Annotated in this window: 53 protein-coding genes (1 of these 53 cut by a window edge); 24 read left to right on the top strand and 29 right to left on the bottom strand. The window is 70.2% G+C overall.

Annotation, left to right across the window (positions count from 1 at the left end):
* Positions 1-284 precede the first annotated feature (284 nt).
* On the top strand, positions 285-986 hold the full coding sequence (locus CXQ97_RS14820) for an ANTAR domain-containing protein (protein ID WP_219815432.1): 702 nt from the start codon (positions 285-287) through the stop codon (positions 984-986).
* 67 nt (positions 987-1,053) lie between these two features.
* On the opposite strand, the gene CXQ97_RS14815 is transcribed toward CXQ97_RS14820, so the two are convergent.
* On the bottom strand, positions 1,054-2,061 hold the full coding sequence (locus CXQ97_RS14815) for a DMT family transporter (protein WP_104181639.1): 1,008 nt from the start codon (positions 2,059-2,061) through the stop codon (positions 1,054-1,056).
* Positions 2,062-2,116: 55 nt separating this feature from the next.
* Between CXQ97_RS14815 and CXQ97_RS14810 the strand changes: the two genes are divergently transcribed.
* Together CXQ97_RS14810 and rox are read left to right on the top strand one after the other, a co-directional pair.
* Complete coding sequence (locus CXQ97_RS14810; protein ID WP_104181638.1) at positions 2,117-2,662, top strand: CGNR zinc finger domain-containing protein; 546 nt, start codon at positions 2,117-2,119, stop codon at positions 2,660-2,662.
* A gap of 177 nt (positions 2,663-2,839) precedes the next feature.
* Positions 2,840-4,264 carry a rifampin monooxygenase gene (rox, locus tag CXQ97_RS14805; protein ID WP_104181637.1) on the top strand — a complete coding sequence of 475 codons (1,425 nt, stop codon included), beginning with the start codon at positions 2,840-2,842 and terminating at the stop codon, positions 4,262-4,264.
* Between the two features lie 80 nt (positions 4,265-4,344).
* Here the strand turns inward: rox and CXQ97_RS14800 are convergent, their stop codons facing one another.
* From CXQ97_RS14800 to CXQ97_RS14790, 3 genes are read right to left on the bottom strand one after another with little or no spacing between them, the layout of a single operon-like run.
* On the bottom strand, positions 4,345-5,946 hold the full coding sequence (locus tag CXQ97_RS14800) for an AAA family ATPase (protein WP_104181636.1): 1,602 nt from the start codon (positions 5,944-5,946) through the stop codon (positions 4,345-4,347).
* Between the two features lie 29 nt (positions 5,947-5,975).
* Positions 5,976-6,347 carry a hypothetical protein gene (locus CXQ97_RS14795; protein WP_181035086.1) on the bottom strand — a complete coding sequence of 124 codons (372 nt, stop codon included), beginning with the start codon at positions 6,345-6,347 and terminating at the stop codon, positions 5,976-5,978.
* 45 nt (positions 6,348-6,392) lie between these two features.
* Complete coding sequence (locus CXQ97_RS14790) at positions 6,393-7,001, bottom strand: DUF308 domain-containing protein (protein WP_104181635.1); 609 nt, start codon at positions 6,999-7,001, stop codon at positions 6,393-6,395.
* A gap of 356 nt (positions 7,002-7,357) precedes the next feature.
* Here CXQ97_RS14790 and CXQ97_RS14785 point away from each other — a divergent pair, with 356 nt between their 5' ends.
* Positions 7,358-8,587 (top strand): MFS transporter, encoded by a 1,230-nt coding sequence (locus CXQ97_RS14785; RefSeq protein WP_258062620.1) that lies wholly within the window; start codon positions 7,358-7,360, stop codon positions 8,585-8,587.
* Positions 8,588-8,638: 51 nt separating this feature from the next.
* Here CXQ97_RS14785 and CXQ97_RS14780 read toward each other — a convergent pair whose 3' ends face one another.
* The 5 genes from CXQ97_RS14780 to CXQ97_RS14760 form a co-directional block, all read right to left on the bottom strand.
* The gene (locus tag CXQ97_RS14780; protein ID WP_104181633.1) at positions 8,639-9,889 is read right to left on the bottom strand and encodes a CynX/NimT family MFS transporter; all 1,251 of its coding nucleotides are present in this window, start codon (positions 9,887-9,889) and stop codon (positions 8,639-8,641) included.
* 85 nt (positions 9,890-9,974) lie between these two features.
* Positions 9,975-10,736 carry a copper homeostasis protein CutC gene (locus CXQ97_RS14775; RefSeq protein ID WP_104181632.1) on the bottom strand — a complete coding sequence of 254 codons (762 nt, stop codon included), beginning with the start codon at positions 10,734-10,736 and terminating at the stop codon, positions 9,975-9,977.
* Complete coding sequence (locus CXQ97_RS14770; protein WP_181035085.1) at positions 10,733-11,641, bottom strand: carbohydrate ABC transporter permease; 909 nt, start codon at positions 11,639-11,641, stop codon at positions 10,733-10,735. Before CXQ97_RS14770 ends, CXQ97_RS14775 begins: the two co-directional genes overlap by 4 nt.
* A 1-nt stretch (position 11,642) precedes the next feature.
* Positions 11,643-12,569 (bottom strand): carbohydrate ABC transporter permease, encoded by a 927-nt coding sequence (locus CXQ97_RS14765; protein ID WP_104181631.1) that lies wholly within the window; start codon positions 12,567-12,569, stop codon positions 11,643-11,645.
* 65 nt (positions 12,570-12,634) lie between these two features.
* Positions 12,635-13,876 carry an extracellular solute-binding protein gene (locus CXQ97_RS14760; protein WP_104181630.1) on the bottom strand — a complete coding sequence of 414 codons (1,242 nt, stop codon included), beginning with the start codon at positions 13,874-13,876 and terminating at the stop codon, positions 12,635-12,637.
* A 361-nt stretch (positions 13,877-14,237) separates the two neighbouring features.
* Between CXQ97_RS14760 and CXQ97_RS14755 the strand changes: the two genes are divergently transcribed.
* The 7 genes from CXQ97_RS14755 to nagA are packed head-to-tail and all read left to right on the top strand — an operon-like array spanning position 14,238 to position 20,693.
* The gene (locus CXQ97_RS14755) at positions 14,238-15,113 is read left to right on the top strand and encodes an SIS domain-containing protein (RefSeq protein ID WP_104181629.1); all 876 of its coding nucleotides are present in this window, start codon (positions 14,238-14,240) and stop codon (positions 15,111-15,113) included.
* A gap of 4 nt (positions 15,114-15,117) precedes the next feature.
* Positions 15,118-16,080 carry an ROK family protein gene (locus tag CXQ97_RS14750; RefSeq protein ID WP_104181628.1) on the top strand — a complete coding sequence of 321 codons (963 nt, stop codon included), beginning with the start codon at positions 15,118-15,120 and terminating at the stop codon, positions 16,078-16,080.
* Complete coding sequence (locus tag CXQ97_RS14745) at positions 16,077-17,090, top strand: 1-phosphofructokinase family hexose kinase (protein WP_104181627.1); 1,014 nt, start codon at positions 16,077-16,079, stop codon at positions 17,088-17,090. Before CXQ97_RS14750 ends, CXQ97_RS14745 begins: the two co-directional genes overlap by 4 nt.
* Positions 17,081-17,941: a class II fructose-bisphosphate aldolase gene (locus CXQ97_RS14740; protein ID WP_104181626.1), complete on the top strand. Its 861-nt coding sequence runs from the start codon at positions 17,081-17,083 to the stop codon at positions 17,939-17,941. The genes CXQ97_RS14745 and CXQ97_RS14740 overlap by 10 nt, the downstream gene beginning before the upstream one ends.
* A 4-nt stretch (positions 17,942-17,945) precedes the next feature.
* Positions 17,946-18,740 (top strand): DeoR/GlpR family DNA-binding transcription regulator, encoded by a 795-nt coding sequence (locus CXQ97_RS14735; RefSeq protein ID WP_104181625.1) that lies wholly within the window; start codon positions 17,946-17,948, stop codon positions 18,738-18,740.
* 37 nt (positions 18,741-18,777) lie between these two features.
* The gene (gene nagB / locus CXQ97_RS14730; RefSeq protein WP_104181624.1) at positions 18,778-19,551 is read left to right on the top strand and encodes a glucosamine-6-phosphate deaminase; all 774 of its coding nucleotides are present in this window, start codon (positions 18,778-18,780) and stop codon (positions 19,549-19,551) included.
* Positions 19,548-20,693 (top strand): N-acetylglucosamine-6-phosphate deacetylase, encoded by a 1,146-nt coding sequence (nagA, locus tag CXQ97_RS14725; protein WP_104181623.1) that lies wholly within the window; start codon positions 19,548-19,550, stop codon positions 20,691-20,693. Before nagB ends, nagA begins: the two co-directional genes overlap by 4 nt.
* Positions 20,694-20,716: 23 nt before the next feature.
* Here nagA and CXQ97_RS14720 read toward each other — a convergent pair whose 3' ends face one another.
* The 5 genes from CXQ97_RS14720 to CXQ97_RS14700 form a co-directional block, all read right to left on the bottom strand.
* Positions 20,717-21,721 (bottom strand): nitrilase-related carbon-nitrogen hydrolase, encoded by a 1,005-nt coding sequence (locus tag CXQ97_RS14720; protein WP_104181622.1) that lies wholly within the window; start codon positions 21,719-21,721, stop codon positions 20,717-20,719.
* A 147-nt stretch (positions 21,722-21,868) separates the two neighbouring features.
* Positions 21,869-22,957 (bottom strand): DUF3445 domain-containing protein, encoded by a 1,089-nt coding sequence (locus tag CXQ97_RS14715; RefSeq protein ID WP_104181621.1) that lies wholly within the window; start codon positions 22,955-22,957, stop codon positions 21,869-21,871.
* Between the two features lie 11 nt (positions 22,958-22,968).
* Positions 22,969-23,940, bottom strand: coding sequence for a PDR/VanB family oxidoreductase (locus CXQ97_RS14710; RefSeq protein WP_104181620.1), 972 nt, complete (start codon positions 23,938-23,940; stop codon positions 22,969-22,971).
* Positions 23,937-24,542, bottom strand: coding sequence for a dimethylamine monooxygenase subunit DmmA family protein (locus CXQ97_RS14705; protein WP_104181619.1), 606 nt, complete (start codon positions 24,540-24,542; stop codon positions 23,937-23,939). The genes CXQ97_RS14710 and CXQ97_RS14705 overlap by 4 nt, the downstream gene beginning before the upstream one ends.
* Before the next feature lie 7 nt (positions 24,543-24,549).
* Positions 24,550-26,097, bottom strand: coding sequence for an APC family permease (locus CXQ97_RS14700; RefSeq protein ID WP_104181618.1), 1,548 nt, complete (start codon positions 26,095-26,097; stop codon positions 24,550-24,552).
* A 336-nt stretch (positions 26,098-26,433) separates the two neighbouring features.
* Between CXQ97_RS14700 and CXQ97_RS14695 the strand changes: the two genes are divergently transcribed.
* Positions 26,434-27,192, top strand: coding sequence for a FadR/GntR family transcriptional regulator (locus tag CXQ97_RS14695; protein ID WP_104181617.1), 759 nt, complete (start codon positions 26,434-26,436; stop codon positions 27,190-27,192).
* Positions 27,189-27,890 (top strand): cache domain-containing protein, encoded by a 702-nt coding sequence (locus CXQ97_RS14690; protein ID WP_104181616.1) that lies wholly within the window; start codon positions 27,189-27,191, stop codon positions 27,888-27,890. The genes CXQ97_RS14695 and CXQ97_RS14690 overlap by 4 nt, the downstream gene beginning before the upstream one ends.
* 133 nt (positions 27,891-28,023) lie before the next feature.
* Here the strand turns inward: CXQ97_RS14690 and CXQ97_RS14685 are convergent, their stop codons facing one another.
* Both CXQ97_RS14685 and CXQ97_RS14680 read right to left on the bottom strand, forming a co-directional pair.
* On the bottom strand, positions 28,024-28,707 hold the full coding sequence (locus CXQ97_RS14685) for a DNA alkylation repair protein (protein WP_104181615.1): 684 nt from the start codon (positions 28,705-28,707) through the stop codon (positions 28,024-28,026).
* Between the two features lie 67 nt (positions 28,708-28,774).
* Complete coding sequence (locus CXQ97_RS14680; RefSeq protein ID WP_104181614.1) at positions 28,775-30,136, bottom strand: MATE family efflux transporter; 1,362 nt, start codon at positions 30,134-30,136, stop codon at positions 28,775-28,777.
* Between the two features lie 78 nt (positions 30,137-30,214).
* On the opposite strand from CXQ97_RS14680, the gene CXQ97_RS14675 reads away from it, so the two are divergent.
* Positions 30,215-30,571, top strand: coding sequence for a hypothetical protein (locus tag CXQ97_RS14675; protein WP_104181613.1), 357 nt, complete (start codon positions 30,215-30,217; stop codon positions 30,569-30,571).
* Between the two features lie 203 nt (positions 30,572-30,774).
* Complete coding sequence (locus CXQ97_RS14670) at positions 30,775-31,899, top strand: S1C family serine protease (protein ID WP_104181612.1); 1,125 nt, start codon at positions 30,775-30,777, stop codon at positions 31,897-31,899.
* 30 nt (positions 31,900-31,929) lie between these two features.
* Here the strand turns inward: CXQ97_RS14670 and CXQ97_RS14665 are convergent, their stop codons facing one another.
* Both CXQ97_RS14665 and CXQ97_RS14660 read right to left on the bottom strand, forming a co-directional pair.
* The gene (locus tag CXQ97_RS14665) at positions 31,930-32,667 is read right to left on the bottom strand and encodes a GAF and ANTAR domain-containing protein (RefSeq protein WP_258062618.1); all 738 of its coding nucleotides are present in this window, start codon (positions 32,665-32,667) and stop codon (positions 31,930-31,932) included.
* Positions 32,668-33,022: 355 nt separating this feature from the next.
* Entirely contained in the window at positions 33,023-33,790 is a 768-nt protein-coding gene (locus CXQ97_RS14660) for a metallophosphoesterase (protein ID WP_104181610.1), read from the bottom strand.
* A 145-nt stretch (positions 33,791-33,935) separates the two neighbouring features.
* Between CXQ97_RS14660 and CXQ97_RS14655 the strand changes: the two genes are divergently transcribed.
* From CXQ97_RS14655 to CXQ97_RS14640, 4 genes are all read left to right on the top strand, one after another.
* On the top strand, positions 33,936-34,826 hold the full coding sequence (locus CXQ97_RS14655) for an aromatic alcohol reductase (protein WP_104181609.1): 891 nt from the start codon (positions 33,936-33,938) through the stop codon (positions 34,824-34,826).
* 77 nt (positions 34,827-34,903) lie between these two features.
* The gene (locus tag CXQ97_RS14650; protein WP_104181608.1) at positions 34,904-35,710 is read left to right on the top strand and encodes a putative protein N(5)-glutamine methyltransferase; all 807 of its coding nucleotides are present in this window, start codon (positions 34,904-34,906) and stop codon (positions 35,708-35,710) included.
* Positions 35,707-36,396, top strand: coding sequence for a GyrI-like domain-containing protein (locus CXQ97_RS14645; protein ID WP_104181607.1), 690 nt, complete (start codon positions 35,707-35,709; stop codon positions 36,394-36,396). The genes CXQ97_RS14650 and CXQ97_RS14645 overlap by 4 nt, the downstream gene beginning before the upstream one ends.
* Positions 36,387-36,980, top strand: coding sequence for a hypothetical protein (locus CXQ97_RS14640; RefSeq protein WP_104181606.1), 594 nt, complete (start codon positions 36,387-36,389; stop codon positions 36,978-36,980). The genes CXQ97_RS14645 and CXQ97_RS14640 overlap by 10 nt, the downstream gene beginning before the upstream one ends.
* A gap of 25 nt (positions 36,981-37,005) precedes the next feature.
* Here CXQ97_RS14640 and CXQ97_RS14635 read toward each other — a convergent pair whose 3' ends face one another.
* The 6 genes from CXQ97_RS14635 to aztA all read right to left on the bottom strand — a co-directional run bounded on the left by CXQ97_RS14635 (position 37,006) and on the right by aztA (position 40,935).
* On the bottom strand, positions 37,006-37,644 hold the full coding sequence (locus CXQ97_RS14635; RefSeq protein WP_104181605.1) for a hypothetical protein: 639 nt from the start codon (positions 37,642-37,644) through the stop codon (positions 37,006-37,008).
* 81 nt (positions 37,645-37,725) lie between these two features.
* Positions 37,726-38,085: a DUF1801 domain-containing protein gene (locus tag CXQ97_RS14630; RefSeq protein ID WP_104181604.1), complete on the bottom strand. Its 360-nt coding sequence runs from the start codon at positions 38,083-38,085 to the stop codon at positions 37,726-37,728.
* Positions 38,069-38,515, bottom strand: coding sequence for a DUF2834 domain-containing protein (locus CXQ97_RS14625; protein ID WP_104181603.1), 447 nt, complete (start codon positions 38,513-38,515; stop codon positions 38,069-38,071). The genes CXQ97_RS14630 and CXQ97_RS14625 overlap by 17 nt, the downstream gene beginning before the upstream one ends.
* Positions 38,512-39,513: a hypothetical protein gene (locus CXQ97_RS14620; protein WP_104181602.1), complete on the bottom strand. Its 1,002-nt coding sequence runs from the start codon at positions 39,511-39,513 to the stop codon at positions 38,512-38,514. Before CXQ97_RS14620 ends, CXQ97_RS14625 begins: the two co-directional genes overlap by 4 nt.
* 17 nt (positions 39,514-39,530) lie before the next feature.
* Entirely contained in the window at positions 39,531-40,169 is a 639-nt protein-coding gene (locus CXQ97_RS14615) for a MerR family transcriptional regulator (protein ID WP_104181601.1), read from the bottom strand.
* Between the two features lie 61 nt (positions 40,170-40,230).
* Positions 40,231-40,935 (bottom strand): zinc ABC transporter ATP-binding protein AztA, encoded by a 705-nt coding sequence (aztA, locus tag CXQ97_RS14610; protein WP_104181600.1) that lies wholly within the window; start codon positions 40,933-40,935, stop codon positions 40,231-40,233.
* 53 nt (positions 40,936-40,988) lie between these two features.
* Here aztA and aztB point away from each other — a divergent pair, with 53 nt between their 5' ends.
* Genes aztB through aztD form a run of 4 tightly spaced genes read left to right on the top strand, consistent with a single transcriptional unit; the run spans position 40,989 to position 45,359 of the window.
* Entirely contained in the window at positions 40,989-41,909 is a 921-nt protein-coding gene (aztB, locus tag CXQ97_RS14605; RefSeq protein WP_104181599.1) for a zinc ABC transporter permease AztB, read from the top strand.
* Positions 41,896-43,167 carry an ABC transporter gene (locus tag CXQ97_RS14600; protein WP_104181598.1) on the top strand — a complete coding sequence of 424 codons (1,272 nt, stop codon included), beginning with the start codon at positions 41,896-41,898 and terminating at the stop codon, positions 43,165-43,167. Before aztB ends, CXQ97_RS14600 begins: the two co-directional genes overlap by 14 nt.
* Positions 43,164-44,081: a zinc ABC transporter substrate-binding protein AztC gene (aztC, locus tag CXQ97_RS14595; RefSeq protein ID WP_104181597.1), complete on the top strand. Its 918-nt coding sequence runs from the start codon at positions 43,164-43,166 to the stop codon at positions 44,079-44,081. Before CXQ97_RS14600 ends, aztC begins: the two co-directional genes overlap by 4 nt.
* A 24-nt stretch (positions 44,082-44,105) precedes the next feature.
* Complete coding sequence (aztD, locus tag CXQ97_RS14590; protein WP_104181596.1) at positions 44,106-45,359, top strand: zinc metallochaperone AztD; 1,254 nt, start codon at positions 44,106-44,108, stop codon at positions 45,357-45,359.
* Between the two features lie 44 nt (positions 45,360-45,403).
* Here aztD and CXQ97_RS14585 read toward each other — a convergent pair whose 3' ends face one another.
* From CXQ97_RS14585 to CXQ97_RS14575, 3 genes are read right to left on the bottom strand one after another with little or no spacing between them, the layout of a single operon-like run.
* Positions 45,404-46,282, bottom strand: a complete 879-nt coding sequence (locus CXQ97_RS14585; RefSeq protein WP_104181595.1) for a DUF4031 domain-containing protein — start codon at positions 46,280-46,282, stop codon at positions 45,404-45,406.
* A 26-nt stretch (positions 46,283-46,308) separates the two neighbouring features.
* The gene (locus tag CXQ97_RS14580) at positions 46,309-46,611 is read right to left on the bottom strand and encodes a DUF4287 domain-containing protein (RefSeq protein WP_104181594.1); all 303 of its coding nucleotides are present in this window, start codon (positions 46,609-46,611) and stop codon (positions 46,309-46,311) included.
* An 11-nt stretch (positions 46,612-46,622) separates the two neighbouring features.
* Complete coding sequence (locus CXQ97_RS14575; protein WP_104181593.1) at positions 46,623-47,177, bottom strand: dihydrofolate reductase family protein; 555 nt, start codon at positions 47,175-47,177, stop codon at positions 46,623-46,625.
* 130 nt (positions 47,178-47,307) lie between these two features.
* On the opposite strand from CXQ97_RS14575, the gene CXQ97_RS14570 reads away from it, so the two are divergent.
* Positions 47,308-48,330 carry a sigma-70 family RNA polymerase sigma factor gene (locus CXQ97_RS14570; RefSeq protein ID WP_104181592.1) on the top strand — a complete coding sequence of 341 codons (1,023 nt, stop codon included), beginning with the start codon at positions 47,308-47,310 and terminating at the stop codon, positions 48,328-48,330.
* Here CXQ97_RS14570 and CXQ97_RS14565 read toward each other — a convergent pair.
* On the bottom strand, positions 48,327-48,719 hold the full coding sequence (locus CXQ97_RS14565) for a phage holin family protein (protein WP_181035084.1): 393 nt from the start codon (positions 48,717-48,719) through the stop codon (positions 48,327-48,329). The two genes, CXQ97_RS14570 and CXQ97_RS14565, sit on opposite strands and share 4 nt — an antisense overlap.
* Before the next feature lie 32 nt (positions 48,720-48,751).
* Positions 48,752-51,259 carry the 3' portion of a LuxR C-terminal-related transcriptional regulator gene (locus CXQ97_RS14560; RefSeq protein WP_104181590.1) on the bottom strand. 117 nt of this gene lie beyond the right edge of the window, so 2,508 of the gene's 2,625 nt are visible here — the last part of the coding sequence; the start codon falls outside the window, past its right edge; it ends in the stop codon at positions 48,752-48,754.

Here is a 51,259-nt window from a genome sequence, read left to right as displayed (position 1 = left end):
TTCCCCAAGCAACACGAGCAGTGCACAGAAAGAGTACGCGGAGCCTGAGAGGCCGACGACCCTCCGGTGGAAGTCTAAACACCGACCGGAACCGACGTCAGGCTGCAGGAGGATCACCGCCGTATCCGCGGGCCTCAGGGCCCGCCCGGCGACGCTGCGGCAACGCCCCGTCCTGTCGCCCCGCTCCACCCCACCTTGACTCCTGGGCCGGCGACCCGCATCGTTAAGTTACTGCCCCGGACCCTGGCACCGAGCCGTTACTGCCGTGCTGACCAGGGGCCCCCATGACATCCGCATCCGAGTACTCCACCGACACGGCGCGTCGGCGCACCCCCGCGGAGGCGCTGCGCCTGCGTCGCCTCCCGTCCGGAAACCTGAGCGACCGTCAGGCCCTGGTCGCCGTGATGATCGCCGACGGACGCACGTGCGAGGACATAGCCTCCGACCTCTTCCTTCCCGTACGGACGGTCCAGGGGCACCTGGACCGGGCCATGGAGGTTCTCGGCCTGTCATCGGTCGAGGAACTCACCCACCAGGCGGTGGCGTCGCACTCGGCGGTCGATCTCCCGGCTGCAACAGGGCCACCGCCCGGGTCACGTCCCGGACCGTTCATCGCACGCCCTCGGGAGAGCGCGCTGGCAGTCCTCGACGCAGCCGAGGCGGCGCGGGCCGCCGACGAGGAAGCCGACGAACGCGGCGCCCTCAGGCGGGAGCTGGACGCCACGCGCGCACTCCTCGAACAGAAACTGGACAAGTTGCAGCAGCTGCAGCAGGCCGTCATCAGCCGGGACACCATCGGGCAGGCCAAGGGCATCCTGATGGAACGGCACAAGGTCAGCGCGGACGGCGCGTTCGCGATGCTGCAGGACCAGAGCTCGCGCACCAACCTCAAACTGGTGAAGGTCGCCGAGCACCTGATCTACTCGGGGCGGGAAGACATCCCCGACCCGTCCCGGGACCATCACGAGCCCGGTCGCCGTACCTGAAGCATTCCCCCGCTCCGACGGGACGGCGGCGCGCTACGCGGTCGGCTCGACGAGGACCCCGCCGCCCTCACGGCTTCGGCAGCGGCTCCACCGGACTGGGACGGTCGAGGACCGCCGCGTCGTCGTCACCGGACGCCGACCGCAGCTCGTCCCATCGGACGCAGACCACGCCGACGACGATCAGGAGTCCGCCGAGCAACTGCACGGCGCCCGGCAGCTCGCCGAGGATCAGCCACGCCGCGAGCACGGCGAACATCACCTCCGTCAACGCCACGAAGCTCGCCACCTTGGAACCGAGGCGCTGCGCCGCCACGATACCCGTCACGTAGGCGGCCACCGTGGCCACGAGGACGAGGACGGCCACGGGCACCACCCAGCTGTACGTCCGCCCGGCAAGCTGGACATCCGTGAACACGAAGTGGAACGGCATGATGTTCGTGACGCCCAGCAGCAGGATGGTCAGCGCGCCCACCACCATCCCTCCTCCGGCCATGACGAGCGGCGGCAGCGACTCGTCGACCCTCGCGGACATCAGGAAGAACACCACGAGGCAGACGGCGGCTGCGAGGCCGAACAGGACGCCCACGGGGTCGAGCCGGGCATCCCCGGCGAGGTCGAGGACGAGCAGGAGTCCGAGGACCGCGGTGACGGACCCGACCAGCGTGAGGGCGTTGGGCGCCCTGCGGGAGCGCAGCCAGAGGAACCCGACGATCAGCACGGGCGCCAGGTACTCGAGCAGCAGCGAGACGCCGACGGACATGCGCTGCACGGCATTGAAGTAGAACAGCTGGCACAGGGCGATCGCCGTGGTGCCGTAGATCGTCACGGTGAGCGCGTTGCCGCGCATCGTGGACCAGCGGCCCCGCAACGCGATCAGCACAGGCACCAGGAGCACGACCGCGGCACCTCCGATCCGGAGGCCGACAGCGGCTCCGGGGCTCCAGCCGATCTCCAGGAGCGACTTCGCGAAGGGACCCGAGACGCCGAACGCCGCCGCGGAGATGAGGGCTATCCAGAGGCCGGTGGCGGGGCGCAGGGTCACGTCCGCTCCCTTCGGGTCGATGACTGGTGTCATGGGTGTGAAGTGGTTATGGTCGTGACAGTAGAGGGATGCAATGTCAGGAGTCAACATGCTTTTCACATATGACACGGAAGTGGCGCTCTCGTCCGCGGCCGCGCTCATCAACACGGCGAAGGAGGACACCGATCCGCTCGGCACGCTCGAGGGCCTGGACCGGTTCCTCGAGGAGCAGCGGTTCTCCGGCTCCCGGACGCGCACCGACGCCGAGTTGCAGTCGGTCCGCGCCCTGCGGGCCGAACTGGAGGTGATCTGGTTCGCGGAGGAGGACGACGCCGTCGCGCTCGTCAATGCGATCCTCCGGCGGGCCAACGCCCTCCCCCAGCTGGTCAGGCATGACGAGTGGGACTGGCACCTCCACGCGACCGCGCCCGAAGCCCCGCTCGAGGAACGCATGGCCACCGAGGCCGCGATGGCCCTCGCGGACGTCATCCGCGGGCACGAACTGGACCGCCTGCGATCCTGCGCTGCGGAGGACTGCGACGGCGTGGTGCTGGACCTCAGCCGCAACCGCTCCCGGCGCTTCTGCGACACCGGGAACTGCGCGAACCGCACCCATGTGAAGGCCTACCGTGCGCGGAAGGCGCGGAGCGCCTGAGGAATCGGGAGGAGCCGTCGCTGTCCTGCCGTGATCAGGATACGGCTCCGGGGGGATCTTGCCGCAAGGCCCCTGTGCGGGGGCAGAATGGCGAGCTGCGGTGGCGAGCGCGAGGAACTGCCCCGGTGGGCGGTGCAGGACGGGCGCCCGTGACCACCCTTCCGAAGGAGCGTATCCATGACCGAGGTGATCATCGCGGGCGGCGGTCCGACGGGGATGATGCTTGCCGGCGAGCTGAGGCTTCACGACGTCGATGTGCTCGTCCTCGAGAGGGAGATCGAGCCGACCAAGCAGGTCCGGTCGCTCGGCCTGCACGCGCGCAGCCTCGAGATCCTGGACCAGCGGGGGCTGCTCGAACGCTTCCTCGCCCACGGCACGCGCCATCCGGGAGCCGGTCACTTCGCCGGCATCGACAAGCCCTGGCCCGAGCACCTCGACAGCGCGCACGCCTACGTCCTCGGCATCCCCCAGCCGATCACCGACCGCCTGCTCGCCGAGCACGCTGCCGAGGAAGGCGCCGATATCCGGCGCGGCAGCGAGCTCGTCGCCGTGTGTGAGGACGAGGGCGGGGTGACGGTCGGCCTGGCCGATGGATCCGCGCTCCGTGCGCGCTACCTCGTGGGTTGCGACGGCGGCCGCAGCACGGTCCGGAAGCTGCTCGGCGTGGCGTTCCCGGGCGAGCCGGCGAGGACGGAATGGTTGCGGGGCGAGATGGAGGCGAGCATGCCGCCCGACGAGGTGGCGGGCATCGTGGACGAGGTCCGCCGGACCCAGAAAGGCTTCGGTGTCGGTCCGGTGGGCGACGGCCTGTACGGGGTGGTCGTCCCCGCCGGGGGCGTCACGGAGGACCGCGCGATCGCCCCGACGCTCGAGGAGGTGAAGCGGCAGCTGCGGGCGGTCGCGGGGACGGACTTCGGCGTCCACTCACCCCGCTGGCTCTCCCGCTTCGGTGACGCCACGCACCAGGCCGAGCGGTACCGGGTGGGGAGGACGTTCCTGGCGGGCGACGCCGCGCACGTCCACCCGCCACTGGGCGGACAGGGCCTCAACCTCGGGATCCAGGACTCCTACAACCTCGGCTGGAAACTGGCCGCCGAGATCGACGGCCGGGCACCGGAGGGACTGCTGGACACCTACCACGCCGAACGGCACCCCGTGGGCGCCGACGTCCTGGACAACACCCGCGCGCAGAGCGAGCTGCTGTCCCCGGGACCCGGCCCGCGGGCCGTGCGCCGCCTGATGGCGGAGCTGATGGACTTCGAGGACGTCAGCCGCCACCTCGTCGGGAAGATCACGGCCCTCGGTGTCCGGTACGACTTCGGCCCCGGACCGGAGCTGCTCGGCAGGCGGCTCCGCGACCTCGATCTGGGCCGGGGACGCCTCTACGAGCTGATGCGCGGCGGCCGGGGCCTGCTGCTCGACGGCGCCGGAACGCTCTCGGTGGCCGGGTGGGCGGACCGGGTGGACCGGGTCGACGGCAGCGCGGAGCTGGGCGTGCCGGCCGTCGTCCTCCGACCGGACGGGCACGTGGCCTGGGCAGGCGGGGACCAGGCGGGCCTCGAGGTGCAGTTGAGGCGCTGGTTCGGCTCTCCCACAGGGTAGGAACCCCGACGGGACCGGCGGCCACATCCGCGAGACGACGTCGGGGGGCAGCGCCCCACGGGCCGAACCGGCCGGCGGGGTCAGCGACCGCCGTCGCCCGCGGGATCGTCCGACCCGTTGCCGGGCGGGTCCTCGGCCGTGGTGCCGCCCTGCATACCGTCGGGAGAGCCGTCGTAGCCGTCGGCGAACCCTTCCCCCTCGAAGGACAGGGACAGCGAGGACCCGTACGCCGGGGAGTAGCTCCCGGAGTAGGTGGCCGCCCCGGGTACGTACCCGAAGGAGCCATGGACGGACGGTACGCCGTCCTCCCGATCCGTGTCGTTGCTGCCGAGCAGGCTCCGCGTCAGCGACGCGCCGTCGGCCATCAGCTCGTCCACCGCCGCGAGCAGGTGCCGATCGGCGAGCGGCACGTCCTGCAGTGCGGCCGCGAGGACGGCGCGGCGCACCAGCTCTCGGGTGAAGGACGCCGTCGTGCCCTCGGTGCGACCGGAGGCGGCGCCGACGGCATCGTCGCTGAAGGCGAGATCGCGCGCATAGAGGCGCAGCAGGGCTGCCCGCTCGTGCTCCCCGGGGAGCGGCACCTCCACGGCGAGGTCCACCCGTCCGGGTCGCTGCGCGAGGGCCCGCTCCAGCATGTCCACGCGGTTGGTGGTCAGCACGAAGGTGACGTCGGCGTCATCGTCGAGTCCGTCCATGGCGTCCAGCACCTCGAAGAGGAGGGGCTGCGGGCCGTGTCCGAAGCTGCGGTCCTCCGCGATGAGATCGCAGTCTTCGAGGACCACGATCGACGGCTGGAGGGCACGGGCCGTCCTGGCCGCCTCGCCCACATGCCGCAGCGTCCCGCCCGAGAGGATGATCGCCGTCGTCCCCGCGCTCGCGCCCAGCAGGTACCGGACGGTGTGGGTCTTGCCGGTGCCCGGCGGGCCGTACAGGAGGATCCCGCGCTTGAGGTGCTGGCCGGCCGCGATCAGTGCCTGCCGATGCGCGGCGATGCCGAGGGCGTGCTCACTGACACGTTCCAGCAGTCCTTCGGGGAGGATGACGTCGGCGGCCTCGAGGGTGGGCCGGTGGTGGAACGTCACGCCGGCGCTGCTCGGCCCGAAGTCCTCGACCGTGAAGGACAGCACCTGCCCCTTCATCACGCTCTCGCGCTGCATCCTCCGCCGGAACTCGGCGAGGAACCCGGTGACGGCGTCGGCATCTCCGCTCATCACCTCGAGGGATGCCGTCTGCCGGCCGTAGCGCGGCTCCGCGTTGCGCTGCAGGACCGCCAGGGGCACGCCGTCCCGCTCGAACAGGCGGAGGCCCAAGGCCACCGCCTGCCGCTGCTCGTCAGGGCCGATCGGCAGGTTCGCGTAGTCGGGCTGGGACAACGGGAAGTTCGGAAAGGCCTCCGACTGCTGGATCATGTCGCTGAAGGACATGTGATGGCGCTGGTCGCCGCCACCGATGCCCACGCAGCGGCCGTCCGCCGTGAGCGACGCGAGGACGATGTCCGCGTCCACGAAACGGTGGGGCGGGACCTCCTCGACCACGACGGGCACGCTGCCGGGCTCGGCCCGGAGATGCGCCGAGAGCGTGTCGACGAGCTCCCGTCCGCGCGCCGAGCGGGGCTGCGCCTCCAGCGCCATCCGTGCCAGCGCACCGAAATCCCGAACGAATCCTGCCAGGTCATCCCCCATGGTGGGAGGCTAACAGGGACGTCAAGGGGTCAGCTGTCCTGCTTCGGCAGCCGCTCCCCGTAACGCGGTTCGTCATCCGGCCCGGGGGCGGGCTCCGGGGAGGGGTTCTGGGGATCCGGTTTCGCCGTCGAGCGGTTGATGCCGGATCCCTTGCTGAGGTGCTCGGCATTGGGCGTCTCGGCCATCATGAGCATCGCGCAGATCACGAGGGAGGCGATGAAGGCGATCCCGGCCGCCGTGAGGCCCAGATCGACGCGCAGCTCCTTGGAGCCACCTCCCGTGGCGAAGATCGACGTCGCGACGCCGGCCACCACGGCCAGGACGGCGGAGAAGACGAGGGGTGCCTTGATGCCGTGGCGGAATCGTCCCTGCGTGGGTTTCCCCGGCTGGCGGTTGGCCACGGGCACTCCTTCCGGTTCCTGATATTTCTACGAGACGTAGAGCCTCTAGTTTACGGGGTCCGGTCCGCCCTGGACGCCGGAGGCGGACGATGCGCTGAGCGCTGAATCGTGCCGGTAGCTGAGGCCAGCGATACCGAGCACGACGGCGGTGAGGAGCGCGCCGCCGCCGGTCACGCCGAGCAGGGCGTGCGCCCCGAGCTGCTCGACGAACGGCAGGATGCCGCCCGTGATCATCGCCACGCTGCCGACGACGACGAGGTCCCGCGATGCCGCATGGGTGCGGAGGGCGAGCCCGCGGACCAGTTCGGCGGCGCCCGCGACCACCAGCGCGACGGCCCCCGCGAAGGCGAAGCTGCGGCCGTCGGGGAAGACGAGGCTCGCGATCCCGGCTCCGAGGAGCAGCCCCCCGCCGACGTCGGGCAGCCTGTGCGGCGGCCCCCAGTGCTCCATGCGGTGCGTCCAAAGGTAGGCCGCGCCGTTCAGCAGGAGGTAGAGCCCGCCCGCCACGGACATCACGAGCGTGGACGGATCGCGCCAGAAGATGGTCACCAGCCCGAACAGGGCGCTCACGACGGCGCGGGCCAGGAACGGTTTCCACACCCGGAGCTCGGCGGTGTCGGGACCGGCGCCCGGTGCGGACGATGCAGCTGCCATCAAGGGCCTCTCTGGGAGCGGGGCCGGGCGGTCTCCGGCCCGACCAGCTTAGTCCTCCGTCCGGCCGGCCTCATCGGGCCTCGACGTGCAGGATCGGGTCGGCGTGCGGGTGCATGGGGAAGAATGCAGGGAGGTCGTCGTCGACGTCCTCGGCGGAGACCGACCCGTCGCTCGGGTACGACCGGCGACCACCGGGCGTCGGACTGTCCCTGCAACGGAGGACGTAGGAATCGTGGTGCTGATCCCTGGACCATCGACCCCGGCCGGGGAAGCCGGGAGCAGGGTCCCGACGCGGCCCGGCGGGCCGCCGACCTCGGGGCCCCCTCGGATCGCCGCGGCGGGCGGTCGTCGCGTCGATGCGTGACGGTCCCTGGCCCGGTCACGCGAAGGACTCGCCGGCCTACCGCAGGATGCTGCTCGCCCTCGTCTTCGCGGGACTGGCGACCTTCGCGCAGCTGTACTCGTTCCAGGGTCTGCTGACGGCCGTCGCCTCCGAGTACGACGTCTCCCCTTCCCAGGCCGCGCTGTCCGTCTCCGCGGCGACGCTCGGCCTGGCCCTGGCGGTGATCCCCTGGTCCGCTGTCGCCGACCGGATCGGGCGCCGGCGGAGTATCGCCTGGGCGATGAGCGCGGCGGTCGTCCTGGGCCTGCTGGGCGCGGTGGCGCCGTCGTTCCCCGTGCTGATCGGGCTGCGCCTCCTGGAGGGGATCGCGCTCGGCGGCGTGCCGGCGACAGCTCTCGTCTACCTTCACGAAGAGGTGCAGAAACGCCATGTCGCCGTTGCGGCCGGTACCTATATCGCCGGGACGACGCTCGGCGGCCTCACCGGGCGGCTCGTCGCGGGTTTCATCGGGGACGCGCTGGGGTGGCGGGCCGGTGTGCTGGGCGTCAGCCTCCTGGCCGGCGGCGCGGTCGTCACGTTCCTCCTCCTGGCTCCCCACGCCCGTGGTTTCGTCCCGACGGTCCGCGGGCAGGGACCGTCGCTCCTCGCCCGCCTCGTGATGAATGTGAGGTCCCCTCCCCTGCTGGCCGTCTACGCGCAGGGCTTCCTCCTCATGGGTGCCTTCGTCGCGGTGTACAACTACCTGGGGTTCCGGCTCGAGGCTCCGCCCTACCTGCTGCCGGCATCCGTCGTCAGTCTCCTGTTCCTCGCCTACCTTGCAGGGACGGTGACGTCCCGCGTCGCCGGTGACCTCAGTGGAAGGCACGGGAAGCTCCCCGTGCTGCTCTCCGCCATTCTCGTCATGGTGGCGGGGCTGTCCGTGACACTCGCCGGGCACCTCCCCCTCGTCGTCGTCGGGCTCGTCATCTTCACCGGCGGCTTCTTCGCCGCCCATTCCGTGGCTTCCGGGTGGACGGCGGTGCTCGCCACCGAGGGCCGCGCACAGGCGGCGAGTCTCTACAACTTCGCCTACTACGCCGGATCCAGCGCGGTGGGGTGGGCCGGCGGCCTCTTCTTCGGTCGGTTCGGGTGGCCCGGCGTCGTCGCCTTCACCACAGCCCTGGCGGGACTCGCCGCGCTCCTGGCCGCCATCGCTCTCCGCGGTGCGAGTGGAGGCGCGCCCTCTCGGCGGAACCTCCGGTAGGGATCGACCGCTGGAGCATCCGGCACCGTAGTCCGGTCCGGCCCCTCGCCGTCACCGACGCGCGACGCCGGCGCGGATGCACCCTGCGATCCCGGCGGCTGCGAAGAGGACGGTCGCGGCGAGGACGACGACGATCGGTAACGCCCAGGCGTCGGTGGCGTCGTGGACGGCGCCGACGAGGAACGGGGCCGTGGCGCCGACGGCATAACCGGCACCCTGCACCATGGCCGAGAGCCGGCGGGCATGTGTGCCGCTGAGCGCGAGCTGCACCACGAGCATGAACACGATCGTGATGCCTCCTCCCTGGGCCACACCACCCAGGAAGCCCCAGGCCGGCCAGCCGGCGGGAGCGAGCAGGAGTCCCGCCGGACAACTGATCCACAGCGCCGACACGAGGGCGAAGGTCCTCGGGACCCCCAGCCGTGAGGAGAGCATCGGCACCCCGAGCGCGCCGACGACGGCGGCGATCTGGAAGATGGACGAGCTCGTCCCGGCCTGCCCGGCCGAGTAGCCGAGCTCCTGCTCGAGGATGGTCGGGAGCCACGCGGTGAGTCCGTAGTAGGAGAACGCCTGGGCGCCGAAAGTCAGCGACAGGAGAACAGCCGGGAGGCTGAGCCAGGTCCGTGGTTTCGCGACCGGGAGCTCGGGGGCACGGGTGTCATGGGTGTCGGGCGCGACGGTCTCGTCTGCGGCCGATTCCGCGGCCGGCTCGAGGGGCCCCCACCGGAACGCCGCGTCCGGCCCGATGGCTTTCAGCCACACGGCGGCAGCAGCGACGACGAACCCGATCCACGTCAGCAGCGCCCCGCGCCAGCCGAAGGCGGCGGCGAGAGGCGCCGTGGCGAGGGTCGTGATCATCGAGCTCACGTTCAGCGCCGACGTGTAGGCACCGGTGACGATGCCGACCCGCCCGGGCGCGATGTCCCGGCGGATGATGACCGGGAGAACCACGTTGCCGATCGTGATGAAGGCTCCCATGATGACGGTGCCCGCGACGGTGGCGTCCAGCCCGCCCGCCGACCGGACGATGGAACCGACTCCTACGCCGAGGATGGCCGTCGTCGTGGCGAAGTTCGCACCGGCCCTCCCCACGAACAGGGAGGCGAAGGGCGTCATGACGGCGAAGCACAGCACCGGCAGCGTCGTCAGCAGCCCTGCCTGGGCGGCGCTCAGGGACAGCTCATCGCTGATCCGGCCCGTGATGGGAGCGACGGCCACGATCGGTCCGCGGAGGATGAAGCCGATGAACACGATGCCCAGCAGGAGCAGCACCGGGAAACGCGATCGGGCGGGGATGTTCATCGATTCCAGCCTACGCGGGCGGGCACACTCCCCGGATCGCAGGCCGCCCGGGGGTCAGGAGCCCCCTCCCGCGTGGCACCTCACGCTAACCGGAGTTGCGTGCTGTCCGGACCGTTTCCCGGACGAGGGATGCGTCCGTCCGATAGTGGACGTCGCCGTCGGCCGCGGTGGTGGACCCCACGGGTATCCAGTGCGGGGACGTCTGCCGCACCGCCTTCTTCGCCGACAGGTGCACCGCGTGCACCCCGACGGCAAGGACACTGCGCAGGGTCTCCGGCGAGATCCCGCCCCCGGCCATGACCTCGATGCCCGTCCCGCGGTCGAGCATCGCTGCGATCTGCCGCAGCCCCAGGTCGACGGTGGGAGCACCTCCGGAGGTGAGGATGCGGTCGATGCCGGCTGCGGCGAGGTCCTCGAGGTGTGCTGCAGGATCCCGGAGCTGGTCGATGGCGCGGTGGAAGGTCACCTGTGTCCCGGGGTCGACGGCGCGGGCGGCTGCGGAGAGCCGGTGGAGCGAGGGGAGATCGATCCGCCCGTCCGTCGTGAGGGCACCGATCACGACGCCCGCCGCGCCGGCGACGACGGCCCGGGCAGCCTCGTCCGCCATCCAGCCGATCTCCTCGGGGGAGTAGACGAAACCGCCCGGCCTGCAGCGGATCAGCACCTGTACCGGTATGCCCGTGGCGACGGCCTCCTCGGTCATCGTCAGGCTCGGCGTCAGCCCGCCGAGTTCGAGGGCGGTACAGAGCTCGACCCGATCCGCTCCTCCCGCGATCGCCGCCCGCGCCCCGGCCGGCGACGTGACGGCTATCTCGACGGCAGGCGGCGTCGGGTCGGGTGACGTCACTTCACCGATCCCGCGGTCAGGCCTCCGATGAGCCGCTTCTCGATCAGGGCGAACAGGACGATCACGGGAACGATGGCGACGATGGATACGCCGAACACGTACTGCCAGCTCGTCGCGTACTGGCCGATGAACTTGGTGAGGGCGACCGAGAGCGGCTGGTTCTCCGCCGTCGACATGATGACGAGGCTGGCGGCGAACTCGTTCCAGGAGGCGACGAACGTGAAGATGATCGCCGTCACGATCCCCGGCCACACGAGCGGCAGGTTGATCCGGAAGAGCACGGCCAGGCGGCTCGCCCCGTCCAACTGCGCGGCCTCGTCGACTTCCTTCGGGATCCCGGCGAAGAAGCTGTGCATGATCCACAGCGCGAAGGACAGATTGAACGCCGCGTTGATCAGGATCATGGCGACCCAGGTGTCATTGAGGTCGAGCACCAGCATCTGCCGGAAGAGCCCCGCCGTCAGCACGGCCGGCTGCAGCATCTGGGTGACGATCACGAGGAACAGGAACGCCATCCTGCCCGGGAAATTGAAGCGGGCCGTGTAGTAGGCGGCCGGGGTGGCGACCAGCAGGACGAGCAGGGTCGCGAACACGGCGATGACCACCGTGGAGATGAGGTTGTACGTCAGGGGCGTCTCGGGGGTCGACCACATCGTGAGGTAGTTGCCGACCTGCAGGCCGTCCTGCGGGAAGTAACGGGGCGGGACGGCGAGGATCTCCGACCTCGTCTTGAGCGACCCGACGAGCATGACGAGGTAGGGGACGAGGAAGAGGATCGCGACGAGGACGCCGACGACGATCCGGCCCACCATCGTGCGCCGGCTGACGCCGTCGGCACCGTACTTCCTGGTCCTCGGCTGGGGAGACGGCTGAACCGGAACTGTTCGTGCTGGTGCGATGGCCATGTCAGTCCTCTCTCATCGGCTTGACGATCTTCACGTACGCCGCGACGATCACGATCACGATGGCGAAATTGATCACGCTCAGGGCGCTCGCGAGGTCCAGACGCCGGTCGAACTGGAGGACCTTGAAGATGTACGTCATCAGGGTGTCGGCGCTGTAGCCGGGAAGCGAGCCGGTCATGATGCGCAGGATCGGCAGGTTGTTGAAGACATTGATGACATTGATGAGCACGGCGACGGCGAGGGCGCTGCGCAGTTGGGGCAGGACCACCAGGAAGTAGGTGCGTACCTTGCCGGCACCGTCCATCTTCGCGGCTTCGAGGATGTCCCCGGGTACCGCCTGGAGTCCCGCGAGCAGGGTGTAGGTGGTGAAGGGGATGGAGACGAAGATCCCGACGACGATCGCCGCACCCAGGGCCGTCGCGACGTTCTTCGTGAAGCCGTAGGGGCTGTCGAGCAGCCCGATGTCGACGAGGAAGGTGTTCATGATCCCGTAGTCGCGGTCCAGCCCGTAGTAGAAGACGGTCGTCGTCATGACCACGCTCGCCGCCCAGGGAACCACCACCGCCATGCGGACCAGGGTTCGCCCGGGGAACGGCTTGTTGAGGAAGTTGGCGAGTGCGAGCGAGAGGATGACCGTCACCGTCACGACCACGACGACCCATACCAGCGTGTTGAGGAGGATCCGGGGCAGGTTCGGATCGGCCAGCACCCTGCTGAAGTTGGCGAACCCGACGCCCTCGACGTCGGTTCCCGCCTGGCTGATCCGCCGGGTGGAGTTGTAGATCATGTAGGCGGCGGGAAACAGGACGACCCCGAAGATCAGGATCAGGACCGGACCGATCCAGGGAAGTGCTGCGACGAGGCTCTCCCTGTTCTGGCCACGTTCCGTCCGGATGCGCGTGGTGGGAGGCTGCTGGAAGGTACTCATGGGGTCCCGTTCTACTCGGACAGGAGGGGAGCCGACGCGACGCCGGCCCCCCTCCTGTCGGTGCCTCAGGCGGCGGCGTCGGCCTTCGCCTGGATCTGCTCGAGCACGGACGCGGGTTCCTGTGTTTCCAGCAGGCCCATGAGCGACTTGAAGGCGCCATCGGTGGCGTTCCACGCCGGGTTGGAGGTCGGGTAGAACTCGGCATCCGGCAGCATCTCGAGGAACGGCTTCAGCGTCTCGTTCGAGGCCATGGCCTCGGCTCCCGACTTCGTGGAGGGGAGGAAGCCCTCGGTCTCCACCCAGCTCACGTACTGGTCCTCGGCGAAGAAGAAGTCCATGAAGGAGGTGATGGCTTCCTGCTTCGTCTCGTCGTTCTTGAAGGCCAGGAGGCGGTCGGCCACGCCGAGGGTGGCGGGCTCTCCGGTGTTGGTCGGGACGTTGGCTATGCCGTAGTTGAGGTCCGGGTTGGCTTCCTCGATCTGGCCGACCGTCTGGGGAAGGGCGTAGACCATGCCGATCTGGCCCTGCATGAAGACGTTGATCATCGGGGTGCGCTGCGTTGCGCCCGGGTCCGGCTGTGTGACGCCGTCCGTGATCATCTTCTTCATGAACTGGGCGGCTTCGAGGTTCTCGGGGGTGTCCACCGTGATCTCGGTCGCGTCCCCGAAACCGCCACCGTTGCCGGCGAACCAGATGAGGGACTCACCCTGGGCTTCCTCCGAACCGAGCGGCATGCCGTATCCGGGCGTGCCCGTGGCCGTGATCTTCGCCGCGGCGTCGTTCAGCTCCTCCCATGTCGTGGGAGGCGCCTCCACACCGGCGGCGTCGAACAGGTCCTGGTTGTAGAACAGTGCGCGGGCGGACGCGAGGAGGGGCAGCCCGTACTGCGTGCCCTCGAGGCTTTCGTTCTCGACGAACGACTCCTGGAAGTCGGCGAGCGTGTCCTCCGATGCGATGTCCTCGGCGGAGTAGAGCAGGCCCTCGGAGGCGAAGGCCGAGAAGGCGCCGCCGTTGTAGATGTCGGGTGCTTCTCCTGCCTGGATCTTGGTCTGGAGTACCGACTCCAGGTTCTCCCAGGACTCGATCTGCAGATTGACCGTGACGCCTTCGTTGGCTGCCTCGAAATCCTCGATCACACCCTCCCAGAGGGCCTTGGTGCCATCGGAGTAGCTGGGAACCAGCATGTTCAGCGTCGTCCCCTCACCCTCCGCCTCTGCCGATCCGCCACCGCCGAACCCGCAGGACGACACAGCGAGTGTCCCGACGGCGGCCATCGCCACCATGCTCATCCTCAGTCTTTTCTTCATCGCTTGATTCCTTTTCGAGATGGTCCGGGACGCCCATGCACCGCAGATCCCACAGGTCCGACTCCGACCGGCTAATGAGTGAATTTGATCAATAACATGATCGAGCAATCAGCACCGAGCAGTTGGTCATCCATAGCATGCCGTGACGTACGTCTCAGGTCAAGCATTCCGGGAAGACGCAACATGAATGAAACACGAGGCGGAGGCCCTCCTGCCGTCACGCCTCGATGATCGGCCGTGATCTCTGGACAGAGAAAGCAATCATGAGTGATCATGGATCGATCCCGCTTCGAGCTCCGAGGAGAACTTCGTGTCTCAACTTCCCGAATCATCAGACTCCGCCCCTGTTCGCGGCTCCCACATGGACGGTGAGTTGTCCTCCCAGCCGGATTGCTGGGAGCGTGCCGCCGCCCAGGCCGGGCGGGAGCAGCTGTTGCCGGCTCGGGGCCGGCGGGTCGCGGTCGTCGGTTGCGGAACCTCCTGGTTCATGGCGCAGGCCTACGCTGCCGCGCGGGAGGGTTCCGGCCACGGGGAGACCGACGCGTTCGCGGCGTCGGAGGCTTCGGCCATCACCACCAGGGCCTACGACGCGGTCGTCGCCATCACACGCTCCGGCACGACGAGCGAGATCCTCTCCCTGCTCACCGAGCTGAAGGGCAGGACTCCCACCGTCGTGGTGCTCGGTGACGTCGAATCGCCTGCTGTCGCCCTCGCCGACAGCGTGGTCGGGCTGCCCTTCGCCGACGAGTCGTCGGTGGTCCAGACCCGCTTCGCCACCTCGGCCCTGGTGTACCTCCTCACGTCCGTCGGCGTCGACCTCGGTTCCGCCGTGGCCGACGCCCGGGCTGCTGTCGCCGCGGAGACTCCCGACGACCTGCTGTCGGCGGAGCAGTTCAGCTTCCTGGGCACGGGGTGGACGGTCGGGCTCGCGCATGAGGCAGCCCTCAAGATGCGCGAGGGCGTCCAGGGCTGGACGGAGTCGTATCCGGCGATGGAGTACCGGCACGGTCCCATCGCCATCGCCCAGCCGGGACGGGTCACCTGGGTGTTCGGGCAGGAGCCCGCCGGACTGCGGGAAGAGGTCGGCGCCACGGGCGCCCTCTACGTCAGCACCGGCGCCCATCCCCTCGCCGACCTCGTCCGCATCCACAAGATCACCCTCGACCGTGCCCGCTCACGGGGCCTGGACCCCGACACCCCCCGACACCTCTCGCGGTCGGTCGTCCTCGGAAGCTGATCCGATGCCCCTTGATGTGCCCGGCGGTCCGCCTCCGGGACTTGCGGGCCCCGGTCCCGGAGTCCTGGCCATCGACGTGGGAGGCACCGACACGAAGTCCGCCGTGATCGACCGTGCAGGCAACCTCCACGGGCTCGAGCGGATCCCGTCCGCGCACGACGAGCGGCGCCCGGGTGATGCGGTGGCGGAGCAGGTGATCGAGCTGGCCAGGACGTATACCGCCCGCTTTCCCGACCGCGAGATCGATGCCCTGGGCCTGGTCGTCCCGGGACTGGTCGACGACGTCGCCGGCGTGGGGCTGTTCGCCAGCAACTTCGGCTGGGACCACTACCCCTTCCGGGACGTCGTCAGCGAGGCGACAGGGCTTCCCGTCGCCTTCGGTCACGACGTGAGCGCCGCCGGCGATGCCGAGATGCGTGCGGGGGCAGGGCTCGGAGCCGAGGATGCCGTCGTGCTCATCATCGGGACCGGGATCGCCGGTGCGGTCTTCTGCGGCGGACGCGCGGTGCGCGCGGGCGGCTACGCGGGGGAGATCGGTCACGCGCAGGTACCCGGAGGCCTGCCCTGCCCCTGCGGTGCCACAGGCTGCCTCGAGACGTTGGGATCGGCGGGTGCGATCACGCGCCGCTACACCGCACGCACGGGGCGCCCGGTGTCCGGGGCCCGCGAGGTACTGATCGCCGGCCAGGCCGGCGACGAGGACGCTTCCGAGATCTGGTCCGACGCCGTCCAGGCCCTGGCCTTCAGCATCTGCCAGCTCGCCGCGATGATCGGTACCGAGACCGTGATCCTGGGTGGCGGGTTGTCCCAGGCGGGACCCGCCCTCCTGGAACCGTTGGGCCGACGGATCCAGGAGCAAATGTCCTTCCTGCGCGCGCCCCGCCTGACGACGTCCCTGCTCGGCCAGGACGCAGGCCTGATCGGCGCGGCCCTGCACGCCCGGGATCTCGTGCAGGCTCGCGCATGACTCCGTCGACCTCCATCGTCACCGTCACTCCCAATCCGGCGTTGGACACCACCTACACGGTGCCGGCCCTCGTCCCGGGCCGGTCCCACCGTGTGGCCCCTCCCGTGGTGAAGGCCGGCGGCAAGGGGCTCAACGTCGCGCGCGTGATCCACCAGACCGGGCACGGGGTCCACGCGATCCTTCCTGTGGGAGGGGACTCGGGGGCCTTGCTGAAGGCCGACCTCGTGGAGAGCGGGATCTCCCACTCGCTGGTGGACGTCGCCCTTCCGACCCGGCGGAGCATCGCCATCCACGACCGGGCCGCGGGAGATGCGACACTGCTCAACGAGGAGGGCTACGGCCTCACGCCCGACGAGTGGGACCTCCTGGCGGGACGCGTCCTGCAGTGGTTGCCGCGGTCGGGGTGCCTCGCCGGCTCGGGCAGCCTTCCCCCCGACGCGGCGCCCGACTTCTACGCCCGTCTGGTCGACGCGGCCCGGCCTCTCGGCCTGCCGACGATCATCGACACCTCCGGGCCGGCCCTGCTGGCCGCCGCACGCGCGGGAGCCACGGTGCTGAAGCCGAATCATCATGAACTCCTCAAGTCGACGGGTGAGGTCGACCCGGAACGGGGTGCGATGAAACTCCTCGCCCTCGGCGCCGGCCTTGTCCTCGTGAGCCAGGGCGAGAAGGGCATGCTCGCTTTCGAAGCCCGTGGTTCGGGGATATCGTCATGGCACGCCGGCTTTCCCACGGTGCTCGCGGGCAATCCCACGGGCGCCGGCGACGCCGCCGTGGCCGCTGTCGCGGTCCTGCTCGCCCAGGGGGTCAGGCACGCCCCGGATCTGCTCCGCGCCGCAACGGGCTGGTCGGCAGCAGCCGTTCCGATGCCGACCGCCGGGGTGCTCCACGGTGAGTACAGGGCCATGACGGAGGCCGTCGTCGTCCGGCCCGGCGCCGCAGGCACCCGGTCGGCGGCATCCGGTGCGGCTCCGCATTCAACTCCAGCGAAGGATTCACCATGGGACTGACCCCGACCCGCCTGCTGATCGACGCCGCGGTCGCCGCCGGCAGCGGGCTCGGCAGTTTCAACGTGCTGCACCTCGAGACGGCCGAGGCGATCGTCGCCGGAGCGGAGGCCGCGGGGCTTCCCGTCATCCTGCAGATCTCGCAGAACTGCGCCGCCTATCACGGAGCACTCGGGCCGATCGCCGCCGGCGTGCTGGCGGTGGCGCGCGCCGCCGAGGTCCCCGTGGCCCTGCATCTCGACCACGCGGAGGACGAGCAACTCGTGTACCAGGCGTTCGACCTCGGATTCGGGTCGGTCATGTACGACGGCGCGCATCTCTCCTTCGACGAGAACGTCGCCACCACCCGGCGGGTCGCCGGACGCGCCCATGCCCGGGACGTCTTCGTGGAGGCCGAGCTCGGGAAGGTGGGCGGCAAGGACGGCGCCCATGCTCCCGGTGTACGGACCGATCCCGAGGAAGCGGCAGCCTTCCTGGCGGCCACCGGCGTCGACGCCCTGGCTGTCGCCGTCGGGTCCTCCCATGCCATGACGGAGCGCGCCGCGGTCCTCGACCTCGACCTGATCGGGCGGTTGAAGGCCTCGGTCGCCGTACCGCTGGTGCTCCACGGGTCCTCCGGAGTCCCGGACGAGGTCCTCGTCCAGGCCGTCCGGGCCGGGATGACGAAGATCAACGTCTCGACCCACCTGAACGGCTTCTTCACCCGAGCCGTACGGGACGTGCTCGCTGCGCAACCGGAGCTCGTCGACTCGCGCCGCTACATGGCGGCCGGTCGCACAGCGCTCGCCGCGGAAGCCGCGCGGCTCCTCACCCTGCTGTCCCTGGCCGCCCGGCCGGCAGAAGCCAGGCGCTGAGCCCGTGGAGAAGACAGAGCGACTGAACGCCATCCTCGACCTCCTCGCGGCCGAGGGGAATGTCTTCGTCGAAGACATCATCACCCGGCTCGGCGTCTCCCCCGCCACGGCCCGGCGTGACCTCGACAGCCTCGCCGCGCAGCGACTCCTGACCAGGACCCGCGGCGGAGCCACCATGGAGGCCGTCGCCTACGATCTGCCGACCCGGTACAGCCGGGACGACAACACGCGCCAGAAGCAGGCGATCGCCCGGGCGGCCAGCGCGCTCGTGCCGAAGGGCTCGGTGATCGGCCTCTGCGGCGGGACGACGAGCACGGCCATCGCCCAGGTTCTGGGCATGCGCCCGGACCTGATGGAGCCGTCCAGCAAGCCGACCCTCACCGTGGTCACCAACGCGATCAACATCGCGGCCCAGCTCGTCGTGCGGCCGAACATCCGCATCATGGTCACCGGCGGTGTGGTCAACCCCCGGTCCTACGAGCTGGTGGGACCCTACACGGATGTCATCCTGCAGCGCGTCGCCCTCGACATCGCGTTCATCGGCGTCAACGGACTGGACCCGGTCATCGGACCGACCGTCAGCGACGAGGGGGAGGCGGAGGTGAATGCGCTCATGGCGCGAAGGGCTTCCGAGACCTTCATCGTCGCCGATTCCTCCAAGATCGGCACACGCAACTTCGCCACGATGACCGGCTATGTGTTCAGCAACCTGATCACCGACGGCGGCATCACCGATGAGCAGATAAGCGCCTTCGAGGCCGGCGGGACGAAGGTCATCGTGGCGCCCGAGGACAACTGACCGGCTCCATCCCACCCCGCACAGATCGGAGTTCACGATGCGCGTCGTCATCCTCGACGGTGCCGGGGACATCGGCGCCTTCGGTGCCGGCCTCATCCTCGACGGCGTCCTCCAGGGGAGGATCCGGACGCTCGGCGTCGCCACCGGATCCTCCCCCCTGGCCATCTACCGCGCCCTGGCGGACCGGTGGATCCCCGCCCTCGCGCACCTCGACGCCTTCGCGCTCGACGAGTACGTGGGCCTGCCGGCCGACGATCCCCAGAGCTACCATTCGGTGATCCGGAGGGAGGTGACCGACAGGCTCCGCCTGGATCCGGCCAACGTGCATGTTCCTGACGGGTGCGCCGCCGATCTCGATGCCGAATGCGAGCGGTACGAGGCGACGATGGCCGCTGCCGGCGGCGTGGACCTGCAGCTGCTCGGCATCGGGCGGAACGGGCACATCGGCTTCAACGAGCCGAGCTCCTCCCTGTCCTCGCGCACGCGGCCGAAGACCCTGATGGCAGCCACCCGCAGGGACAACGCACGCTTCTTCGACCACCCGGACCTGGTCCCCCGGCACTGCCTCACGCAGGGGCTCGGCACGATCCTGGACGCCGCCGAAGTGTTGCTCGTCGCCCAGGGAGCCGGGAAGGCCGAGGCGGTACGCGCGGCGGTCGAGGGTCCCGTCTCCAGCATGTGCCCGGCGTCGGTCCTGCAGCTGCACCGGCGGGCGACAATCCTCCTCGATGAGGAGGCAGCCCAGCAGCTCGCGCTGCGGCAGTACTACCTGGACACGGAGAAGACCAGGATCGAGGGCCTCCGGCCATGAGTACCGTGGCCTTCCACAGCACCACGAAGATCGATGCCGACGGCGAGACCCCGGACTTCTGGGTGGTGGCCGCGGGCAGGACCATCACGGCGACGGGCACGGGTGCGGGCTGGCGTGACCACGACCCGGACGAGGTCGTCGACGGCACCGGTCACCGCCTCACGCCCGGATTCATCGACCTGCACGTGCATGGCGGCGGCGGGTACAGCCATGAGGACGGTGCCGAGTCGGTCGCTCGGGCGCTCGCCGCCCATCACCCGCATGGCACCACCCGTGCCGTGGCGAGCCTCGTGTCCAACCCCATCGAACAGCTGTCCCGCTCGTTGGCCGGCATCGCCGACCTCACCGGGACCAATCCCCTGCTGCTCGGAAGTCACCTCGAGGGACCGTTCCTCTCGGTCGGCAAGCGCGGCGCCCACAACGCGGACCACCTCACGGACCCCTCGGAGGAGAGTGTCGGGCGGCTGCTCGACGCGGCGCGCGGGACCCTGCGGCACATCACCCTCGACCCGGAGCGCGCCGGTGCCCTGCCTGCCATCCGCCGTTTCGTCACCGCAGGCGTCACCGTCGCCGTGGGGCACACCGAGGCAGGGTACGAACAATCCCTCTCCGCGCTGCACGCAGGCGCCACCGTCCTGACCCATGCGTTCAACGGCATGCCGGGACTGCATCACCGCGATCCCGGGCCGGTGGGTGCCGCCCTGGTGGGCGGGGCCTATCTCGAGGTGATCCTCGACGGACACCATGTCCATCCGGCCGTCGTCGCGATGCTCTTCACCCTCGCCCCGCACCGCATCGTCCTGGTCACCGACGCCATGGCCGCCGCCGCCGCGCCCGACGGGCAGTACCTGCTCGGTGGACTGGCCGTCGAGGTCGAGGACCGCGTCGCCAGGCTGCGGGCCACGGGCTCCCTCGCCGGTTCCACGCTGACCCTGGACGCGGCACTGCGCCATGCACTCGAGGCGGGCATCCCCGTCGTCCCCGTCATCGAAGCCCTGACCCTTGCTCCGGCGCGCGTCCTCGGGCTCTCCGACTCCTTCGGCCTGGTCCGCCCCGGGTTCGCCGCCGACCTCGTCCTCTTCGATCACGCATGGCAGGTCACCTCTGTCCTCGCCGACGGCGCCTGGCTCCACCGGGCATGACCGGCCCCTTCTCCGTGCGCCGGTCATTCCTCCGGATCCACGCGGAAGGACATCGGCACCGGGGCGGCGGAGTGACGGGCAGTCCGGGCGTCCCGCTCCATCCCCGAGGGTCGGGTGAGGACCGAGTACAGCTCCGGACGGCGGCCCAGGAGCCAGCGGCGACCGGTCGCGAGCGGCAGCAGGTCGAGGTCGAGGTCGGCTGCGACGACCGCGACGTCCGCGACGGGCGTCTCGGCGACGATCCGGCCGTACGGGTCGATGATCATGGCGTTCCCTGTCCGTATCTCGTCGTCATCCACGCCGATGCCGTTGCTGAACAGGACGAAGATCCCGTTGTCGTGCGCTCGGGACGGTAGCCAGCGCATGAGCCATTCGCGGCCGGACGGACCGTTGACCGCCGCCTCGAGCGCTTCCGGGTTCTCATGGCGGTCGTCCCACAGGGCGCGTGGGATGGGGCGCATCCCGTGCGGACTCATCGACCTCGTGCCACCCGTCTGGTGGGGTGCGATCAACACCGTCGCGCCCAGCAACGCGACCGCGCGCACGTTCTCGACGAGATTGTTGTCCCAGCAGATCAGGATGCCCATGCGCGGACCCCAGGGCGTGTCGAAGACCGTGTACGAGTCCCCGCTGGAGATCGCATCGTGCTCGAACGCGTGGAGCTTGCGGTGCACGTGCGAGGTGCCGTCGGGAAGGCAGACGGCGTAGGAGTTGTAGAGGTCGTCCCCCTCCGCCTCCAGGAATCCCACTCCGATCCCCAGCCCCGTCTCCACGGCCAGCCGCTGCACCTCCGAGACGGCGAACCCGTCACGGGGCTGGGCGAGTCCACGCAGGCGGGACGCGGACTGGCGGGTCAGATGCCAGTAACCCAGCAGACAGAGTTCGGGGAAGGCGATGAGCTGCACGCCGTCGGCGGCCGCGTGGAGCGACAGACGACGGACCGTCTCCAGGTTGGCGGCCACGTCATCGGGGACCGGTTCGAACTGGACCACTGCCGCTCGGAGCGTGTTCGACGCCGGCGCACCCATCTCTGCCTCCCTGATGTCGTCCTGATCCGCGCCCTCCGGGCTCTCCCCCGGCACTCCTCGGTATCGAGGGATCCCGTCAGGACCCAGTGAACCAACCCGGGGGCATCGCGTCCAGAGGGCCCGCACTCCGGGTCCGGCGGCCGAGCTTCAGCCGGGTTGGATCCCCTCCGGGTACCAGGGGTAGCCGGCAGCCAGCGGTGCACCGTCGTCGTGCTGTGCGAGCCATGCGACGGCAGCGCCGTGGTACCGGTGGAAGCCCTTGTAGTCGGCGAGTTCGGGGTCCAGGGACGCGAGCGCGCGATGTACCCGTTTCGCCCAGTCCGGGGCGTGCTCCACCAGTTCGGCCAGGCTGACGAGGTAGGTGCGGACCGGGAAGACGATGGCGTTCGACCGGGGCAGGCGGTGCAGGGGCTGCAGTTCGATGCGCAGGTACACCATGTCTCCCGCGTTCCCGGCCGTGACCTCCGCCCGGTCCGGGGCCCAGTCCGGGAGCGTCTCCACCGAGGTCTCGAGACGCGGGTGGACGGTCAGCGACCAGTTGACGCGCCGGACGGGGTGGCCGGGCTTCATGCGGAGCAGGAACTTGAGAGCCCGGTCGAGGATCCCCATCTTGTCCAGCTTGGGCACGGGGCCGTGGAACTCGGCGAAGTTCATGCCGAGGTTGAACTGCAGGGAGTAGTCGGCGCGCTGGGTGGTCATCCCGGCGCCGATGACGAGGGTGTTGTCCCTCTCCTCGAGGACGACGAACTCCCCCTGGGCCTGGCGTGTCGCATACTCCATCGGGTCCATCGGCAGGGTGTCGGGATCGCCGAACGTGAAGGAGTCGTCGATGCCGAGGAGCCGGTTCTGCCACCGCCACTCGTTCCCGTTCCTGGTGAGGGTGAAGTGCTCGGGGAAGTCCCTGTTGTAGGACTCGAAGATGAGCTCGAGGAGGTCCCACTGCGCTTCCATCATGTGCGGCAGGGCGAGGTAGTGGACACCCGGCATCTCCTGCAGCATCTGATCGCGATGGGCACACTCGGACACATAGTGCTCGTCGACGTCGAAGGCGGCCCTCAGCGCGCCGGCACCGGCCGGGACATGCGGTTCGAGGTTCATCGAGTACATGTACTCGTCGTCCGGGAACGGGAAGGGGAGACGGCGGACCGCCTCGCGGGAGTTCCGGAACCGGTACTCCCCGTCCGGTGTGTACGTCTCGTCCGGCGTGAATCCGGCGGGGTTGGATACGGCTGTCATCGGTGTGCTCCTTAGGCGTTCAGAACGAGTTTCGTGCAGGTGGCCCGCGAGACGCAGGGCATGATGAGCTTGTTCGTGCACCGGTCCGATTCGGAGAGCCAGTCGTCCCGGTGGTCGAGGGTGCCTTCGAGTTCGAGGACCTCCGTCTCGCACTCGCCGCATGCGCCTCCGCGGCAGAGGTAGGGCAGCTTGTGTCCCGCCTCCTCGACCGCCTCCAGCAGCGACTGCTCGGGGGACACCTCGACGACGGCGCCGGACCGGGCCAGGGTGACGGAGAAGGGGTCGCCGGTCGAGCCGAGGTCCTCGAACCGCTCGAAGTGGATGTGCGAGTCCGTCCAGCCGTGGGCGTGGGCCGCACCGATGACGTCGTCGACCATGCGCGAGGGCCCGCAGACGTAGGCGTGGGTGCCGAGCGGCAGCCCGCCGAGGATCTCGTGCGAGTTCAGCCGGGTCCCGTCGCCGTCTCCGTACAGCACCACCCTGTCCCCGTAGCGTTCCCGGAGTTCGTGACCGAGGGCGGCGTGCTCCGGGCCACGCACGGCGAGGTGGAGCTCGAACGAGCTGCCCTTCAGGCTCAGTTCGTCCAACTGCGCGTAGATGGGAGTGACCCCGACACCCCCGGCGATGAAGACGTGGTGCCGGGCGTGCTTGGAGACGGGGAAGAGGTTCGCCGGGATGGTGGCGGTCAGGACATCGCCCTCGCGGATGTCCCTGTGCATGGCGATCGAGCCGCGCTTCCCCTCCTCGACCCGGCGGACGGCGATCTGGTATTCGCTGGTGTCGTAGGGCGAACTCATGAGCGAGTACGCGTTGCGCCGGGTCTCCCCCTCGAACGGGATGAGGACCCTGATGTGGCTGCCGCCCGAGAAGGGAGGGAGCCAGGATCCGTCCGCCGCGGAGAACGTGTACCGGTTGATCTCGGGTGTGACCGCCTCGATGCGCTTCACCCTGAGGTGCAGTGCTCCGTGATGCGCCTCGCTCATGTGTCCAACTCCTCGTTCTCCGGGAGCTCGCCCGGTACTTCGCCGTCCGCTTTCACGCCCTGGAAGGCAGCCAGCCTCCCGGAGTAGTGATCCCGGACGATCAGGTGGCGTGCGCATCCGGGGCATCGGAAGATCCGCCGGGAGACGTTCTCGGAATAGTGGCTGCAGTGCGCGCACCACACGCGTCGCACGAAGGAACCCGCGTGCTCACGGAGCACCTCGTCCCGGTTCATGCCGTAGGAGGTGGCGACCTGCATGGACGTGCCGATGAAGCCCTCCGAGCCGGAGAGGTACAGCCGGGTGCCCATCTTCGCCGTCGCGAGGAGCGCGTCGAGCCCGCTCACGGCGTCGGCGTTGGTCGGGAACACGACGAGTTCGCGCACCGCGAAGTCCTGGAGGTCGGCCAGGTGGTTCTTCCCGGTGAACGACTCGACCGAGTACAGCACGGTGGTCGCCGACAGCTGGTCCGGGTCCATCTCCCGGAGCAGCCGTACCAGCGGCTCTCCGCCGCTGCCCTGTGCGGCAGCGACATGGCTCGCGCCGGTCGCCATGGGCGTCAGCTCGTCGTACACGGGCCGACTCTTGATGCCGGTGATCAGCATGGTCCTGCTACCCCTGGTCCTTCGTCGGAGCCGACAGGACGGCGGCCCGCTGATCGCCGGCCGGGGCGGTGGGGACGGCGTCGGCTGCCGGAGCATCCCCCTTGAGGTACGGCTTCTTCCAGGCCATGTAGACAAGGCCCAGCACCACGACGGAGACCGCGGAGATCAGGACGACGTAGTTGGCGAACCAGCCGTCCTCGGGTGTCCGGGGCCAGGCCATGTTGACCATGCCGAGGACGCCCCAGACGAGGGCCGCGATGTTGACCGGGATGCCCCAGGCACCCAATCGGAAGGCCCCGTTCGGCTTCCAGCCGAGGAGACGGGCTCGCAGCGAGGCGAGGACGACCATCTGGAACCCCATGTACATCCCCATGGCGGCGAAGGAGATGATCACCGTCAGGGCGTCGCTGGAGACCTTCGAGCCGATGACGATGACGGCGGGCACCAGTCCTGCGAGGAGCAGGGCGTACGGAGGCACGTGGCGGGATTCGCTGAACGTGCTGAGGAGCCGGCTGCCCGGGAGGATGCCGTCACGGGCCATCGAGTAGGCGAGACGCGAGGTGGCTGCCTGCAGGCTCAGGACGCAGGAGAGGAACGAGACCAGGACGATGGCGAGGACCACCTTGAAACCGACGGGACCGAAGGCCGAGAGGAGGATGTTGCCGACGGGATCCGTGTCGGCGCCGGAGATCACCGCCGCGAAGTCGGGGACGGCGAGGATCAGGGACAGGCAGACGAACATCGCCGCGAACCCGCCGATGTAGATGGTCATCCGCATGGCCCTGGGGATCGTGCGGCCCGGATTCGGGACCTCCTCGGCCACGTCGCCGCAGGCTTCGAATCCGTAGTACTGGAAGATGCCGATCAGCCCCGCGGCCGCGAACGCCACGAAATAGCTGCTGCCCTCTCCGGCACCGAAGGACTGGAACAGGACGCCGAGGTCGTGGTGCCGGGCCGTCAGCAGCAGCCAGGTCCCCACGGCGAGTGCCCCGCCGAGCTCCGCCAGGAGGCCGATCATCGCCACGGTGTTCAGGACCTTGGTTCCTCCCAGGTTCAGGACCGTGGCCAGCGCTATGACGACGAGACCCGAGACGATGATGGAGTCGACGGTGTTCGCCATGCCCACGAGGGTGCTCAGGAACGGCCCTGCGCCGTACGCGACGCTGGCGATGGTGGTCAGGAGTGCCACGAGGTAGACCCAGCCGTTCATCCAGCCCCATTTGCGGCCCCAGAGCCTGCGGGACCAGGGGTAGACCCCGCCGGCCACGGGGTACGCCGCGACGACCTCACCGAAGACCGTGGCGACGAGGAGCTGACCGATGCCGACGATGACGAGGGACCAGAACATCGGGGGACCGGCGACGCCCAGCGACGCCGCGAACAGCGAGTACACGGCCACGACCGGCGAGAGGTAGGTGAACCCCAGCGAGACGTTCCCCCAGAACGTCATCTCCCGCTTGAACTGCCTCTCGTAGGAGTAGCCGAGACTGGCAAGGTGCTCGGCGTCCTCGTCGGCGATGGAGTCCTTGGACGGTTCCACACTATCTACACGCATCGGGTTCCTTCTCTGGGATCCTCCGGGGCTCATGTGAGCTGGACCACGTCGGAAAAAACTATAGTTTCAAATGTTTAGGATCGCAATACGGTCCTCGGGGCGGCATCCGAGGCCGTTCTGCGGACCGGACAGGAGGATCAGGGACGACATAACCTATGTTTCCGGGGGATTTCCTGCGTCCCCGGCTACACTCGGCAGACACGGGGACGACGTCGGATCCGCCGGCAGTCGCGCCGGGACGCGGACGGGAGGCAGGTGCGCCTGTCGGCCATCCGTCATCGGAGGCCGGCCCCCGACTAGAGTCAGTGCTGTCCTTCCACCGCATGGAGTCCCCTCTTGGCACCCACCACAGCCTTTCAGGCCCACGTCTACCGATCGCTGCCGGAGACCGAGCGCTCCGGAGCCATCGTGGACAGGATCTCGAAGGCGATCTCCCTGGGCCTGCTGAAGGTCGGCGAGCGGCTCCCGTCGGAGACGGCCCTGTCGGAGATGTTCGGCGTCGCACCGTCCACCCTCAGGGAAGCCCTGTCCGATCTCCGGCACCAGGGGATCGTCGCGACACGGCGGGGACGCAGCGGCGGGACGTTCATCGTCCGACAACCCTTCACCTCGGCGGACGTGATGCGGAAATGGTTCGAGGAGACCTCCATCGCCGAGCTACGGGACCTCGGTGACGAGCATGCGGCCATCGCTGCCGCCACGGTGCGCCTGGCCTGCGACCGGGCCGAGCCCCACGAGGTCGGCAGACTCCTGGACCTTGCTCGAGCCCTGGTCATGTCGGACAGGTCCGAAGCCCGAGCGCACGCGGACAGCCGGTTCCACATCGAACTGGCGGTGCTCGCGCAGTCGCCGCGGCTCATGAACGCCGAGATCCGCCTGCAGGCGGAAACGGTGCAGGCCCTGTGGGCACCCCTGTCCCCGACGCGGGATCCGGAACGGGTGGCCGCCGAACACCTCGCCGTCGCACGCGCCATCGCCGACGACTCGCCCGAGGAGGCCCAGCGGTTGGTCCTCCACCACATCCGGCACGACATCCATCACCTCGTGGACACCAAACTGGCCCTCGGGTACCCCACCCGGGAGGAGCGCGCATGACCACCAACGTCCCGGCGCTCAGGGCCGCAGGCGAGATCGCGGCCTGGACGAACGCCCTGAGCCTCGACGTCCACCGGTTCGCTGCAGCGTCGGCGGCCCTGTGGTCGGACCGTCCGCGCCCCCTCACGATCACCCCGGGTGATGTCGGACGACTGGAGACCCTGGCGGAGGCATTCCTGGGTTCGCACGATTTCGTCGTGGGAGCGGGAGCCATTTTCTCCACCGGGGCGATCAGGAGCAAGGACGGCGGTCTCGAGTGGTGGATCCGGCGTGAGCGCAGCATCGAGAAGCTCGAGTTCGACCTGACACCGGGTGGGGAACGGTTCTACGACTACCAGAACATGCCCTTCTTCGCCTCGGCGAACCGGACCGGCGAACAGACCGTCTGGGGACCGTACGTCGACTACCTCGGGATGGACGAATACATCCTCACCTATTCGGCGCCGATCCAGCTCGAAGGAGAATTCGCGGGGGTAGCGGGCTGCGACATACGGATCAGGACGCTCGAGGAGATCCTCATGCCCACCCTTCGAGCCATCCCCGGGAACGCCGCGCTCCTCAATGCCGGCGGGCGGGTCGTCGTCGGGAATTCCGGTGCACACCTGGTCGGCGAGAGGGTCCGCCCTGCTCCGGGCGAGGGAACCCTCATCCCGATCGACGTACCGCATCTCGGTTTCTCACTGCTCGTCTCCCCGTAGCCGGCCGGCCGGCGAGGCGGCGGCCGGGGCTGCGGCGCCGGCACTGCGCGCACGCGACGTCGTGGGCGTCGTCCTGCCGGTCGTCCCCAGGGTCATCCCGCCCCGATGCCGCCTCAGGAGTGCCCTCGCCGCCCTACGCCCCCTGTTGCCGGCCCACCATCTCCCGGATCCAGCTCGGCGCGAACGGGGACGTGCAGTTCGGCGGCGTCGGGTGGTCCTTGAGGACCTCGAGGCGCTCGCCGATGGCGACGGCACGCGCCCTGTGCGCCTCGTGGCAGATCCCGATCTGCGCCAGGGTCTGGTTCATCGCCCACTGCAGCCGGTCGGGGGCGTCCTTCATCCCGGCCTCGATCGTGTCCAGCAGCGCCGGGAGGTCGAGCCCTTCGGGGGTCTTCCCCACGCGCTCGCTCGTGAGCGCCCACCCGGCGCCGGCCACGACGGGGTCCGGGTCGGCCAGCCATTCGAGGCGCAGCCGTTCGGCGTGCGGGTTCTTCTTCACCACGTAGTTGACCAGCCAGTCCTGCACCTTCGGGGGGCGTGCCTGCCGCAGCATCGTGTCCAGGTCGTCGTGGTCGAAGGCCCTGGGGCGGCAGATCAGCAGGGCCAGGAGCCGCGCCGCCGTGTCCCCCGTCGCCCACAGGTCCCTCGCCAGGTCCTGCTGGGTCTTCAGGCGCTTCGCCACGGCACGCAGGGCGGACAGGTTCACGCCGTGGTCGTCCCCATGCTTCTCGTTCACCGCCCGCATCCGGGGATCCTCGAGCGCGGACAGTTCCGCCAGCACCTCGTCGACGGCAGGGACACCGACACCTGCGGACATGTCTCACCTCCGGTTGTTCGCTCGTCCCCATCCTGCCGCCATCGATGGAGGGACACCAGCGCGCCCGCTACGCCGCCCGGCCCGCCCTGCCCCGCGTGGCTCCCGTGACCATCCACCGATCGTCGCGCACACGCCACCCGAGGGTCACGGCCCGTGCCAGCATGTACCCGACGCCGAAGGCCAGCCAGAGCCATACGATCCCCTCGCCGCCCGTGAGGTCCGCACGGCCCACGAGGACGAGCAGAGGCACGTACGCCACGAGGTTCGCGACGCCGGCGAGCGCCAGGTAGCGGGCGTCGCCCGCACCGATCAGGACGCCGTCGAGGACGAACACGAAACCGCAGACCGGCTGGGAGGCGGCGAGCACCCACAGCCCGGCCGCGAAGGCAGCCTGCACGGCGGGATCGGTGGTGAAGATCCACCCCACGAAGGGCGCCACTGCGGCGAGCAGGCATCCGGTCACCACGCCGAACCCCACGCCCCACACGATCATCCGGCGGGTGAGTGCCCGTGCGAGGGGTCGGTTCCCGGACCCGAGCTCCTTGCCGATCAGCGCCTGGGCGGCGATGGCCAGGGCATCGAGCGCGAACGCGAGGAACGTGAAGACGGTCATGACGAGCTGGTGGGAGGCGAGGCTGAGGGGACCCTGCGCCGTCGCCACGAACACCGTGGCGAGGATCGCCACGCGCAGCGAGAGGGTGCGCAGCATGAGCCATGAGCCCACGCCCGCTGTTCTCCGGATACCGCCCAGCGACGGCTTCAGCGACACGCCGTCCCGCCGGGAGGACCGCACGATCATCACGAGGTAGACGGCGGCCATGCCCCACTGCGCGAGGCTCGTGCCGAGGGCGGAGCCGGCCACCGACATCCCGGCGCCGTACACGAGCAGGTAGTTGAGGACGATGTTGACGGCGAACCCCGCCCCGGCGACGACCAGCGGGGTCCGCGTGTCCTGCAGCCCGCGCAGCACGCCCGTGGCGGCGAGCACCACGAGCATCGCGGTGAGCCCTGGCATGGACCAGCGGAGGTAGTCGACGGCGAAGGCGTGGACGGCGCCCTCCGCACCGAGGAGCGAGGCGAGCCGGGGGGCCGCGGTCCACCCGGCGACGGAGAGGACGACACCGAGGAGCACGGCGAGGCCCACGCCGTCGCGCCCGGCGGCGAGCGCCTCGGGCCGGCGGCCCGCCCCCAGCAGGCGGGCGACGGCGGGCGTGGTCGAGTAGGCGAGGAAGACCATCAGCCCGACGGCGGTCTGCAGCACCGTGGACGCGAGGCCCACGCCGGCGAGCTGGTCGACACCGAGGTGCCCGACGATCGCCGAGTCCGCCAGCAGGAAGAGCGGCTCGGCGATGAGGGCGCCCAGGGCCGGCACGGCGAGCCGGAGGATACTGCGGCTGAGTCGGCGGTTGTCCGGCAGTGTCTGATCCACCCGACCAGCCTAGGCGCCGGACGCAGGGGCCTAAGCTGGAAGGAGCCCGCACCGCCCGCAAGGACACCCAGGGGAGTCATGAAAGTCGGCGTCAAGCAGTACCTGGCAGGACTCGTCCTGCTGTTCCTCAGCACACTCTTCATCCCGCAGGCCGTCTCCGACTTCGCGCGCGCCGAGTCCTCGGGCAGCACCGTGCCGGCGGAAGCGCCCCTGCTGCTCGCCGTCGGGCTCGTGATCGTCGTCGCCGCCGCTGCGTGCATCGGCTGGGGCTACTGGCTCACGCACCGCGGGGGTGCCCCCCGGAAGAGGAACCCGGAGGACGATCCCGACGAGCCCCTGCTCCGCCCGGGCTACGGCACCGAGCCTTCCGAGCGGGAGCCCTGGCGCGAGCACCCCCTCCGCCGGACCGACCGGGGAGGGGACGGGCGCCCCTGACGCCGCCCTCGGTGCCCTCCCGGCGCCCGGACCACTCCCCTGCCGAGCCGGGGCCGGTGGGTCCGCGGGTCCACTCCCGCGGTCCTCCGACTCCCGCTTGTCACCCGGACCGCCACCTTCCTAGAGTCGGTAGTGGCCGGAGACCGCAGTGGCCGCCGGTCGCGCCGCTGTCCGGGCACCAGCCCATCCCAGGAGGAGCCACCATGCCAGCCACCCGCACCCCGTCGTCCGCCCTCACCGTGGGTATCGCGCTCCTTCTCCTCGTCACCGGCTGCACGGCGGGCCCCGCGGACACCGCCACGAGCGCCCCGGCGCAGGTGCAGGGGGAGGGAGCCGGAACGTCGTCGGCGCCGCCCTCCTCCGGGGCGTCCCGGTCCGCCGAGGCAGGGTCCGCCGAGGCGTCCGGGTCCGGCGCGCAGGAGGCAGACATGAGCATCCCCGACATCGTCGACGCCGTGCAGCCCTCCGTGGTCACCATCTTCACCGACGGAGGACTCGGCAGCGGCGTGATCTACACCGAGGACGGCCTCATCCTCACCAACGAGCACGTGATCCGGGGGAACGAGGACGTCGAGGTCGCCTTCGCGGACGGGCAGCGGGTGGCCGGCACGGTCGAAGCCGCGGACCCCGTCTCCGACCTGGCGCTCGTCCGCGCCGACAGGACCGACCTGCCCGCCGCCACGTTCCAGTCCGGCCTGCCGCGCATCGGCGAGCTCGCCGTCGTCATCGGTTCGCCCCTCGGGTTCGAGAACACGGCGACGTCGGGGATCATCTCCGGCCTGCATCGCGAGATCCCCGGGTCGGCGTCCTCCAGCCAGTCACTCGTGGACCTCATCCAGACCGACGCGGCCATCAGCCCGGGCAACTCCGGCGGCGCCGTCGTGAACGGGCGCGGCGAGATCATCGGCATCAGCGAGGCGTACATCCCGCCCTCGCAGGGCGCGGTGGCCCTCGGCTTCGCGATCCCCGCCCCCACCGCCACGGAGGTGGCCGAGGAACTGCGCGAGGACGGGACGGCCGAGCACGCGTTCATGGGCCTCGCACCCGGCGCCATCACGCCGCAGATCGCCGAGCAGCTGAACCTGCAGGACACGGCCGGCGTCGTGGTGCTGTCGGTGTCGCAGGGCGGACCGGCCGACGACGCCGGGATCCGGCCGGGTGACATCATCACCAGGATCGAGGACGACGAGCTGTCCGCGCCCGAGGGCCTCCTGGCGGCCCTGCGCCGGCGCGACCCCGGCGAGACCGTCGCCGTCGAGATCCGCCGCGGGACGGACACCCGCACCGTGGACGTGGAGCTCACCGACCGGCCCGCGGCGCAGAGCTGACGCCGCACCACCTGCCGGACCTGCGTCGGCCTACTCGAAGTGCGTCCTCGACGGCCCCTGGCCGAACGATTCCAGGACCGACGCCGCGACGTCCCGGAGCTTGATGTTCCTCGCACTGGAGGCCGCCTTGAGCATCGACATGGCGGCGTCCTGCGAGCAGCGGTTCTGCCCCATGATGACGCCGGCCGCCAGGTCGATCGTGGTCCGGCTCTCCATGGCGGCCCGCAGGTCGGCCCGGGACTGCGTCAGCCCGGCGATGCGCACCGCGAGACGCAGGGATGCCCCGACCTCCTCGGCGAACTGCTGCGCCGCCCCGATGGCCTGCCCGGTGAACGCGCCGGTCAGGGGGGAGTAGAAGTTGAGCGCCGCCGTCGCCTCGCCCTCGAGGGGGATGGGGACCCCGAGCGCCGACCTGATGCCGTGGCCGGCGATCGCCTCGCTGTAGGCGGGGAACCGTTCCTCGGTGTCGAAGTCGCAGACGTAGTGGACGGTGCCCAGGCGGGCAGCCCTCAGGCACGGGCCGTCGTCGAACTCGTACTGGACCTCGTCCATCTTCTGGGCCTCGGGGCTGTTGCTGGCCACCGTCGTCTTGGTCCGCGCCCGCAGCAGGGTGATGCCGCACAGGACCTCGTCGTCCTCCGCGGACAGGCTGTGCCCGGCGATGGTGACCAGCTTCGTCAGGAACTGCTCGACGTCGTCGCTGTCGAGGACCATGTCCTGCAGCAGGGCCGGAAAGGCCGGCCCGGTGTCCCGATCGTGATGTGCCAAGAGATGTGCCTTTGCCTCCACTCCCTGCGGGCACGCGCGATGCTGCAAGGAGAAGGTGATGGCCGCCTGCTGCTAAACGACCTAGAGCATCGTACCCAATGCAACGGGCTCCCCCGCCCCCGTGAAGAGCGGGATCCCGGCGCCTCCTCCCTTATCGGGCTCGGCCTGCCACGACCGCGGCCGCTGTCAAGACGAGGGATTCCCGGCCGCTCCCCCCCCCTGCCGGCCGGCCAGCGGGGCACACTGGTTCCAGGCAGCAAATGCCCCCGGATCCGTCCGCGGACTGACGTTGGCCACATCGATGTGCATGCACGGACATGGGGCGCTGGTCAGGAGTCAAGCAGTCGGCTCCCGATCAGTCGCTTGTCCCCGCCTGATCGAGCATGGCGTGCCGCCCCCGATAGACGGCCGTCCGCAGCTCGGTGGCGTAGGCCCCGAGGGCCGGCATGCCCAGCTCTTCGGCGACGGTGATCTCCGCCTCGACGTCGTACGCGACCCGCACGAACTGGATGCCGAAAGGATCCGACCGACCGCCGTCGGGCTCGCCCTCCAGGATCACGTAGGACGCCTGCGGTTCGTCCAGCGGGTTGCCCACGCTCCCCACGTTGACGAGTGTCCTGCTCCGGTCGGTGGAGACGAAGGCGTCGTGGATGTCGCCGTAGCAGACGACGTCCGGCGGGGGCCCGTCCCCGGTCAGCTCCGTCGCGGCGAACATGCCGTCGAAGTCGTCGTCGGTGTGCCGGGCGTGCACGCGGTGGTAGACACTCTTCGCCGATGCATGGAACATGCGGATGCGCCGGCCGCTCAGCGTGATGTCGTGGCACAGCGGAAGCGACGAGAGCCACCGGCGGTCCTCCCGGGTCAGTTCGTCGTGCCACCACCAGCCGGCGTCGTCGCGCCACTCGGGCGTCTCGCTGGGCAGGAAGTCGTCCCAGTTCCCCCGCACCGTGACCGCGCAGCGCTCCCGGCTCAGGCGCACGCATTCCGAGCCGCGCGGCCCCTTGCCGGCGACGTCGCCCAGGTTGTAGACGGTGGAGATGCCACGGCGTCGGAGGTCCTCCAGCACCGCGGTGAAGGCGGTGACGTTCCCGTGGAGGTCGGAGATCACGGCGACGCGTTCCATCCCGTCAGGCTATCCCGCCCCCGGCCCCATGCGGTTCCCCTGCCACGCCGGACGCCTCGTCGGTGTCACAATCGAGACGCGCGCCGAAGCCGCCCACCGGGTCGGCCGTCCGGGCCGCCCGACCCCCGGCCACGAAGGAAGTCCCATGCCACAGACCATCGTCATCGCAGGAGCCACGGGGGACCTCGGGGAGCGCATAGCCCGCGTCCTGATCGACCAGGGAGCCGAGGTCCGGGTGCTCACGAGGACCGCGAGCGGCTCCGCCGTCTCGGACGGGCTGGGCGCCCCCGGGGCGAAGATCCTGCCGGTGGACTACACGGACGCCGACGAGCTGAAGAGAGCCGTCGGAGGGGCCGACGCCGTCGTCTCGGCGCTCAGCGGACTCGCGCCCGTCATCCTCGACAGCCAAACCCGGCTGCTGATGGCCGCCGTGGCCGCCGGCGTCCCACGGTTCATCCCGTCGGACTACTCACTCGACCACACCACCATCAAGGACCGGTCGAACCGGAACCTCCAGCTCCGACGCGACTTCCGCACCATCCTCGATGCCGCACCGGTCCGTGCCACCTCCGTCCTCAACGGGGCCTTCGCCGACATGCTCACGGGAGTGGCGCCGCTGGTCCTGTTCGGACGGAAGAGGGTCCTCTACTGGCACGACGCGGACCAGCCGATGGCCTTCACGACCAAGGACGACGTCGCCGGCTACACGGCGCACGCCGCCCTCGACCCGGACGCGCCGCGGTTCCTCCGCATCGCGGGCGACACCGTGTCCTCCCGCGATCTGGCCGCGATCATGACCGACCTCAGTGGCGACACCTACCGTCTGCTCTATGCCGGAGGCATCGGCTCCCTCCGCCTGATGGCCCGCGCGGGGCAGGCCTTCTCCGGGACGTCGGAGGACCTGTACCCCGCCTGGCAGGGCATGCAGTACTTCGGCAACATGTTCAGCGGCGACGGCGCCTTCCACGTCCTGGACAACGGGAGGTACGGGACCCGCGCGTGGACCTCCGCCCGGGACGTCCTCAGGGACCGCTGACCGGGATCCGGGCGACACCCGCTCCTGATCGCCGCTATCCTCGTGGTGCCAGGCAACCTTCGACGAAGGGCCGTTCCATGCCGCACCCGCAGGACGCCGCCGCCCTCCCCCGCCCCACCGAGGCGGAGCTGACGGTCCGGCTGCGTGCCGCCGGCTGCGTGTTCGCCGAGGACGAGGCCCGGCTGCTGGCCGGAAGCGGAGCGGCGGCCGACGCCCTGGCCGGAATGGTCGACCAGCGGATCGCGGGCATCCCCCTCGAGCACATCCTGGGCTGGGTGGACTTCTGCGGCCTGCGGCTGGCGGTGGGGCCCGGCGTGTTCGTGCCCCGCCAGCGGTCGGCCTTCCTCGTCGAATGCGCCGCGGGCCTGACGGCGCCGGGGGCCACCGTCCTCGACCTCTGCTGCGGATGCGGCGCGCTCGGGGTGGCGCTCGCCCACAGGGTCGCGGACCTCAGGCTCCACGCCTCGGACATCTCGGGCGCCGCCGTCGACCTCGCCCGGCGGAACCTCGCCGCACTGGACGTCGGGCTCTACACAGGAGACCTCTTCGACCCGCTACCGGTGGCGCTGCGGGGCAGGATCGAGATGCTGCTCTGCAACACCCCCTACGTGCCGACTGCGCGCGTGGCGTCCCTGCCGCCCGAGGCGCGGGAGCACGAGCCCCTGATCAGCCTCGACGGCGGGTGGGACGGACTGGAGCTGCAGCGCCGGGTGGCCCGGCGCGCCCCGGAGTGGCTGGCACCCGGCGGACACGTGCTGTTCGAGGTGGGCGAGGACCAGGAACAGGACTGTCTCCGCCTCCTCCGCGACGCAGGGCTCAGGGCCTCGTCGAGGAGTCGCGGGGACATCGGCGCGACCGTGGTGATCGGCACGGCCGAAGGATGAAGACCGACTTCAGGAAGGAGATCGGCAGCTACACCGCGCCGCGCGGGCGCTTCGAGGTGGTGACGGTCCCGGTGCTGCGGTTCCTCATGATCGACGGCCACGGCGACCCCAATACGTCGGACGCCTACCGGGACGCCGTCACATCGATCTACCCCGTCGCCTACGCGCTGAAGTTCCTCAGCAAGGGCCAGCTCGGCCGCGACTACACCGTGATGCCTCTCGAGGCGCTCTGGTGGTCCGAGGACATGCGGTCCTTCACGGCCGCCCGCGACGCGTCGCGGTGGGACTGGACGGTGATGATCATGGTCCCGGACTGGACGACGTCGGACCAGCTGGAGACGGCGTACCGGACCGTGGCCCGCAGGGGCGGCGCGCCGGCGCTCGACGCGCTCCGCCTCGAGGCGCTCGACGAGGGCCTCGCGGTCCAGACCCTCCACCTCGGCCCCTACGACACCGAGGGCCCCGTCCTCGAAGCGCTCCACGGGGATTTCCTCCCGTCCCACGCGCTGCAGGAGACAGGGAAGCACCATGAGATCTACCTCGGCGATGCACGGCGCACCCCGCCCGGGAAGTTGCGGACGATCCTTCGCCAGCCCGTCGCCCCGATGGATCGCCGGGCGCGACCGGACGAACCTCCGCGGACGGCGCGGGAACCCGACGAGACGACAGGGCGAGCATGGAACTGACACACGGCATGGAGCGCTTCACGGTGGCGCAGAGGATCACCATGATGGTCAATCGCTACGAGGTACGGACCCTCGACGACGGCGGCCGTCCGGGCGCGCTGCTGGCCGTCGCCCAGCAGAAACGCGCGGCCTTCAAGGAGCAGGTGACGTTCTACGCGGACGAAGCGCGGAGCACTCCCCTGTTCTCCTTCAGGGCACGGCAGAGGCTCGACGTCGGCGCCACCTACGACGTCCTCGACGCCGGCGGCCGACCGATCGGGCTCTTCCGGAAGAACTTCGGCGCGTCCCTGCTGCGCTCCACGTGGCACCTCGAAGCCGCGGGCGTGCAGGCCACGGGCAGCGAACGGAACGTCGGCGTCGCCCTCGGCCGGCGGATCTGGGAGATGACCCCCGTCCTCGAGGCCTTCCCCTCACCCTTCCGGTTCCACTTCGACTTCGTCGACCGGGCCGGGCAGACGGTGCTGGCCTCCGAGCGCCTACCGTCGCTGCGCGACACGTACCTCGTCACCGTCCCCGGCGCCCGCCTCGACGGTCGCGTGGCAGCGGCCATGGCCGTCGCCCTCGACGCCCTGCAGTCCCGGTAGGAGCACCGGCGGCAGGTCCATCGGGTCAACCGTGGGGCCGCAGTGCGGACAGCACGACGACGACGTCGGCGCCGTACCGGGCGTCCATGCGCGCCTGGACCGTGCCGTCGTCGTACACGACCGTGACGACGACGAAGCCGCGATCGATCCCGGCCGTGAGCGCGGAGCCCTCGAGACCGGGATAGACCTCCTGCTGGATGCGCTCGAGGTCGTGCGGGGCGGTAGCCCCCTGCCTGCCGGCCAGCGGGTCGTCGAAGGGCATCGCGTCGTAGAGCGCGAGGGGGACGGGCACGCCCGTCCGCGTGAAGGCCCTGCCGTCCCAGGTGCCGGTCACCGCGTAGGCGCCCCACGTCACCCCGGATGCGGTCTCGAAGCCGCCGGCCGGCTCCCAGTCCCAGTTCAGGATCGGCGGGCCGCTGCACTGCGGCGGGTAGGACTCCATCACGCCGCCGAGGCAGAACTCGGGCGGCGCATCCCCGCTCTGCAGCACGGTGCCCTGGCCGATCACCTCGCCGTCCGCGGCGGGTGCGTCGGCCGCGTACGCACCCGTCGGATCAGCGGCGCGAGGGGCATCACCGGGAGCGACTCCGGGACTCCCCGGAGTCGCGCACGCCGTGAGGATCGCTACGAGCGCCGCGACGCCGAGGCGGACCGACCATGTCATGCACCCATGATCGGGGTCTCCTCGCACGGTGGCCATGGGCCCGGGCGAATGGGCGCCGAAACGTGACCGGCCGCGCCGGGATCACGCAGCCCCTCGGGGCGTGGTGATCTCGAGGCTCCGCAGGCGGACGATCTCGCGGACCACGTCGTCGGGCAGGGGCCTGGCCGCCGTGAAGCGGATGGTGCCCCTGGACCGGGAGAAACCCTCGAGTGCCGGCGCCACGGCATCGAGCACGGCGGGCGAGAACGGGTAGAGCGCGAGGTGCTGCGCGGCCGCGGCGACGCCGAGCAGCGGCTTCCCCTCGAGGAGGAGGGCCGGCACCCCGTAGCTCACCCCGTCCACCGCCTCGGGGCAGAGCTCGCGCGCACACGCGACGACGTGCCGGAGGCATGCGCGGTCCGGATCCTGCAGTCCGGCGAGTGCGTCATCGATCGATCCCATGATTCCTTCCTTCCACGACGGGATGCGGCGCGTCATGCCGACTGACGGCCTGGTCCGGCCCGGACACCGGTGCGCGGGATCCTTCGCGGGCGAGATGGAGCTCCCGCAGCAGCAGGAACAGCGGCAGGGCGAACGCGAGGGCGACCACGAAGGTGAGCGGGACGAAGAGGAGCCACCGGCGTCGCCAGCCGAGCCGGCGTCCCTCGACGGCGTAGAAGACGCAGGCCGCGACTGCGGCCACGATGACGTCCACGGCGGCCGAGGAACTGGCCGCATTGGCGAACCAGGCCTCGAGGTAGGTACCGTCGGTGCCCCTGTACGCCAGGTTGAAGTACCAGGTGCCGACCAGTCCGGCGACGGAGAGCACCGCGTATGCCACGACCACGGCCCAGGTGCGTGCGGGCACGGGCTGCCCGGTGCGGGAGCTCATGACGCGCCGCCCGGAGCCGGCAGGGCCACGGATGCGGGCGAAGGGACGCCCCGGTCGGGTTCCGCGCTCCGGACCACGATCACCAGGATCGACAGCGCGGCCAGGAGCACCAGCGCCACCGATCCCACGAGGACCTCCGGGCTCGGATGGACCACGGACTGCCCGGCGAGGGCCTGGAGGGTGAGGACCGAGAGAATCGCGGCGTAGAGCGCCGCGAGCACCCGGAGGACCCGGCAGCGCACCCGGGGCGACTGCAGGCCGGGTACACGGCGTGCCACCGCCTCGAGCAGGATGGCGCTGATCGGCAGCAGCTGCAGGGCGTGCATTCCGACGAAGTGGGGCACGCGGAGATCCCCGGCCACGGTGCTCCATCCGAGGAGGAACAGGCCGGGGCCGCCATCCCCCGCCCCGACCGTGTGCGCGCCGGAGATGCCGTGCCAGTCGTCGAGCTGCGCCGCCGTGGGACCCGTCATCAGGAACCCGAGGGCCAGGCCGGTCAGGCCGATGACCACCCCGGCCCGGATGGCGGTGGACCGTGCCGGGTCCCCGCCCCGCACGCGGAACAGGAGGACAGCCACCACGAGCGTCGCCAGCCACACCACGACGATGGAGATCGCCATGATGCCCCACAGCGTCGTGCTGAACGGCGAGGTCACGTTGAAGTGACTGGTGGTGTCCGCGACGACGGCGCCGACGATGATCACCATCTCCACCACGACGGCCACGGCGGCCGCCGTCCCCAGCCACCAGGCCAGGCGCCGTGCCGAGCGCACCTGACCGATCAGCCAGGACAGCGTCAGGGCGTAGAGCAGGAACGAGATCGAGAACTTCAGGGGTTTGGCCCATGCGGGCGCACCGACGATCTCGCGGGGGTCGATGACGAGGCCGACCACGCTCACGAGACCGGTGACGGCCATCAGGGCGGACAGGAGCAGGAGCGGTATGTGCCAGGCGACGCCGGCCTGCGGCCGGCGAACTGCGTTCGGGGGATGCGACATCGGTCCTCCTCGGGACTTCAGTGGGCGGTGGGGGGTGCCCCGCCGCGTCCGGCGTACCGGATGTAGGAGACGTGCTCCTGGGCGGCGCGGCGCAGCCCGGCGAACAGGGCATCCCCGAGCACCGTGCCCACGACGACCGTCTCGGCTTTCGCACTCCGCCCCTCCTGGGCGTCCACCAGGTCGAGATCGGCTTCCGCGACGGCGAGCGCCGCGTCGGCATAGTGCCGGTACCAGTCGTCCGAGGCGTTCAGGCCGGATTCCTGGAGCGCGGTGAGTGCGGCCGCGGCGTCGTAGCGTCCGCAGCCGTCCGGGTCGACGTGCCAGCCCTCGATCAACGGTGCCAGGCGCTCCAGGTCCGCCTCGCGGATCCTGTCCCGATCGACCACCCGGGTGGCGGCGCGCTGGGCGATGCCGAAGGTCTCGATGAGCGGGCGGTCGGAGTCGATGGCGTCGAGGACGTCGCCGGCCGCGGCAAGGCTCAGTCGACCGAGCCGGACGAGCGCCTGGATCAGCTTGAGGCGCCGGAGGTGAGGCAGGCCGTACTGCGCCTGATTGGGACTGGTCCGCGTGCCCGGGGCGAGAAGTCCTTCCCGGAGGTAGAGCTTGATGGTCGCGACGGGGATCGAACTCACCTCGCTGAGCTGGGCCATCCTCATATGGATATATTAGATATCGGATAGCAGGAATGTCCATCTTTCGCGGCCTGGGATTCATGGCCTACTGCGGGGGACGGGCACCCCGATCGGCCGCCTCGAGGCCGGACACCACCCGTCCGGCCTCGAGGCGGACCAGCCGGTCCGCCGCCCGGAGGACGACGTCGTCGTGCGAGACGCAGACGATCATCGCTCCGCGCGATCTCTCCGCCGTGAGGAGATCGGCGACGACGGCGCGCGTCCCGGCGTCGAGCCCCGTCGTCGGTTCGTCGAGCAGGATGACGTCGGCGCGCCGCGCGAGCCCCTGGGCGAGGAAGGCGCGCTGCCGCTGACCACCCGAGAGGGCATGCAGCGGACGCCGTGCGTACCCGTCGAGGCCGACGAGACCGATGCAGTCGTCGATGATGCGCCGGTCCCCGGAGGTGAGCCGCCGCACCAGCCCGGCCTCCGGCCAGCGCCCCATGCTCACGACGTCGTGCACCGTCAGCGGCATGCGGTCGGTGACCTCGCTGCGCTGGGCGACCAGCGCGGTGCTCCGGACCGGCAGGACCACCCGACCCCGGCGGGGCACCAGCAGGCCCGCCAGCACCGCGAGCAGGGTCGACTTCCCGGAACCGTTCGCTCCGGTCACCACGGTGATCCTGGCGGGCTCGACGGTGAGCGAGACGCCGCACAAGGCGTCCACGCCGTCATGGTCGACCCATACCCCGTGGAGGACGATCGGCCGCGCGTCGGTAGCGGTGGCGGGAGGCGAGGGGTGGCGGAGCATCCACCGAAACTACCATATTGAGAATGACTATCATTTAAGTCTAGGGTGGCGACGTGCCCTTCCTCCTCGAACCGTTCACCGCCGACTTCATGCTGCGAGCGCTCCTCGGCGGCTCGCTCTGCGCAGCCATCTGTGCCGTTGTCGGCACCTGGGTCGTCGTCCGCGGGATGGCGTTCCTGGGCGAGGCGATGGCGCACGGAATGCTCCCCGGTGTCGCCCTCGCGACCCTCGCCGGCGTCCCCGTCATCCTCGGAGCAGCGTGCAGCGCGATCATCATGAGCCTCGGCGTGAGTTTCCTGGCCCGGCGGGGACGCCTGTCCCACGACACGAGCATCGGACTCCTCTTCGTCGGCATGCTCGCTGCCGGCGTCGTCGTCATCTCCCACTCACGCAGCTTCGCCACCGACGCGACGGCCGTCCTCTTCGGCGACGTGCTGGCGATCCGACCGGGCGACCTCTGGCTGCTCGCCGGCGCCCTGCTGCTCACCGTCCTCGTTGCAGCCGCCTTCCACCGCGCGTTCATGGCCCTCGCCTTCGACCGGAGGATCGCGCAGGTGTCGGGGCTGAGACCCCGTCTCGCGCAGGTGCTCCTCGTCGGGCTCGTCACGCTCGCCGTCGTCGCCTCCTACCAGGCCGTCGGCGCGCTGCTCGTCATCGGGCTGCTTCTCGCACCCGCTGTTGCTGCCACTGCGTGGACCACGCGCATCCCGACGACCATGGCCCTTGCGGCACTGATCGGCGTCTTCTCGGTGTTCCTCGGGCTCCTGACCTCCTGGTACGTCGGCACCGCCGCCGGCGCGTCCATCGCCCTCGCCGCCATCGCATGTGCTGCCCTGTCGAGCATCATCCGCGGCATCACCCGGCGCCGCGCCTCTGCCGACAACCCGACCGACAGCTTTTCGCGAAGCTTCGACCGTTCCGCCGGTTCGGAACCGGTACATCCATCACAGAAAGCCCTTCGTGCGAACGCCTGATGCCCTGCTGCTCTGCCTCCCCCTGCTGACCCTGACCCTCGCTTCCTGCTCCACCGCCGATCCGTCCGGGCCCGCCGCGGAGGCGACGCCTCCTTCGGTCGCTTCCCGCTCCGCAGCGGCCCCGATCGGTGACGGTCATGGGATGCTCGAGGGCTCCACGGAAGTCGCCGAGCCCCAACTGCACCTGATGACCCTGGACACCGAAGGCCGGATCAGGCTGCTTGATCTGGCAGACGAGAACACCACGACCGTCGGCGGGATCCCGGACGTCAGCGGTATCTCGACCGACGGGCGCTACCTCTTCGCGTCGTCCGCGACCACCGGTGCGATGACGATCATCGACAGCGGGATGTGGACCTGGGACCACGAAGACCATTTCCACTACTACCGCGGTGAACCGAAGATCATCGGCACGATCGACGGCTCAGGCGGAGCGATCGTGACGCCCGGCTCCTCGGGTACGGGCGTCTACTTCCCCGACAGCGGTGAGGGCATGGTGCTCGACAACGACGCCCTCGCACAGGGCGAACTCGGCGTCCGTACCGGACTCTCGGCAGAACCGCATGAGGGGATGCTCGTCCCCCTCTCGGACGTCACCCTCCTGACCCGACCCGGTGCGGACGGGACAGCAGCCTCCGTCCAGGCCTTCGACGTCGAGGGCGAACCAGTCGGCGGCGCAACCGCCGACTGCATCGACGCGCAAGGCACCATCACCACGACGGTCGGCACCGTCATCGGATGTGATGACGGCGCCCTTCTGGTGACGCTCGAGGACGGTGATGTCGTGTACGAACGGATTCCCTATCCCGCCGGAACGAGTGCACCGAAAGCAACCGATTTCCGCGCCCGTGCGGGACGTCCGACCGTCGCCGCCGTCGCCGGAGACCGGGGTGCGTGGCTGCTCGATACCCGCGAACGGTCCTGGCACTTCCTGCCGGCCGATGTGCCCCTGCTCAAGGTCTCCGCGGTCGACGACGAGGAGGGCCACGTCGTCGCCCTCGCTGCGGACGGACGCGTCCTCGTCCTGTCCGCCGGGACCGGTGCGACGATCGCCGCGACCGACCCGCTCCTGCCACGGACCCTGGCCGATCCGGAGCTCCTGGCCGGGGTCGAGCTGACCGTCGACCAGCAGCGGGCCTATCTCAACGCTCCGGCCGAACAGTCGCTGTTCGAGATCGACTTCGCCGATGATGCCCGGATCGCCCGGACCTTCGACACCGACACCATCCCCGCTCACCTGGCGGAGGTCGGTCGATGAACAGGGCGCACCGGCGCCTGGCACTCGTCCTGGCCGCAACAGCGATCATCGGCATCCCCGGCTGCGCCGCAGCAGGGACCGATGAACCGGTCGTCGTGGTGACCACCAACATCCTCGGGGATGTCGTCCGGAACGTCGTCGGCGACGAGGCGGACGTACGGGTGCTCATGCAGCCCGACGCCGACCCGCACTCGTTCGAGATCTCCGCGCAGGATGGCGCGATGATGCGGCAGGCGGACCTGATCGTCACCAACGGCCTGGGCCTGGAAGAAGGGCTGCAGCAACACCTCGACAGTGCGCAGTCCGAGAACGTCCCCCTGCTCGTCGCCGGCGAGGTCATCGAACCTCTCGCCTACACGGAAGGCGAATCCGAGGGCGCACCCGATCCCCACTTCTGGACCGACCCGGGGCTCATGATCGACGTCGTCGACGAGCTCCAGACCCGGCTCTCCGACATCGGCGGGGTGGACGCCGCGTCGATCACGGAGTCCGCCGACGCATACCGCGCGGAGCTCTCGGCACTCGAGTCGTCCATGGCCACCGCGTTCGGGCAGATCCCCGCCGAGCGGCGGAACCTCGTCACGAACCACCACGTCTTCGGCTACCTCGCCGAACGCTACGACTTCCGCGTCATCGGTGCAGTGATCCCGGGTGGCACCACGCTCGCCTCACCCAGCGCCTCCGATCTCCGCGGACTCGTCGCCGCCATCGAGGAGGCGAAGGTCGGCACGATCTTCGCCGAGTCCTCCCAGCCCGATCGGCTCGTCCAGGTCCTCGCCGATGGAGCCGACATCGATGTCGACGTCGTCGAACTCTTCTCCGAATCCCTGACCGACCCCGGCGAGGGCGCTGACACGTACCTCGCCATGATGCGCACGAACACGGAGCGCATCTCCACCGGACTCTCACCCTGAGATCCGAACCATGGAAGGAGAATCATGACGATGAATTCGCTCACGAAACGCCGGAGGCACCTGGCCCTCGCCGCCACCGGGGCCACGTCCGCCCTGCTCATGACAGCGTGCGGCTCCGCCCCGGAACCGGCGGCGGATCCGTCGGCCGCTCCGGGGACCACCGCATCAGCGGCAGCCCCATCCGCTGCTCCCCGCGTGGCACTGACGTACGACGGCGGCATCGTCGTCCTCGACGGCACCACCATGGAGGTCGAGGGCGACCTGCCCGTCGAGGGATTCACGCGCCTCAACCCTGCAGGAGACGGCCGGCACGCACTGGTCACCGTGCCCGAGGGCTTCCAGGTCCTGGACCTCGGGACCTGGACCGATCCCTCCGGCTCCTGGCAGGCAGAGCCGAAGCTCACGGACCTGGTGTTCGAAGCCGACACCGCCGGGCACGTGGTCCAGCACGGCGACAAGACCGTCCTCTACGCCGACGGCACCAGCGACACCACCATCTTCACCACCGACGACCTGCTCGAGGTGGAGGACGGTCTCCCCGAAACCGAGATCGTCGCGGGCGACGAGGCACATCACGGTGTGTCCGTCGTCCTCGAGGACGGCACCTTTGTCACCACGGTCGGTGATTCCGAGAGCCGTTCCGGCATCAGGGTCATGGACGCCGACGGCGACGAGATCGCCACCAGCGACGAATGCCCCTCCGTCCACGGCGAGGGCACCACGAAGGACGAGGTCGTCGTCTTCGGCTGCAGCAACGGCGTTCTCGCCTACGACAACGGTGACATCACCAAGATCCAGGCCCCCGACGAGTACGGACGCATGGGTAACGCGTACGTCAGTGACGCCAGCCCCATCGTGGCCGGCGACTACAACTCCGATCCTGACTCAGAGGGCTACCTGCTCAGCGAACTGATCCTCATCGACACCGAAGCGAAGACCCTGAAGGTCATCGACCTCCCCGAAGGCGTCGAGTACACCTTCCGTGACGTCGCCCGCGGACCCGGAGGCGAGATCCTCATCATCGCCTCCGACGGCGCTCTGCACACCCTCGACCCCGACACCGGGGACATCACCGACTCCACCCCTGTCCTCGACCCCTGGGCGGGGCCCGTCGAATGGCAGGACCCGCATCCCGCCCTGAAGGTCGTGGGTGACACCGCGTACATCACCGACCCCGCCGCCAGGAAGCTCCACGCCGTCGACCTCACCACCGGCGGGATCACCTCGTCCGACGAACTGCCCGGCACCCCGAACGAGATCGCCGCCGTCGAAGGCTGATCCGGTTCCCGGATGAGGGTGGGCTCCGGACCCTGGTCCCACCCTCATCCGAGGGATGCGAGCTCGAGTTCCATGTTCGTCCGCGCACGCGCACTCCAGCGCTCCCTGGCCGCGGCGGTCCTGAACAGGGGCTCGAGGGTCAGGAGGTGCTGCAGCACGGTCCTGCGCCCCTCGATGAATGCCTGATCCGGAAGATGGGAATACTCTGCGCGCACGGCCCGGGTGTAGCTCAGGTAGTCCCCCTCCGCCGCGCCGAGCACCGAGAGGTCGGCGTCGCACAGGAGCTCACCGGCCCGGTCGCCGGGTGCCGGGTCGTGCGTGATGGTGAGCAGGACGAGCCGCTCCACCTCCCGCGCTTCCGGCTCACCCACCGTCCGGAGCCGCTCGGCGGCGAGCGCCGCGGAGGCGCGTTCGTCGTCGCCCGCCACCCCCTCGTAGACGGCGTCGTGGAACCAGGCGGCGAGGAGCACGCCCCTGCGGAGCGGGAGGTCCCCCGGTTGCAGCAGCAGGTCGAGTGCCTCGAGTACCGCGAGGAGGTGGGACGGCGTGTGGTACCTCCGGTGCGGTTCGCCCCAGCGCTCGAGGAGGTCCTCGCCCAGCACCGGATCCGACGGCAGGAGCGAGGCCCAGCGCGAGGCCAGCGCGGCCCGGAGCTTCGGGGCACGGCGGCGCGCGGGAACACGAAGGCCGCTCCTGACGAGCTCCCTCACGAGGTCCCCTCCGCTCACCTCCTGCGCCCCGCGCTCCACGAGGTCGCGGTACCGCCGGGCCGGCACGTCGTAGTGGTCCTCGTCGAACGCGCGGCGCGGGATGTCGGCGGCCGCTGCGAACCGGTGCAGTTCCTCGAGCGACCGCGTTGAGACGAGGTGGGAGAACAGCGTGCCGTGCGCCGGCCACGACGGTGGATCGATGAGGACGGCCATGCCCAGCAGTCTAGGCGTGCCGCCCGTCAGGTCGCGGCCTGTCCGGGTTTCGTCGCCGCCCCGTCGAGCCACAGCTCCGCCGAATCGTCACGATGCGCCCCCTCGGTGCCCACGTGCCGGTCGCCGATGGCGGCACCGTTCCTGATGACGTGCACCAGTGCCATGGCGTGGCCCCGGCCGAGGTCGTAGTCCTCCTTGAGCCAGGTCACGATCTCCCCTGCCTTCGTACCGGGTGCGTCGAGACCCCGCTCCGCCGCCCGGTCGACGAGTTGCCGCGGGGTGAGTCCCGTCTTCGCCTCGATGGCGTCGAGATATGCCTGGAATGACATTCTTCTGCTCCCTACTGTTCGCTGCGGAGGCCGTACGTGGCCAGGACGTTGCCCTTGCTGGTGCGCGTCAGGTCCTGCAGTTCCAGCTTCGTCACGGGATCCGACGGCTCGAAGAGATGACGGCCTGTGCCCGCGACCACCGGATGGATCATGAGCGTCAGGGAGTCGAGCAGGCCCGCGAACATGAGCCGGCGCACGAGGGAGATGCTGGCGCAGATGCCGATGTCACCGCCGTCCGTCTGCTTCAGGGTGCCGACGAAGTCCTCCAGCGGTGCGTCCATGAGGGATGCGTTCGTCCAGCCCAGCTCACCGTCGAGGGTGCGGGACGCGACGTACTTCCGCACGGGATTGATGAAGCGCCCGAACGGGTCGTCGGGCTCCGCGGCAGGCCAGTACTCCGCCCATTCCTCGTACCCGTGCCGCCCGAGGAGGACGGTGTCGACCCGGCCGATCATCTCCCCCATCCCGGCGCCGAGCTCGGCGTCGAAGCTGTCGAACTGCCAGAGGTGGGGGAATTCGACCACTCCGTCCACGGAGGAGAAGAGGCCGGCTGTGAGTCTGCGCATGGTGGCTCCCGATGATGGTGGTGACTTCCACCCCAGTAGACGCCGGAAAGGGCGCCGAATCATCGACGCGGCGAAACTTTTCCTGCCGCATGCCTCCCGCGCCCGCGCGGCCGTCGCTACGCTCGGATGCATGCAGCCCGCCACCACGACCCGGGGGACACCACCGGGGGCCGACGACACAGCGCCGTTCGAACAACTCCTGGAAGCGTCGCGGCGCGAGCTGACGGGGTACTGCTACCGGATGCTCGGTGCCGCGTCCGAGGCCGAGGACGCCGTGCAGGAGACCATGATCAAAGCCTGGTCGAAGCGGGAATCCTTCGCCGGGCAGTCCTCCCTCCGTACCTGGCTGTTCCGCATCGCCCACAACGTCTGCGTGGACATGCTCCGCAGCCCACAGCGCCGGGCCCGACCGATGGACCTGGGTCCGTCCACGCGGACGGCGGAGGCCGTGCTCGGCGCCCCGGTCACGGAGAACGTCTTCGTGCAGCCCATCCCGGACGCGCGCGTGATCGACCTGTCGGGGGATCCCGCGGTGGTCGCCGAGGCCCGGGAGACCGTCCGGTTGGCCTTCGTGGCGGCCCTGCAGCACCTGCCGCCGCTCCAGCGGAGCGCGCTCATCCTCTGTGAGGTGCTCCGCTGGTCCGCCGCCGAGGTCGCGGTGCTCCTGGAGGTGACCACGGCGTCGATCAACAGCGCCCTGCAGCGTGCTCGCAAGACGATGGCCGCCTACGAGCCCGCGGCGCCGATGCCCCTCGAGGACCCCGCGCACAAGGTCCTTCTCGCGAAGTACCTGGAAGCCTTCGAGTCCTACGACATGGACGTGCTCGTGTCGTTGCTGCGCGACGACGTGGTCCTGTCCATGCCGCCCTTCGACCTGTGGCTCAGCGGGCCCGCTGACGTCATCGCCTGGTTCGTGGGCAAGGGCAGTGTCTGCGAGAACGGGCGCCTCCTCCCCCTCGACGTCAACGGTGCGGGAGGGTTCGCCAACTACCACTTCGTGGAGCCGGGGCTCTGGGAGCCGTGGGCCATCCAGGTCATCGAGACCGACGGCGAGCGCATCACCGGACACCACAATTTCCTGTACCCGGAGATGTTCGAGGCGTTCGGGCTGCCCCCGGTGATCGACGAGCGGGGGACGGCGGCCCGGAACTAGCCGTGCCGCCGACTGGTCCTATCGTCGGTGCGGCGCGGAAGGACCAGCCGGGTGCCGACCGCGTTCAGCACGGAGATGACGAACGCGGCCAGGATCGTCGTCAGCGGACCTCCCAGCTGGAGCGAGCCGCTCAGGACGGCGGACAGCCAGAGCAGCACCGCGTTCACCACGAGGGAGAAGAGCCCGAGCGTCAGCAGTGTGAGAGGCAGCGCCAGCAGCCGGAGCACCGGACCCACCAGCGCGTTCACGAGCCCGACGACGGCCGCGGTCACGATGAGCCCCCACAGCCCACCCGTCACCTGGACGCCCGGGACGAGCAGCGCCGTGATGGCGAGGACCACGACGAGGACGAGCCACTGGAGGATCAGGGCACGAAGCAACCGGACCACGGACACTCTCCTTTCGACGGGTGGATGGGCTCCTAGCGGACGATCGTGGGACGCAGGAGGTGCGTCGTGGCGACCGGAGCTGCGACGCCGAGGCGTGACGCCGCCGCGATCGCCTCCCGTCGGGTCCCGACGCCCAGCTTCCGGTAGATGCCCCGGATGTGCGTCTTCACGGTGTTCGTGGAGATCTGCAGGTCGTGGGCGAGTTCCTCCACGGTGGCGAAGGTGGGCAGCAGCGCCAGCAGTTCCTCTTCCCTCGGGGTGAGCGGCGGTCCGATGAGCGCCTCCGGCGGGCAGGCATGCCTGCCGATCAGGTCGATCTCGCGCCGGTAGCGGGGGAAGTGGTGGCGGTCGGTCTCGAGGGCCTGCCGCACGGTGTCCCCGGCGTAGGCGAAGCCGCGGACGGTGCGGTGCCGGGCCGCGATCGCCAGCGCCTTCTCGAGCGCCTCCCGGGCCTTGAACGTCCGCTCCTCCAGGAGTTCCACGCGTGCGAGGAGAGCCCACGCCGCGACGAGTCCCACGCGGCTCTGGCTCGTGACGAACTCCGAGGTGACGCTCGTCAGGAGCTGGCGCGCCCGTGCGAGCTGGCCGGATGCCACGAGCTCCCAGGCCGAGATGGTGTGGAGTTCGCCGCTGATGCCCTGACTCCTGCGCAGATCCACCTTGAGCCGGGCGAGGTCGTCGGACCGCTGGAGGGACAGCATCATCTCGGCCACCTGCAGGGAACACAGGGCCACGTCGGCGGGGAAGGCCCCGGCGGTCAGGTCGAAGCGCACCCTGTCGAGCAGCTCCTCGGCGATCTCCGCGCGCCGGCCGGAGGTCGGGAAGGAGAGGATCAGGGCCAGTTTCCCCGAGGAGTGGGCGACGATCGGCGCTGCCGTCAGGGCCCTGAACACGAAGGCGTTGTGCAGGCCGGCGCCGTCGTCGTCGAGGACATGGAACGCCGCCCATGCCGCGATCAGGTGCGCGGGACGGAGCCGCGGGCTGTACCGGAGGCCGTGCTCCTCTCCGCGCCGGATGGCGGCCTGGGCCTGGGCGGACGCCTCGGGGAAGTCCTCGGCGATCGTGGCCAGCGACGCGCTGGCCATGCCGGCGTCGATCACCGCACCCGGGTTGGCCCGGGCGGCCGCTTCCTTCAGCGCCTTCCGGGCCAGCGTCCGCGCCTCCGGCACTCTCGCCGCCGCGATGAGGGCCGCCACCTGGATGTTCAGGGCGAACACCCGGGCATCGGGCGCTACGTCGTCGAGGTCGAGCCGCTCCAGCAGCGCGACCGCTTCGGCCGCCCGGCCCTCCAGGAGCAGCAACTGTGCTTCCAGCCCCACGTCCAGGGTGTCGAAGGGAGGCACCAGCCGGCGCGGGGCGTCGCCGCCCGGGCCGCCCCGCCGGGCGGCGGCCCGCGCCGCCCTCTCGGGGTCCCCCTCGGCGAGGGCGATCAGACACTCGAGCAGCGCGAGTTCCCCGGACGTCGTCAAGCCGATCTCCCGCACGGCGGAAGCCAGCGTCCGCAGATCGTTCTGCCAGAGCAGCTGCAGCCCCGAGACACTCACGACGTGCCGCAGCAGGTCCTCGTCGTGCGCCTTGCCGGCATGGTGGAGGGCGAGCGCGTGATGTCCCTGCCGGAGGCGGTGCGGTGCCATCCGCGCATGGACCACCTCGGCGTCCGAGCGGGCACTGCCAGGGGCGGCCTCTGCGAACCACCGGCCGAACAGACGGTGCAACCGGAACCGATCCGCAGGTCCGGGACCCTGCACCGTCACGACCATCCCCGTCTCCGCGACGGTCCGTGCCACGAGCTGCGCCCCGTCCGTCCGGTCCAGCGCCACCTCGACGTCCCCCACCGTGAAGGGCTCGATCAGGGCCATGGCTGCGAGCGTCTCGCGGATCGCCGGGCGGTAGGACCTGAAGAGCGGGCCGCACAGCCTCTCGAGAAGTGGCTCCCCGCCGTGCGGGTCGCTCCGCGACAGGGCGTCGGGTGCGGTGGCGCGGTGGGCCTGGGCGACGGCGGCAGCCCAGCCCTCGGTGGTGTCGAGCAGCATCTCGACGTCGGGCCGCTCCGGCGCGAAGAGCTTCCTGACCTCGCGCCGGCGCATGACCAGGTCCTCCTGCGCCAGGCGTCCGACCGTCCCGTCGAGATCCATCTTGTACAGCGAACGGAGGTCGGGCGTCCTGCGGCCGCACAACATGACCGTCACCGTGGCAGGGGTCCGCTCGATCAGGTAGTCGAGCTCGGTGAGGAGCACGCGGTGGGTGAGGTGCTCGCAGTTGTCGAGGACGAGAAGCACACGGGCCCCGTTCTCCGCGCAGCGGTCGATCAGGGCGTCGATCATCGCCATCCGCAGGGAGGCGTCGTCGTCGGGCCCCTGCCAGCCCGCCTCCTCCCCCGTGAGCGCGACACCCAGCAGGTGCCAGAAGCGTCCGGGCCGGTTGTCCGAGGGATCGAGCGTCACCCAGGCGACGTCGTCGCCCGCCTCGCGCCGCAGGCGCGCCCACTCTCCGGCCGCCGCGGTCTTGCCGAAGCCCGCGGCGGCGGTGACGAGCAGGAT

The sequence above is a fragment of the Arthrobacter sp. B0490 genome, from assembly GCF_002929355.1.
Taxonomy (GTDB): domain Bacteria; phylum Actinomycetota; class Actinomycetes; order Actinomycetales; family Micrococcaceae; genus Arthrobacter_D.
This window is presented reverse-complemented; position numbering and strand designations above follow the sequence as displayed.

What these genes read in the sequence shown, in the direction of transcription:
- CXQ97_RS14700 (WP_104181618.1), bottom strand. Translation starts at nt 26,097, where the DNA reads ATGCGTGTAGATAGTGTGGAACCGTCCAAGGACTCCATCGCCGACGAG.
- nagB (WP_104181624.1), top strand. Translation starts at nt 18,778, where the DNA reads ATGCGCGTCGTCATCCTCGACGGTGCCGGGGACATCGGCGCCTTCGGT.
- CXQ97_RS14740 (WP_104181626.1), top strand. Translation starts at nt 17,081, where the DNA reads ATGGGACTGACCCCGACCCGCCTGCTGATCGACGCCGCGGTCGCCGCC.
- CXQ97_RS14660 (WP_104181610.1), bottom strand. Translation starts at nt 33,790, where the DNA reads ATGGAACGCGTCGCCGTGATCTCCGACCTCCACGGGAACGTCACCGCC.
- CXQ97_RS14815 (WP_104181639.1), bottom strand. Translation starts at nt 2,061, where the DNA reads ATGACACCAGTCATCGACCCGAAGGGAGCGGACGTGACCCTGCGCCCC.
- CXQ97_RS14580 (WP_104181594.1), bottom strand. Translation starts at nt 46,611, where the DNA reads ATGTCATTCCAGGCATATCTCGACGCCATCGAGGCGAAGACGGGACTC.
- CXQ97_RS14820 (WP_219815432.1), top strand. Translation starts at nt 285, where the DNA reads ATGACATCCGCATCCGAGTACTCCACCGACACGGCGCGTCGGCGCACC.
- aztD (WP_104181596.1), top strand. Translation starts at nt 44,106, where the DNA reads ATGACGATGAATTCGCTCACGAAACGCCGGAGGCACCTGGCCCTCGCC.
- CXQ97_RS14630 (WP_104181604.1), bottom strand. Translation starts at nt 38,085, where the DNA reads ATGGGATCGATCGATGACGCACTCGCCGGACTGCAGGATCCGGACCGC.
- CXQ97_RS14790 (WP_104181635.1), bottom strand. Translation starts at nt 7,001, where the DNA reads ATGGCAGCTGCATCGTCCGCACCGGGCGCCGGTCCCGACACCGCCGAG.
- CXQ97_RS14765 (WP_104181631.1), bottom strand. Translation starts at nt 12,569, where the DNA reads ATGAGTACCTTCCAGCAGCCTCCCACCACGCGCATCCGGACGGAACGT.
- rox (WP_104181637.1), top strand. Translation starts at nt 2,840, where the DNA reads ATGACCGAGGTGATCATCGCGGGCGGCGGTCCGACGGGGATGATGCTT.
- CXQ97_RS14760 (WP_104181630.1), bottom strand. Translation starts at nt 13,876, where the DNA reads ATGAAGAAAAGACTGAGGATGAGCATGGTGGCGATGGCCGCCGTCGGG.
- CXQ97_RS14585 (WP_104181595.1), bottom strand. Translation starts at nt 46,282, where the DNA reads ATGGCCGTCCTCATCGATCCACCGTCGTGGCCGGCGCACGGCACGCTG.
- CXQ97_RS14785 (WP_258062620.1), top strand. Translation starts at nt 7,358, where the DNA reads ATGCGTGACGGTCCCTGGCCCGGTCACGCGAAGGACTCGCCGGCCTAC.
- CXQ97_RS14690 (WP_104181616.1), top strand. Translation starts at nt 27,189, where the DNA reads ATGACCACCAACGTCCCGGCGCTCAGGGCCGCAGGCGAGATCGCGGCC.
- aztA (WP_104181600.1), bottom strand. Translation starts at nt 40,935, where the DNA reads ATGCTCCGCCACCCCTCGCCTCCCGCCACCGCTACCGACGCGCGGCCG.
- CXQ97_RS14635 (WP_104181605.1), bottom strand. Translation starts at nt 37,644, where the DNA reads ATGACATGGTCGGTCCGCCTCGGCGTCGCGGCGCTCGTAGCGATCCTC.
- nagA (WP_104181623.1), top strand. Translation starts at nt 19,548, where the DNA reads ATGAGTACCGTGGCCTTCCACAGCACCACGAAGATCGATGCCGACGGC.
- CXQ97_RS14645 (WP_104181607.1), top strand. Translation starts at nt 35,707, where the DNA reads ATGAAGACCGACTTCAGGAAGGAGATCGGCAGCTACACCGCGCCGCGC.
- CXQ97_RS14640 (WP_104181606.1), top strand. Translation starts at nt 36,387, where the DNA reads ATGGAACTGACACACGGCATGGAGCGCTTCACGGTGGCGCAGAGGATC.
- CXQ97_RS14675 (WP_104181613.1), top strand. Translation starts at nt 30,215, where the DNA reads ATGAAAGTCGGCGTCAAGCAGTACCTGGCAGGACTCGTCCTGCTGTTC.
- CXQ97_RS14770 (WP_181035085.1), bottom strand. Translation starts at nt 11,641, where the DNA reads ATGGCCATCGCACCAGCACGAACAGTTCCGGTTCAGCCGTCTCCCCAG.
- CXQ97_RS14800 (WP_104181636.1), bottom strand. Translation starts at nt 5,946, where the DNA reads ATGGGGGATGACCTGGCAGGATTCGTTCGGGATTTCGGTGCGCTGGCA.
- CXQ97_RS14685 (WP_104181615.1), bottom strand. Translation starts at nt 28,707, where the DNA reads ATGTCCGCAGGTGTCGGTGTCCCTGCCGTCGACGAGGTGCTGGCGGAA.
- CXQ97_RS14750 (WP_104181628.1), top strand. Translation starts at nt 15,118, where the DNA reads ATGCCCCTTGATGTGCCCGGCGGTCCGCCTCCGGGACTTGCGGGCCCC.
- CXQ97_RS14670 (WP_104181612.1), top strand. Translation starts at nt 30,775, where the DNA reads ATGCCAGCCACCCGCACCCCGTCGTCCGCCCTCACCGTGGGTATCGCG.
- CXQ97_RS14620 (WP_104181602.1), bottom strand. Translation starts at nt 39,513, where the DNA reads ATGTCGCATCCCCCGAACGCAGTTCGCCGGCCGCAGGCCGGCGTCGCC.
- CXQ97_RS14745 (WP_104181627.1), top strand. Translation starts at nt 16,077, where the DNA reads ATGACTCCGTCGACCTCCATCGTCACCGTCACTCCCAATCCGGCGTTG.
- CXQ97_RS14625 (WP_104181603.1), bottom strand. Translation starts at nt 38,515, where the DNA reads ATGAGCTCCCGCACCGGGCAGCCCGTGCCCGCACGCACCTGGGCCGTG.
- aztC (WP_104181597.1), top strand. Translation starts at nt 43,164, where the DNA reads ATGAACAGGGCGCACCGGCGCCTGGCACTCGTCCTGGCCGCAACAGCG.
- CXQ97_RS14715 (WP_104181621.1), bottom strand. Translation starts at nt 22,957, where the DNA reads ATGACAGCCGTATCCAACCCCGCCGGATTCACGCCGGACGAGACGTAC.
- CXQ97_RS14570 (WP_104181592.1), top strand. Translation starts at nt 47,308, where the DNA reads ATGCAGCCCGCCACCACGACCCGGGGGACACCACCGGGGGCCGACGAC.
- CXQ97_RS14755 (WP_104181629.1), top strand. Translation starts at nt 14,238, where the DNA reads ATGGACGGTGAGTTGTCCTCCCAGCCGGATTGCTGGGAGCGTGCCGCC.
- CXQ97_RS14810 (WP_104181638.1), top strand. Translation starts at nt 2,117, where the DNA reads ATGCTTTTCACATATGACACGGAAGTGGCGCTCTCGTCCGCGGCCGCG.
- CXQ97_RS14615 (WP_104181601.1), bottom strand. Translation starts at nt 40,169, where the DNA reads ATGAGGATGGCCCAGCTCAGCGAGGTGAGTTCGATCCCCGTCGCGACC.
- CXQ97_RS14575 (WP_104181593.1), bottom strand. Translation starts at nt 47,177, where the DNA reads ATGCGCAGACTCACAGCCGGCCTCTTCTCCTCCGTGGACGGAGTGGTC.
- CXQ97_RS14780 (WP_104181633.1), bottom strand. Translation starts at nt 9,889, where the DNA reads ATGAACATCCCCGCCCGATCGCGTTTCCCGGTGCTGCTCCTGCTGGGC.
- CXQ97_RS14710 (WP_104181620.1), bottom strand. Translation starts at nt 23,940, where the DNA reads ATGAGCGAGGCGCATCACGGAGCACTGCACCTCAGGGTGAAGCGCATC.
- CXQ97_RS14705 (WP_104181619.1), bottom strand. Translation starts at nt 24,542, where the DNA reads ATGCTGATCACCGGCATCAAGAGTCGGCCCGTGTACGACGAGCTGACG.
- CXQ97_RS14720 (WP_104181622.1), bottom strand. Translation starts at nt 21,721, where the DNA reads ATGGGTGCGCCGGCGTCGAACACGCTCCGAGCGGCAGTGGTCCAGTTC.
- CXQ97_RS14650 (WP_104181608.1), top strand. Translation starts at nt 34,904, where the DNA reads ATGCCGCACCCGCAGGACGCCGCCGCCCTCCCCCGCCCCACCGAGGCG.
- CXQ97_RS14655 (WP_104181609.1), top strand. Translation starts at nt 33,936, where the DNA reads ATGCCACAGACCATCGTCATCGCAGGAGCCACGGGGGACCTCGGGGAG.